This window comes from Dactylosporangium sp. CS-047395, assembly GCF_050942185.1.
Taxonomy (GTDB): Bacteria; Actinomycetota; Actinomycetes; order Mycobacteriales; family Micromonosporaceae; genus Dactylosporangium.
The window spans coordinates 6,838,220-6,891,709 of sequence record NZ_CP192015.1 but is presented as its reverse complement, the minus strand read 5'-3'; the positions used below and the strand labels follow the sequence as shown (position 1 = coordinate 6,891,709).

General features: G+C 74.6%; 60 protein-coding genes and 1 pseudogene (1 of these 61 running past the window's edge). 28 read left to right on the top strand and 33 right to left on the bottom strand.

The annotated features are described in order from the left end of the window. Together ACQP00_RS32420 and ACQP00_RS32415 are read right to left on the bottom strand one after the other, a co-directional pair. On the bottom strand, positions 1-72 hold the start of the coding sequence (locus ACQP00_RS32420; RefSeq protein WP_433202476.1) for an ABC transporter ATP-binding protein. Its footprint begins 645 nt before the window's first position; the window shows 72 of its 717 coding nt (coding positions 1-72); its start codon is at positions 70-72; its stop codon lies beyond the left edge, outside the window. After that, complete coding sequence (locus ACQP00_RS32415; RefSeq protein WP_433202473.1) at positions 69-944, bottom strand: hypothetical protein; 876 nt, start codon at positions 942-944, stop codon at positions 69-71. Before ACQP00_RS32415 ends, ACQP00_RS32420 begins: the two co-directional genes overlap by 4 nt. A 65-nt stretch (positions 945-1,009) precedes the next feature. Between ACQP00_RS32415 and ACQP00_RS32410 the strand changes: the two genes are divergently transcribed. Then, entirely contained in the window at positions 1,010-1,321 is a 312-nt protein-coding gene (locus ACQP00_RS32410) for a PadR family transcriptional regulator (protein ID WP_433202470.1), read from the top strand. Between the two features lie 82 nt (positions 1,322-1,403). After that, a complete protein-coding gene (locus ACQP00_RS32405) occupies positions 1,404-2,096 on the top strand; it encodes a hypothetical protein (protein WP_433202467.1) in 693 nt (230 codons plus the stop codon). Between the two features lie 201 nt (positions 2,097-2,297). On the opposite strand, the gene ACQP00_RS32400 is transcribed toward ACQP00_RS32405, so the two are convergent. The 4 genes from ACQP00_RS32400 to ACQP00_RS32385 form a co-directional block, all read right to left on the bottom strand. Beyond that, positions 2,298-3,215 carry a M56 family metallopeptidase gene (locus ACQP00_RS32400; RefSeq protein ID WP_433202464.1) on the bottom strand — a complete coding sequence of 306 codons (918 nt, stop codon included), beginning with the start codon at positions 3,213-3,215 and terminating at the stop codon, positions 2,298-2,300. After that, complete coding sequence (locus tag ACQP00_RS32395) at positions 3,212-3,595, bottom strand: BlaI/MecI/CopY family transcriptional regulator (protein ID WP_433042869.1); 384 nt, start codon at positions 3,593-3,595, stop codon at positions 3,212-3,214. Before ACQP00_RS32395 ends, ACQP00_RS32400 begins: the two co-directional genes overlap by 4 nt. A gap of 16 nt (positions 3,596-3,611) precedes the next feature. Then, a complete protein-coding gene (locus tag ACQP00_RS32390; protein ID WP_433224071.1) occupies positions 3,612-4,232 on the bottom strand; it encodes a response regulator in 621 nt (206 codons plus the stop codon). Between the two features lie 65 nt (positions 4,233-4,297). Next, positions 4,298-5,590: a sensor histidine kinase gene (locus tag ACQP00_RS32385; protein WP_433202461.1), complete on the bottom strand. Its 1,293-nt coding sequence runs from the start codon at positions 5,588-5,590 to the stop codon at positions 4,298-4,300. A 172-nt stretch (positions 5,591-5,762) separates the two neighbouring features. On the opposite strand from ACQP00_RS32385, the gene ACQP00_RS32380 reads away from it, so the two are divergent. Next, positions 5,763-6,467 carry an ABC transporter ATP-binding protein gene (locus ACQP00_RS32380; RefSeq protein ID WP_433202458.1) on the top strand — a complete coding sequence of 235 codons (705 nt, stop codon included), beginning with the start codon at positions 5,763-5,765 and terminating at the stop codon, positions 6,465-6,467. Next, positions 6,464-7,171 carry a response regulator transcription factor gene (locus tag ACQP00_RS32375; RefSeq protein ID WP_433202455.1) on the top strand — a complete coding sequence of 236 codons (708 nt, stop codon included), beginning with the start codon at positions 6,464-6,466 and terminating at the stop codon, positions 7,169-7,171. The genes ACQP00_RS32380 and ACQP00_RS32375 overlap by 4 nt, the downstream gene beginning before the upstream one ends. Here the strand turns inward: ACQP00_RS32375 and ACQP00_RS32370 are convergent. Continuing rightward, complete coding sequence (locus tag ACQP00_RS32370) at positions 7,107-8,432, bottom strand: histidine kinase dimerization/phospho-acceptor domain-containing protein (protein ID WP_433202452.1); 1,326 nt, start codon at positions 8,430-8,432, stop codon at positions 7,107-7,109. The genes ACQP00_RS32375 and ACQP00_RS32370 overlap by 65 nt on opposite strands. Positions 8,433-8,519: 87 nt before the next feature. Between ACQP00_RS32370 and ACQP00_RS32365 the strand changes: the two genes are divergently transcribed. Genes ACQP00_RS32365 through ACQP00_RS32350 form a run of 4 tightly spaced genes read left to right on the top strand, consistent with a single transcriptional unit; the run spans position 8,520 to position 12,946 of the window. After that, positions 8,520-9,050: a hypothetical protein gene (locus ACQP00_RS32365; RefSeq protein ID WP_433202449.1), complete on the top strand. Its 531-nt coding sequence runs from the start codon at positions 8,520-8,522 to the stop codon at positions 9,048-9,050. Further along, complete coding sequence (locus tag ACQP00_RS32360; RefSeq protein WP_433202446.1) at positions 9,038-9,712, top strand: ABC transporter ATP-binding protein; 675 nt, start codon at positions 9,038-9,040, stop codon at positions 9,710-9,712. The genes ACQP00_RS32365 and ACQP00_RS32360 overlap by 13 nt, the downstream gene beginning before the upstream one ends. Then, positions 9,705-10,349 carry an ABC transporter ATP-binding protein gene (locus ACQP00_RS32355; protein WP_433202443.1) on the top strand — a complete coding sequence of 215 codons (645 nt, stop codon included), beginning with the start codon at positions 9,705-9,707 and terminating at the stop codon, positions 10,347-10,349. The genes ACQP00_RS32360 and ACQP00_RS32355 overlap by 8 nt, the downstream gene beginning before the upstream one ends. After that, the gene (locus ACQP00_RS32350; RefSeq protein WP_433202440.1) at positions 10,349-12,946 is read left to right on the top strand and encodes an ABC transporter permease; all 2,598 of its coding nucleotides are present in this window, start codon (positions 10,349-10,351) and stop codon (positions 12,944-12,946) included. Before ACQP00_RS32355 ends, ACQP00_RS32350 begins: the two co-directional genes overlap by 1 nt. A 32-nt stretch (positions 12,947-12,978) precedes the next feature. Here ACQP00_RS32350 and ACQP00_RS32345 read toward each other — a convergent pair whose 3' ends face one another. The 4 genes from ACQP00_RS32345 to ACQP00_RS32330 form a co-directional block, all read right to left on the bottom strand. Further along, positions 12,979-14,607, bottom strand: a complete 1,629-nt coding sequence (locus tag ACQP00_RS32345) for a carbohydrate-binding domain-containing protein (RefSeq protein ID WP_433202437.1) — start codon at positions 14,605-14,607, stop codon at positions 12,979-12,981. After that, positions 14,604-15,320, bottom strand: coding sequence for a VTC domain-containing protein (locus ACQP00_RS32340; protein ID WP_433202434.1), 717 nt, complete (start codon positions 15,318-15,320; stop codon positions 14,604-14,606). The genes ACQP00_RS32345 and ACQP00_RS32340 overlap by 4 nt, the downstream gene beginning before the upstream one ends. Next, positions 15,317-15,865 carry a DUF4956 domain-containing protein gene (locus ACQP00_RS32335; protein ID WP_433202431.1) on the bottom strand — a complete coding sequence of 183 codons (549 nt, stop codon included), beginning with the start codon at positions 15,863-15,865 and terminating at the stop codon, positions 15,317-15,319. The genes ACQP00_RS32340 and ACQP00_RS32335 overlap by 4 nt, the downstream gene beginning before the upstream one ends. A gap of 136 nt (positions 15,866-16,001) precedes the next feature. Then, a complete protein-coding gene (locus tag ACQP00_RS32330; RefSeq protein ID WP_433202428.1) occupies positions 16,002-16,883 on the bottom strand; it encodes an undecaprenyl-diphosphate phosphatase in 882 nt (293 codons plus the stop codon). 82 nt (positions 16,884-16,965) lie between these two features. On the opposite strand from ACQP00_RS32330, the gene ACQP00_RS32325 reads away from it, so the two are divergent. Both ACQP00_RS32325 and ACQP00_RS32320 read left to right on the top strand, forming a co-directional pair. Beyond that, a complete protein-coding gene (locus tag ACQP00_RS32325; protein WP_433202425.1) occupies positions 16,966-18,324 on the top strand; it encodes a sensor histidine kinase in 1,359 nt (452 codons plus the stop codon). A gap of 132 nt (positions 18,325-18,456) precedes the next feature. Then, positions 18,457-19,083, top strand: coding sequence for a hypothetical protein (locus tag ACQP00_RS32320; protein WP_433202422.1), 627 nt, complete (start codon positions 18,457-18,459; stop codon positions 19,081-19,083). 50 nt (positions 19,084-19,133) lie between these two features. On the opposite strand, the gene ACQP00_RS32315 is transcribed toward ACQP00_RS32320, so the two are convergent. The 4 genes from ACQP00_RS32315 to ACQP00_RS32300 all read right to left on the bottom strand — a co-directional run bounded on the left by ACQP00_RS32315 (position 19,134) and on the right by ACQP00_RS32300 (position 22,615). Next, complete coding sequence (locus tag ACQP00_RS32315) at positions 19,134-19,631, bottom strand: hypothetical protein (RefSeq protein ID WP_433202419.1); 498 nt, start codon at positions 19,629-19,631, stop codon at positions 19,134-19,136. 77 nt (positions 19,632-19,708) lie between these two features. Continuing rightward, positions 19,709-20,902 carry an ABC transporter permease gene (locus tag ACQP00_RS32310; protein ID WP_433202416.1) on the bottom strand — a complete coding sequence of 398 codons (1,194 nt, stop codon included), beginning with the start codon at positions 20,900-20,902 and terminating at the stop codon, positions 19,709-19,711. Beyond that, complete coding sequence (locus tag ACQP00_RS32305; RefSeq protein WP_433202413.1) at positions 20,892-21,938, bottom strand: peptidoglycan-binding protein; 1,047 nt, start codon at positions 21,936-21,938, stop codon at positions 20,892-20,894. Before ACQP00_RS32305 ends, ACQP00_RS32310 begins: the two co-directional genes overlap by 11 nt. Further along, entirely contained in the window at positions 21,935-22,615 is a 681-nt protein-coding gene (locus ACQP00_RS32300) for an ABC transporter ATP-binding protein (protein ID WP_433202410.1), read from the bottom strand. Before ACQP00_RS32300 ends, ACQP00_RS32305 begins: the two co-directional genes overlap by 4 nt. A gap of 104 nt (positions 22,616-22,719) precedes the next feature. Here ACQP00_RS32300 and ACQP00_RS32295 point away from each other — a divergent pair, with 104 nt between their 5' ends. Genes ACQP00_RS32295 through ACQP00_RS32285 form a run of 3 tightly spaced genes read left to right on the top strand, consistent with a single transcriptional unit; the run spans position 22,720 to position 25,593 of the window. Continuing rightward, positions 22,720-24,180, top strand: a complete 1,461-nt coding sequence (locus tag ACQP00_RS32295) for an ATP-binding protein (RefSeq protein WP_433224070.1) — start codon at positions 22,720-22,722, stop codon at positions 24,178-24,180. 5 nt (positions 24,181-24,185) lie between these two features. Further along, the gene (locus ACQP00_RS32290; RefSeq protein ID WP_433202407.1) at positions 24,186-24,860 is read left to right on the top strand and encodes a response regulator; all 675 of its coding nucleotides are present in this window, start codon (positions 24,186-24,188) and stop codon (positions 24,858-24,860) included. Continuing rightward, entirely contained in the window at positions 24,853-25,593 is a 741-nt protein-coding gene (locus ACQP00_RS32285) for a glyoxalase (RefSeq protein WP_433202404.1), read from the top strand. Before ACQP00_RS32290 ends, ACQP00_RS32285 begins: the two co-directional genes overlap by 8 nt. Positions 25,594-25,596: 3 nt before the next feature. On the opposite strand, the gene ACQP00_RS32280 is transcribed toward ACQP00_RS32285, so the two are convergent. From ACQP00_RS32280 to ACQP00_RS32250, 7 genes are all read right to left on the bottom strand, one after another. Next, positions 25,597-25,986 (bottom strand): hypothetical protein, encoded by a 390-nt coding sequence (locus ACQP00_RS32280; protein ID WP_433202401.1) that lies wholly within the window; start codon positions 25,984-25,986, stop codon positions 25,597-25,599. Between the two features lie 41 nt (positions 25,987-26,027). Beyond that, positions 26,028-26,642 (bottom strand): phosphatase PAP2 family protein, encoded by a 615-nt coding sequence (locus ACQP00_RS32275; RefSeq protein WP_433202398.1) that lies wholly within the window; start codon positions 26,640-26,642, stop codon positions 26,028-26,030. Beyond that, positions 26,632-27,318 (bottom strand): response regulator transcription factor, encoded by a 687-nt coding sequence (locus ACQP00_RS32270; RefSeq protein WP_433202395.1) that lies wholly within the window; start codon positions 27,316-27,318, stop codon positions 26,632-26,634. The genes ACQP00_RS32275 and ACQP00_RS32270 overlap by 11 nt, the downstream gene beginning before the upstream one ends. Positions 27,319-27,421: 103 nt before the next feature. After that, the gene (locus tag ACQP00_RS32265; RefSeq protein ID WP_433202392.1) at positions 27,422-28,123 is read right to left on the bottom strand and encodes a methyltransferase domain-containing protein; all 702 of its coding nucleotides are present in this window, start codon (positions 28,121-28,123) and stop codon (positions 27,422-27,424) included. Positions 28,124-28,215: 92 nt separating this feature from the next. Then, a complete protein-coding gene (locus ACQP00_RS32260; protein ID WP_433202389.1) occupies positions 28,216-29,247 on the bottom strand; it encodes an ABC transporter substrate-binding protein in 1,032 nt (343 codons plus the stop codon). 13 nt (positions 29,248-29,260) lie between these two features. Continuing rightward, positions 29,261-30,103 carry an ABC transporter permease gene (locus ACQP00_RS32255; protein ID WP_433202386.1) on the bottom strand — a complete coding sequence of 281 codons (843 nt, stop codon included), beginning with the start codon at positions 30,101-30,103 and terminating at the stop codon, positions 29,261-29,263. Continuing rightward, positions 30,093-30,893 carry an ABC transporter ATP-binding protein gene (locus tag ACQP00_RS32250; protein WP_433202383.1) on the bottom strand — a complete coding sequence of 267 codons (801 nt, stop codon included), beginning with the start codon at positions 30,891-30,893 and terminating at the stop codon, positions 30,093-30,095. Before ACQP00_RS32250 ends, ACQP00_RS32255 begins: the two co-directional genes overlap by 11 nt. Before the next feature lie 148 nt (positions 30,894-31,041). Between ACQP00_RS32250 and ACQP00_RS32245 the strand changes: the two genes are divergently transcribed. Together ACQP00_RS32245 and ACQP00_RS32240 are read left to right on the top strand one after the other, a co-directional pair. Further along, complete coding sequence (locus tag ACQP00_RS32245; protein ID WP_433202380.1) at positions 31,042-32,634, top strand: ATP-binding protein; 1,593 nt, start codon at positions 31,042-31,044, stop codon at positions 32,632-32,634. Further along, a complete protein-coding gene (locus ACQP00_RS32240) occupies positions 32,631-33,305 on the top strand; it encodes a response regulator (protein ID WP_433042765.1) in 675 nt (224 codons plus the stop codon). Before ACQP00_RS32245 ends, ACQP00_RS32240 begins: the two co-directional genes overlap by 4 nt. 4 nt (positions 33,306-33,309) lie before the next feature. On the opposite strand, the gene ACQP00_RS32235 is transcribed toward ACQP00_RS32240, so the two are convergent. Continuing rightward, entirely contained in the window at positions 33,310-34,473 is a 1,164-nt protein-coding gene (locus ACQP00_RS32235) for a HAMP domain-containing sensor histidine kinase (RefSeq protein ID WP_433202377.1), read from the bottom strand. Next, complete coding sequence (locus tag ACQP00_RS32230; RefSeq protein WP_433202374.1) at positions 34,470-35,117, bottom strand: response regulator transcription factor; 648 nt, start codon at positions 35,115-35,117, stop codon at positions 34,470-34,472. Before ACQP00_RS32230 ends, ACQP00_RS32235 begins: the two co-directional genes overlap by 4 nt. Before the next feature lie 88 nt (positions 35,118-35,205). On the opposite strand from ACQP00_RS32230, the gene ACQP00_RS32225 reads away from it, so the two are divergent. Genes ACQP00_RS32225 through ACQP00_RS32200 form a run of 6 tightly spaced genes read left to right on the top strand, consistent with a single transcriptional unit; the run spans position 35,206 to position 40,143 of the window. After that, positions 35,206-35,922 (top strand): hypothetical protein, encoded by a 717-nt coding sequence (locus ACQP00_RS32225; RefSeq protein ID WP_433202371.1) that lies wholly within the window; start codon positions 35,206-35,208, stop codon positions 35,920-35,922. Beyond that, positions 35,919-36,986: a peptidoglycan-binding protein gene (locus ACQP00_RS32220; RefSeq protein ID WP_433202368.1), complete on the top strand. Its 1,068-nt coding sequence runs from the start codon at positions 35,919-35,921 to the stop codon at positions 36,984-36,986. Before ACQP00_RS32225 ends, ACQP00_RS32220 begins: the two co-directional genes overlap by 4 nt. Further along, positions 36,983-37,663 carry an ABC transporter ATP-binding protein gene (locus tag ACQP00_RS32215; RefSeq protein ID WP_433202365.1) on the top strand — a complete coding sequence of 227 codons (681 nt, stop codon included), beginning with the start codon at positions 36,983-36,985 and terminating at the stop codon, positions 37,661-37,663. The genes ACQP00_RS32220 and ACQP00_RS32215 overlap by 4 nt, the downstream gene beginning before the upstream one ends. Next, positions 37,660-38,832, top strand: a complete 1,173-nt coding sequence (locus tag ACQP00_RS32210) for an ABC transporter permease (RefSeq protein ID WP_433202362.1) — start codon at positions 37,660-37,662, stop codon at positions 38,830-38,832. The genes ACQP00_RS32215 and ACQP00_RS32210 overlap by 4 nt, the downstream gene beginning before the upstream one ends. A gap of 53 nt (positions 38,833-38,885) precedes the next feature. After that, on the top strand, positions 38,886-39,728 hold the full coding sequence (locus ACQP00_RS32205; RefSeq protein WP_433202359.1) for an Imm26 family immunity protein: 843 nt from the start codon (positions 38,886-38,888) through the stop codon (positions 39,726-39,728). 10 nt (positions 39,729-39,738) lie between these two features. After that, positions 39,739-40,143: a VOC family protein gene (locus ACQP00_RS32200; protein ID WP_433202356.1), complete on the top strand. Its 405-nt coding sequence runs from the start codon at positions 39,739-39,741 to the stop codon at positions 40,141-40,143. On the opposite strand, the gene ACQP00_RS32195 is transcribed toward ACQP00_RS32200, so the two are convergent. The 5 genes from ACQP00_RS32195 to ACQP00_RS32175 form a co-directional block, all read right to left on the bottom strand. After that, positions 40,136-41,134 (bottom strand): zinc-dependent alcohol dehydrogenase family protein, encoded by a 999-nt coding sequence (locus ACQP00_RS32195; protein ID WP_433202353.1) that lies wholly within the window; start codon positions 41,132-41,134, stop codon positions 40,136-40,138. The two genes, ACQP00_RS32200 and ACQP00_RS32195, sit on opposite strands and share 8 nt — an antisense overlap. 28 nt (positions 41,135-41,162) lie before the next feature. Further along, positions 41,163-41,711: a hypothetical protein gene (locus ACQP00_RS32190; protein ID WP_433202350.1), complete on the bottom strand. Its 549-nt coding sequence runs from the start codon at positions 41,709-41,711 to the stop codon at positions 41,163-41,165. A 76-nt stretch (positions 41,712-41,787) separates the two neighbouring features. Continuing rightward, positions 41,788-44,217 (bottom strand): FtsX-like permease family protein, encoded by a 2,430-nt coding sequence (locus tag ACQP00_RS32185; protein WP_433202348.1) that lies wholly within the window; start codon positions 44,215-44,217, stop codon positions 41,788-41,790. Next, positions 44,214-44,939 (bottom strand): ABC transporter ATP-binding protein, encoded by a 726-nt coding sequence (locus ACQP00_RS32180; RefSeq protein WP_433202345.1) that lies wholly within the window; start codon positions 44,937-44,939, stop codon positions 44,214-44,216. The genes ACQP00_RS32185 and ACQP00_RS32180 overlap by 4 nt, the downstream gene beginning before the upstream one ends. Further along, a complete protein-coding gene (locus ACQP00_RS32175; RefSeq protein WP_433202342.1) occupies positions 44,936-45,517 on the bottom strand; it encodes a PadR family transcriptional regulator in 582 nt (193 codons plus the stop codon). The genes ACQP00_RS32180 and ACQP00_RS32175 overlap by 4 nt, the downstream gene beginning before the upstream one ends. A 197-nt stretch (positions 45,518-45,714) precedes the next feature. On the opposite strand from ACQP00_RS32175, the gene ACQP00_RS32170 reads away from it, so the two are divergent. From ACQP00_RS32170 to ACQP00_RS32150, 5 genes are all read left to right on the top strand, one after another. After that, positions 45,715-46,662 carry an ABC transporter ATP-binding protein gene (locus ACQP00_RS32170; protein ID WP_433202339.1) on the top strand — a complete coding sequence of 316 codons (948 nt, stop codon included), beginning with the start codon at positions 45,715-45,717 and terminating at the stop codon, positions 46,660-46,662. After that, positions 46,659-47,498, top strand: a complete 840-nt coding sequence (locus tag ACQP00_RS32165; RefSeq protein ID WP_433202336.1) for an ABC transporter permease — start codon at positions 46,659-46,661, stop codon at positions 47,496-47,498. The genes ACQP00_RS32170 and ACQP00_RS32165 overlap by 4 nt, the downstream gene beginning before the upstream one ends. A 54-nt stretch (positions 47,499-47,552) precedes the next feature. Then, positions 47,553-48,401 (top strand): sensor histidine kinase, encoded by an 849-nt coding sequence (locus tag ACQP00_RS32160; protein WP_433202333.1) that lies wholly within the window; start codon positions 47,553-47,555, stop codon positions 48,399-48,401. A gap of 105 nt (positions 48,402-48,506) precedes the next feature. After that, a complete protein-coding gene (locus ACQP00_RS32155; RefSeq protein ID WP_433202330.1) occupies positions 48,507-48,788 on the top strand; it encodes a sensor histidine kinase in 282 nt (93 codons plus the stop codon). Further along, positions 48,785-49,447, top strand: a complete 663-nt coding sequence (locus tag ACQP00_RS32150) for a response regulator (protein ID WP_433202327.1) — start codon at positions 48,785-48,787, stop codon at positions 49,445-49,447. The genes ACQP00_RS32155 and ACQP00_RS32150 overlap by 4 nt, the downstream gene beginning before the upstream one ends. Positions 49,448-49,460: 13 nt before the next feature. Here the strand turns inward: ACQP00_RS32150 and ACQP00_RS32145 are convergent, their stop codons facing one another. The 3 genes and pseudogenes from ACQP00_RS32145 to ACQP00_RS32135 form a co-directional block, all read right to left on the bottom strand. Continuing rightward, the gene (locus tag ACQP00_RS32145; protein ID WP_433202324.1) at positions 49,461-50,141 is read right to left on the bottom strand and encodes an alpha/beta fold hydrolase; all 681 of its coding nucleotides are present in this window, start codon (positions 50,139-50,141) and stop codon (positions 49,461-49,463) included. A gap of 28 nt (positions 50,142-50,169) precedes the next feature. After that, positions 50,170-50,703, bottom strand: a complete 534-nt coding sequence (locus tag ACQP00_RS32140; protein ID WP_433202321.1) for a hypothetical protein — start codon at positions 50,701-50,703, stop codon at positions 50,170-50,172. Between the two features lie 121 nt (positions 50,704-50,824). Next, positions 50,825-50,890: pseudogene (locus tag ACQP00_RS32135) on the bottom strand (hypothetical protein); the annotation flags it as partial. A 280-nt stretch (positions 50,891-51,170) separates the two neighbouring features. Here ACQP00_RS32135 and ACQP00_RS32130 point away from each other — a divergent pair. Together ACQP00_RS32130 and ACQP00_RS32125 are read left to right on the top strand one after the other, a co-directional pair. Next, positions 51,171-51,302: a hypothetical protein gene (locus tag ACQP00_RS32130; protein WP_433202319.1), complete on the top strand. Its 132-nt coding sequence runs from the start codon at positions 51,171-51,173 to the stop codon at positions 51,300-51,302. Between the two features lie 25 nt (positions 51,303-51,327). Further along, the gene (locus ACQP00_RS32125; RefSeq protein WP_433202316.1) at positions 51,328-52,173 is read left to right on the top strand and encodes an alkaline phosphatase family protein; all 846 of its coding nucleotides are present in this window, start codon (positions 51,328-51,330) and stop codon (positions 52,171-52,173) included. Here ACQP00_RS32125 and ACQP00_RS32120 read toward each other — a convergent pair. Continuing rightward, on the bottom strand, positions 52,159-53,457 hold the full coding sequence (locus ACQP00_RS32120; RefSeq protein WP_433202313.1) for a hypothetical protein: 1,299 nt from the start codon (positions 53,455-53,457) through the stop codon (positions 52,159-52,161). The genes ACQP00_RS32125 and ACQP00_RS32120 overlap by 15 nt on opposite strands. Positions 53,458-53,490 lie beyond the last annotated feature (33 nt).

Genomic DNA, 53,490 nt, shown 5'->3' with positions numbered 1-53,490 from the left:
GACCGCGAAGCTGAGGTCGTCGACGGCGGTGCGGCCGCCGTAGCGCTTCGTCAGCGCCTCGACGCGGATCATGCGGCGGCCCGCCCCAGCAGCACCGCGATCGCGATCGCGGCCGCGGCCAGGCCCGCGCCGACCGTGAGCGCGACGAGGGTCGGCACCGCGACCACCGGGGCGCCCGTCACCGCCGTCCACAGGGGATCCCGGAACGCGGTCATCAGCACCAGCCCGGCGGTGCCGGCCAGCACCGCGCCCTCGGTGACGCGGGCGGTCCGGGAGCGCTCCGGCCGGGCGATGAACCCGGCGACCGCGTTGGTGACGACACAGAAGGCGAACAGCGAGGCCGCCTCCACGAGGAACGCCCAGCCGATGAGCAGCGGGTCGCTCCAGCGCTCGCCGACCGCCTGAGCGCCGACGATCCCGGCCGCGGCGAGCAGGCTCAGGGCCGCGAACACCCCGGTGGCGTGCGCCCTGGTCGGTTCGGCCAGCCCCGGGAACCACCGGTTGACCAGCGGCAGGTCGCCGAGCCAGTCGTGCCGCCAGCCGCGGCCCTCGCCGCGCGGTGGTCTGTGCACGAACCACGCCACGGTACCGCCGAGGCTCAGCAACGACATCCCCGCCAGACCGGCGACGAACGGCGCGGGGACCGGTGCGCGGGCGACGACGGCGGACCAGGCCGTGCCCACGGTGAGCCAGACGACGGCGAGCAGCGCTCCGGCCGCCCGCGCGGTCTGCCGGGCCCGGTCGGGGCCGCCGGGCGCTCGCCAGGCCGGCATGCGAAGCGCAAGAGCCAGAGCCAGCATCGGTACCGCCAGCAGCGCGAACGACACCACCACGTCATACGGGTCGTCCCGCCAGGGGCTGACCGTGTGCTGCTTGGCGACGTAGGCCGCCACCTCGAACACGGCCGCGACCGCCAGCACCGCACAGATCGCGAGGAGCTTCATGGCCACCATAGTACGCGCCTCGTACTACGCGGCAAGTACTACGTGGCGTGGAGTACAGTCGGGGCATGCACAGCACCGACGCCCAGATGGTCGTGCTCACCGTGCTCGCCGACGGCCCGCGGCACGGGTACGCGATCAACACCGCGATCGAGGAGCTCACCGGGCGGCGGCTCGGGCCCGGCAGCCTCTACGGGGCCCTCACCCGGCTGGAGGGCCGCGGGCTGATCGAGCCGGTCGCCGCCGACGCCGACGCCCAGGACCGGCAGCGCACCATGCGCATCACCGAGACCGGCCGCGCCGCGCTGCGCACCGAGCTCGAACAGCTCGCCCGCGTCGCCAGGGCGGGGCTGCGCGCGCTGGGGGTGGAGCAGGCATGAGCGGTCCGAAGCGGAGCGGAGGGGCCGCTCATCAGGAGCTCAGTGCCCTCAGGCCGGCGCCGGAGCTTGCGGAGGTGTCGGCGTGACCGGCGGCGAGGTCATTGTGGCGCTGTATCCGCCTGCGGTCCGCGACCGCTGGGGCGACGAGCTCGGGCGCGAGATCGCCGAGCGCGGCGCGCGCTCGTGGGCCGACGCGGTCGCCGGGGCGGCGCGGCTGTGGCTGCACCCGAGCGACTGGCCGGAGACCACCGCCGGGCAGACCCGCCGGGTGCTCGCGGCCGTGCTGTTCGCCGTCACCGCCGCCGTCGCGCTGCTGCTGCGGGCGTCGGCGCCGATCGCCGTGTGGTGGCTGGCCCCGATCCTCGTCGGCGCGCTCCTCGCCGCGCCGCTGGCGCCCGTCGGCCGGACCGTCGCGGTGACCGCGCGCACGCTGGCCGCGCCGGCGCTGGCCGGGGCCGCCATGGTGCTGCTGGCCAACAGCGGGCTGGTCGAGCACCCGGCGGGCGCGCTGGGCGTCGCGCTGCTCGCGTACTACTGGGCCACGCTCGCGTTCGTCGCGCTGCGGCTGTGCGCGCTGGCCGCCCGGCTCCTGCGCATCGGCACCGCACCGAGCCGCCGCCGGCTGCGGGCCGCCCTGCTGCTCGTCGGTGCGGGCACGGCCCTCGCGGCCGGCCAGAGCATGCTCGGCGGGGCACTGCTCACGACCGCGGCCCTGGCGTTGCTGGCCCTCGTCGCCCTGCACACCGGCCAGGACCTGCGCGCCACCGCGCGCTGAGCCCCGCACCGGCCAGGACCTGCGCGCCACCGCGCGCTGAGCCCCGCACCGGCCAGGGCCTGCCCGCCACTGCGCGCCGAGCCCCGCACCGGCCGGGATCTGCGCGCCACCGCGCGCCGAGCCCGCACCGGCCAGGACCTGCGCGCCACCGCGCGCTGATCCCCGCACCGGCCGGGATCTGCGCGCCACCGCGCGCCGGGGTCAGCCGGTCGGGAGCCAGGCCTGCAGCAGCGTGATGAACTCGGCCACCGCGGCGATCGTCACCGCGAGCGAGAGCCCGGCCACGGCCATCGAGCCGGGTACGGTCGGGCCGCCGCGCCGGGGAGCGGGCCGGACCAGGGCCTCCACCCGCCGCACGGTGCTGGAGCCGTCGAAGCCGAGCGCCGCCGCCGGCCGGTGCGCGGCCAGCGCCACCTTCGCGATCGTCTGCGCGACGAGCCGCCGATCCTCGACCGTGCGGGCCGCGTCCTCGTCCGCGCTGCGTTCCACCAGCAGCCCGACCGCGGTCTCGACCGGCCGCAGCAGCGGGTTGAGCGCGGTCGCCATCGCCGCGAGCGCCGCCGTGCGGTCGTGCCGATGCCGCAGGTGCGCCCGTTCGTGCGCGAGCACCGCGGCCCGCTCCGGCCCGTCGAGCATGCGCAGCAGGCCGCTCGTCACCAGCACGTGGCCCCGCCGCCCGCGGCCCGGCGGCACGGCGACCGCGCGCGGGCTGTCCCAGTCGGCCACGACCAGCCCGTCGTGCGGCGGCCCGGCGGCACGCAGCTCGCGGGCGACGGCCAGCCGCGCGCGCACGCCGGTCAGCACCCGCCGCCCGATCCAGAGCAGCAGGACGGCCGCGACCATCGCGATCGGGTCGGGGACCGGCTCCGGCAGGGGGCGGCCCTGGGCGACGGACAGATGGCCGTACCGCTCGATCGCCGGGAGGTCGTCCAGCAGGGTCGCCACCATCAGGACCAGGCACACCGCGCTGGAGACGGCGGTGACGACGGCCCCGGCGGCGAGGGCGCGCGCGGCCCGTTCGGGTCGGGCGGAACGGGTGGCCCGCCGGGCGAGCGGGCGGAGGGCGGCCGGCAGGAGCAGTACCGGCAGCAGGATCGGCACGTGGAGGAGCCACGTCACGCCGGCGTCTCCCCGTCGGAGTCGCGCAGCAACGCGCGCAGCAGCTCGGCGTCGGCCGGTTCGAGGTCGGCGGTGAACTGCCGCAGCACCGCCCGGCGGTCGCTGGGCCCGTCGAGCACGGCCCGCATCCGCTTCGCCGCCGCGGCCGCCTGGTCCTCGGCCGGGAAGTACTCGTGGCCGCGCCCGCCGTTGAGGTTCACCCGGCGGCGCACCTGGCCCTTCTCCAGCAGGCGGGTCAGGATCGTCTGCACGGTGTTGTACGCGAGGTCCCGGTCGAGCCGCTGCTGCACCTGCGCCGGCGAGAGCGGATCGCCGGCGGCCCACAGCAGCGCCATGACGTCCGACTCGAGCGAACCCCAGGCCCGCCGTTCCGTGCTCATCCCGCCAGGGTACCGCTCACCTGGGACCGGAGCCGGGAACGACCAGCCCGGTCTCGTACGCGGCGATGATCGCCTGGGCCCGGTCGCGCAGGCCGAGCTTGGACAGCACCCGGGTGACGTGCGTCTTCACGGTCGTCTCGCCGATGTGCAGCTGCGCCGCCAACTCGGTGTTGGACAGCCCGCGGGCGATCAGCCGGAGGATGTCCAGCTCCCGCGGCGTCAGCGTCGACAGGTCGCGGTGCAGCGTCGAGCCCTCCTGGTGCCGGGCGAAGCGCTCCACCAGCCGGCGGGTGACGCTCGGGGCCAGCAGCGCATCACCGTCGCGGACGGTGCGCACCGCCGCGACGAGCCGGTCGGCGCTGGCGTCCTTGAGGAGAAAGCCGCTCGCGCCCGCGCTGAGCGCCGCGTACACGTACCGGTCGAGGTCGAACGTCGTGAGGATCAGGATCCGGGGCGGCCGCGGGCTCGACGGCGGGTGGTCGGCGAGAATCCGCCGGGTCGCCTCCAGGCCGTCCATGCCCGGCATCCGCACGTCCATCAGGACCACATCGGGGCGGGTGCGCCGCACCGCGTCGACGGCCTCGCCGCCGTCGGCCGCCTCGGCGACGACCTCGATGCCGTCCGCGCCGAGGATCATCGCGAAGCCCGTGCGGACCAGCGCCTGGTCGTCGGCGATCACGACCCGCAGCGACTCGGGCGGCGTCACTGGACCTCCAGCGGGATCGCCGCCCGCACCCGGTAGCCGCCGGTGCCGAGCGGCCCGTGCTCGAGGGTGCCGCCGTACACGGCGAGCCGCTCCCGCAGCCCGATGAGCCCGCGGCCGGCGCCCACCGGCGACGACGGCCCGGGTGGGCCGCCGCTGTCGGTGATCTCGGCCCGCACCGCCGCCGCCTCCCGCTCGACGACGACGGCCACCCGGGCGCCGGCCGCGTGCTTCATGGCGTTCGTCAGCGCCTCCTGCACCACGCGGTACACGGCCAGGCCGATCCCGGCCGGCAGTGGCCCCGGGTCGCCGCGGACGGTGAGCTCGACGGGTGTGCCGGCGGCGCGGACCCGGGCGACCAGCTCCGGGATCTGGTCCAGCCCGGGCGACGGCGGCTCGACCTCCGGCTCGGCGTCAAGTGCGTCCGATCCGGGCTCGTCCTCCATCGTCAGCAGGCCCATGACGTGCCGCAGCTCGTTCATCGCCCCCCGGCCGCCGGTCTCGATCGCGAACAGGGCCTCGTCGGCCTTGTCGGGCGCGACCTTGAGCACCCGCCGGGCGGCGACGGCCTGCACCACCATGACGCTGACGTTGTGGGTGACCACGTCGTGCAGCTCCTGGGCGATGCGGGCCCGCTCGCGCTGGACCGCCTGGGCCGCGTCGGCCTCCCGCTGCGCCTCGGCCAGCCGCAGCCGCTGCCGCATGGCGTGCATGGCGTTCGCGGCCAGGCCGATCGGGACGAGGATGAGGATCAGCAGCAGGGCCGGCTGGTTGATCGGCAGGCTGGCCCGGTGCAGCACCAGGACGATGCCGCCGAGCAGGACGCTGACGCCGGCGGGCAGGCGGTACGGGCTGTGCATCACCGCGCTGTAGGCGGCGACCACGCAGGCGGTGAACGTGAACAGCGGGTCGCCGAAGCCGGGCGAGCGGTGGTAGGCCAGGACGGCGAGCAGGACGATCCAGAACACCGCGAGCGGGTAGCGCCGCCTGGCCGCCAGCGGCAGCGTCGCCAGCGCGACCACCGTCCCCCACAGCAGGGTCTGCGGCCAGGGCAGGGCCGAGAAGTACGGCACGACCACGTCGGGCGGGCCGGTCGAGCCGGGCGGCACCGGCGGCGGCACCGGCGGACCGGGGATCAGGCGATCGCTCTCGACCCGCGCGGCGAAGCCGAGGAACGCCCCGCCGGTCAGCGCCGCCGCGAGCACGAGGTCGGCGGCGACCGCCCAGCGCGACAGCACCGGCGGGGTCACCGCGCCGGTGCGCAGCCGTTCACGGATCGTCGCCAGGCTCACCGGACCAGTCTGGCAAAGCGGCGCCCCGGCCACATCGTCCGCCGGGCGGCCCGCCCGGACCGGGAGTCGTACATCGCTGGTAGGACCCCGCTGCCCCGCCGGACCGACCCGGCCGTCGATGTCACCGCGCAGATCGACGCGCGGGAACGCCTCGCCCGCATAGCGTCCGGGCATGAGCGTGATCGAGGCCCGTGACGTCGCCCGGTCGTACGGTCCGACCCCGGCCCTGCGCGGCGCGACCGTCGCCGTCGCGGCCGGCGAGATCCTGGCCGTGACCGGTCCCAGCGGCTCCGGCAAGTCCACGTTGCTGCTCTGCCTCGCCGGCATCCTCATCCCCGACCGGGGCGAGGTCCGCTACGCCGGTCGGCGGCTCGACACCGTGCGCGAGCCGGGCCGGACCACCCTGCGGCGCACGGCGTTCGGGTTCGTGTTCCAGGCCGGGCAGCTGGTGCCCGAGCTGACCGTCGCGGACAACGTCGCCCTGCCGCTGCTGCTGAACCGGGTCCCGCGCGCCGAGGCGTTCGCGGCCGCGGCGGGCTGGCTGCGCCGGCTCGGGCTGGGCGGGCTCGGCGGGCGCCGGGCCGGCGAGTTGTCCGGCGGGCAGGCGCAGCGGGTCGCCGTCGCGCGGGCCCTGGCGATCCGGCCCCGGGTGCTGTTCGCCGACGAGCCCACCGGATCGCTGGACGCGCGCGCCGGTCAGGCCGTGCTGGACCTGCTCGTCGGGCTGGCCCGCGAGGACGGCGTCACCGTGCTGCTCGTCACCCACGACCGGCACGTGGCCGGGTACGCCGACCGGCACGTCGAGGTCCGCGACGGCCTCGTGTACGCGGACACCGAGGCGGCGGCCGGTTCGGGTGGCGCTACGATCGGCAGGTGAGCGGCCCGGCGGTGCTGGTGGTGGAGGACGACGCCGACATCGGCCAGGAACTGGTGCAGGCGCTGGGCGCCGGCGGCTACCGGGCGACGCTGGCGGTCAGCGGGTCCGAGGCGCTGCAGGCGGTACCGGAGCAGGCCTTTGATCTGATTCTGCTGGATCTCGGGCTGCCGGACCTCGACGGGGTCGCGGTGTGCCGGCGGCTGCGCGCACAGGCGGCCGGCGCGGTCATCGTGGTGCTCACCGCGCGCACGGCCGAGCTCGACGTGGTGGTCGCGCTGGACGCCGGGGCCGACGACTACCTGACCAAACCGTTCCGGCTCACCGAACTCCTCGCCCGGCTGCGGGCCCACCTGCGCCGGCAGCCCGCGCACCCGGGCGGCGCCGCCATCGCGGTCGGGCGGCTCACCCTCGACGTCGCCGCGCGGCGGGCGGGCGTCGGCGGGCGGGAACTGGCGCTGCGGCCGAAGGAGTTCGACCTGCTCGCCGTCCTCGCGGCCCGGGCCGGCGAGGTCGTCACCCGCGAGGACCTCATGGCGCAGGTGTGGGACGAGCACTGGTTCGGCCCGACGAAGACGCTCGACGTGCACGTCAGCGTCCTGCGGCGCAAGCTGGCCGAGGCCGGCGAGGACCCGTCCCGGATCACGACGGTCCGGGGCCGGGGCTATCGGTACGAGACGGCTCCGCCGAGGCCAGCAGCAGGCTGAAGACCGGCCGCGGGGCCGCGCGCCGGACGACCAGGCGGCCGCCCTCGGCCTCGGCCAGGCTGCGGGCCAGCGCCAGGCCGATGCCGCCGACGCGGCGGGCGAACGCGCGCTCCGGGTCGCCGCTGAAGCCCGGCCCCTCGTCGCCGACCTCGACGGACACGCCGGCGGCGAGGTCGGCCACGGCGACGGTCGTCGTGCCGGCGCCGTGCCGCAGCGCGTTGGTGAGCAGCACGTCGAGGATCTGGCGGACGGCGGCGTTGCTCGCGTGCACCGGCGGCAGCGGCGCCGGGTCCGGCAGGTCCAGCCGGCGGCCGCGGGCCGCGAACTCGCCGTGCCAGCGTTCCCGCACGCCGGTCAGCAGGCCCGCGACGTCGAGCGGCTCGGCGCTGACGTGCGTGTCACGGGCCAGGTCGAACAGTTCCTCGACGGTCTCGTGCAGCTGCTCGGCCCGGCGCAGGGCGCTGCGGGCCGCCGCCCGCAGCCGGTCCCGGTCGGTCCGCGGGTCGCCCAGCGCCGACTCCAGGGCCAGCAGGAGCGCCGTCAGCGGGGTGCGGAGCTGGTGCGACACGTCGGCCGAGAACGCCCGCTCGCGGTCCAGCACGGCGCCGAGCCGGCGGGCGGTCGCCTCGAGCGCCCGGCCGGCCGCGTCGGCCTCCTCGAGATCGGAGGGCGCGGCGCGGATGGTGAAGTCGCCGTCGCCCAGGGCCCGGGCGCTCGCGGTGAGCTCCTGCAGCGGGCGGGCGATGCGGGCCGCCTGCCGCCGGGCCAGCAGCGCCGCGAGGCCGACCACCAGCAGGCCGGACGCCGCCATCAGGCCCCAGGCGCGCACGGTGCGCCATTGCACGATGCGGTACGGCTCGGCGGCCCGCACGGCGAGCGTGACCCCGCCGTCGGACGGTACCGGGGCCACGACCGCCAGCTGCCCGTCCTCGATCGCGTGGTGCAGGTGCGCGTCGGCGGCCGCGGCGGCGACCGGGGAACGCTGCGGGCCGCCGTGGGCGAGGCGGACGCCGTCGACGCGGTACACGCCGACCGTCACCGACGCGGGCAGGTCGGGCGGGAGCTCGACGGTGCTGCCGTCGGTACCGAAGGAATCGGACACGGTCGCCGCGACCCGCGCCGCGTCCCGTTGCAGGGCGATCACCGCCTCGCTGTCGTAGCCGGCGGCCAGCGCGTAGCCCAGCGGCAGGGCGAACAGCGCGACCGCGCCGGCGGCCACGCCGACGATCGACGCCCGGATCCGGGCCCGCAAGGTCGTCACGGCACCGATCCTGGCCCGGCGAAGGTAAGCGCAGGCTTAACGCGCAGCGGAGCCGGCGCTAACCCGCCTGCTCGTAGCGTCCCGGGCATGCGTGTACACCTGCTCGTCGCGGCCGCCGCCCTGAGTGCCGCCCTGGCCGGCTGCGGCAACTCCGGCTCGGGCCCGGACACCGGTCCAGCGGGCGACATCCCCGACAACACGGCGTTCGTGGCGTTCACGGCCGCGGACGGGAAGTACCGGATCAAGGTCCCGGAAGGCTGGCAGCGCAGCGAGTCGGGGGCCGTGGTCACGTTCACCGACAAGCTCAACGCGATCCGGGTGCAGACCGCGCCGGCGGCCGCCGCGCCGACCGTCGAGTCCGCGAAGGCGGCGGTGCCCGGCGTTTCGCCGGAGCGGGCCGAGACGGTGCGGCGAACAGCGGGTTCCGCGGTACTGCTGGTGTACCGCGCCGACAGCGCCCCCGACCCGGTGACGGGGAAGGTGGTGCCCAACGAGGTCGAGCGGTACGCGTTCTGGAAGAACGGCACGGAGGCGACGGTCACCCTCAGCGGGCCGGTCGGGGCCGACAACGTGGACCCCTGGCGCACCGTGACCGACTCGTTCACGTGGCTGTCGTGACCGCCGCGATCGAGGCCGTCGAGCTGTACCGCTTCTACCGCGCGGGCGACGAGGAGACCCTGGCGCTGCGCGGGGTGAGCATCCGGGTCTTCGCGGGGGAACTGGTCGCGGTCGTCGGCCCGTCCGGCTCCGGCAAGTCGACGCTGCTGGCCTGCCTGGCCGGGCTCGACGAGCCGGACGGCGGCCAGGTCCGCGTCGGCGACGTCCGGCTGAGCCACCGGCCCGAACGGGAACGGGCCGCGCTGCGGGCGCGCCGCATCGGCATGCTCTTCCAGTCGGAGAACCTGCTGCCGCACCTGACCGTCGCCGGGAACGTCGACCTCGTGCAGCACCTGGCGGGCCGGGTCGACCGGCCGTTGCGCGACCGGCTGCTGCGCGAGCTCGGCCTGGCGGACCGGGCCGGCGTGGCCGCGAGCCGGCTGTCGGGCGGCGAGACGGCCCGGGCCGGGCTCGCCGTCGCCCTGGCCGCCGATCCCGCCGTGGTCCTGGCCGACGAGCCGACCGGCGAGCTCGACGACACCACCGAACTGCGCGTCCTCGAGCTGCTGCGCGAGCGCGCCGACACCGGCGTGGCCGTCCTCGTGGTCTCACACAGCCCGGCGGTCGCCGCCGTCGCCGAGCGCCGCATCGAGCTGGTCGACGGGCGGGTCCGCGGTGACTGACGAACTCGCGCGGTGCGTCGGGGTGAGCCGGACGTACGGCGCCGGACCGTCCGCGGTCGTCGCGCTGCACTCGGTCGACTGCATCGTCCGCCCGGCCGACCGCATCGCGCTGATGGGCCGCTCGGGATCGGGCAAGTCGACGCTGCTGCATCTGCTCGCAGGCCTCGACGAGCCCACCACGGGCGTCATCCGCCGGCCGGCCCGCGGCGAGGTCGGGGTCGTCTTCCAGGGCCCGAGCCTGCTCGCGCCGCTCGACGTCGCGGAGAACGTCGCGCTGCCGCTGCTGCTGGCGGGTGTCCGCCCGGTCGAGGCCGGCGTGCGCGCCGCGGCCGCCCTGCGCCGGGCCGGCGTCGCCGGCCTCGCGGCACAACTGCCCGAGGAGCTGTCCGGCGGCCAGGCCCAGCGGGTCGCCGTCGCCCGGGTGCTGGCCGGCTCGCCGCGGCTCATCCTGGCCGACGAGCCGACCGGTCAGCTCGACGCCGACCACCGCGACCAGGTGGTGGCGCTGCTGCTGGACGCGGCCGACGAGCTGGACGCCGGGCTGGTCGTGGCGACCCACGACGCGCGCGTCGCCGACCGGTTCCCGCAGCGCTGGGTGATGGACAACGGCAGCCTCCGGGAGGTGGAGCACCCGTGATGACCACGTGGATCCGCGGGATGGTCCGGCACCGGGCCCCGCGCCTGGCCGCGACCGCGGGCGGCATCGCGATCGCGGTGGCGCTGATCGCCACGCTCGGCGTGTTCCTCGGCAACGCCCGGGCCACGATGACGCAGCGGGCCATCGCCCGGGTCGCGGTCGACTGGCAGGTCGAGGTGCAGCCGGGCGCCGACCCCGCCGCCGTCGAGGCCGCCGTGCGGGCCGCGCCCGGGCTCGACGCCGTCCTGCCCGTCGGCTACGCGACCAGCCCGGCCCTGACCTCGGCCGCCGGCGGCACCACGCAGTCCACGGGCACCGCCCGGGTGCTCGGCCTGCCGGACGGGTACGCCGCCGCGTTCCCCGGCGAGCTGCGCACCCTCGCCGGGGCCGGCACGGGCGTGCTGGTGGCCCAGCAGACCGCGGCCAACCTGCACGCCGCGCCCGGCAGCCAGATCACCGTGCAGCGGCCGGGCCTGCCCGACGCCACCGTCACCGTCGACGGCGTCGTGGACCTGCCGGCCATCGACTCGCTCTTCCAGGCCGTCGGCGCGCCGGCCGGCGCCCAGCCGCAGGCCCCGCCGGACAACGTCCTGCTGCTGCCGGCCGGCCGCTGGCACGCCCTGTTCGACCCGCTCGCGGCGGCCCGGCCCGACCTGGTGCGCACCCAGCTGCACAGCCGGACCGCCCACGACCTGCCGCCCGACCCGGCGCAGGCGTACACGACGGTCACGGCCGCCGCCCACCACCTCGAGGCCGATCTCGCCGGGGCCGGCCTGGTCGGCGACAACCTCGGTGCCACCCTGGCCGCCGCGCGCGCCGACGCCCGCTACGCCGACCTGCTCTTCCTGTTCCTCGGCCTCCCGGGCGCGGTGGTCGCCGCGCTGCTGACCGCCGCGGTGACCGCGGCCGGCGCCGCCCGCCGCCGCCGCGAACAGGCGCTGCTGCGCGCCCGCGGGGCCACCGCCCGGCAGGTGCTGCGGCTCGCGGTCGCCGAGGCCGCCGTGGTGGGCGTCGCCGGCGCCGCGCTGGGCCTGGCCGCCACCGCGCGGGCGGTCACCGCCTGGTCGGCCGGTGCGGCCGCGGCCGGCCTGCTCGTCGCGGTGCTGACCGTGGTGCTGCCGACCTGGCGGGACCTGTCCCGGACGAGTGTCGCCAACGCCCGCCGCCCCACCGGCCGCGACCGCCGGGCCCCCGCCTGGATGCGCGCCGGCCTCGACCTCCTGCTGCTGGCGGGCGGCGCGGCGATCGTGCTGGCCGCGAGCCGGGGCGGCTACCAGCTGGTCCTGGCGCCCGAGGGGGTGCCGCAGATCTCCGTCGACTACTGGGCGCTGGCCGCCCCGGCGCTGCTGTGGGCGGGCGGCGGGCTGCTGGCCTGGCGGCTCGCGTACCTGCTGCTGGTGCCGGGCCGCCGGCTCACCGCCCGCCTGCTGCGGCCCCTCGCGGGAACGCTGGCCGGCACCGCGGCCGCCACGCTGGCCCGCGGGCACCGGCAGGCCGCCCGTACCGTCGTGTTCATCGCCCTGGCCGGTGCCTTCGCGGCCTCCACGGCGGTGTTCGCGGCGACGTACCGCCACCAGGCCGGCGTCGACGCGCAGCTCACCAACGGTGCGGACGTCACCGTCACCCGGCCGGACGGCGTCGCCGCGAACGCCGCGGACGGCGTCCCCGGGGTGGCGGCGGCCGAGCCGATGGTCCACCGGTTCGCCTACGTCGGCTCCGACCTGCAGGACATGTACGGCATCGACGCCCGCACCATCGGCCGGCACGTCACGCTCCAGGACTCGTACTTCACCGGCGGCACCGCCCGGCAGCTGCTCGACCGGCTCGCCCAGAGCCCCGACGCGGTGCTCGTCAGCGCCGAGACGGTCAAGGACTTCCAGCTCAGCCCCGGCGACACGCTGAAGCTCCGGCTGCCCGGCGCGCACGGCGGGGCACCGGTCACGGTCCAGTTCCACTACGCGGGCGTCGTCAAGGAGTTCCCGACCGCCCCGACCGACAGCTTCCTCGTCGCCAACGCGGGCTACCTCGCCCAGCAGACCGGCGACGCCCCGAACACCCTGCTGGTCACCGCGGCCGCCGGCGCCCGCCCGGCCGACGTCGCCACCCGGCTGCAGGCCCGGCTCGGCCCCGGCACCCAGGTCACCGACATCGACTCGGCCCGCCGCATCGTCGGGTCGAGCCTGTCGGCGGTGGACCTGTCGACCCTCGCGAACGTCGAGCTCGGGTTCGCCCTCGCGCTCATCGCGGCGACCGCGGGGCTGCTGCTGGTGCTCGGCTTCGCCGAACGCCGCCGGACCTTCGCGCTGGCGACCGCGCTGGGCGCCCGGCCCCGGCAGCTGGCCGGGCTCGTGTGGGCCGAGGTCGCCGTGGTCGGGGTGTGCGGGCTGCTGTTCGGGGCGCTGCTGGGGGCGGCGCTGTCGCGGATGCTCGCCGCCCTGCTGACCGGCGTGTTCGACCCGCCGCCGGACCGGCTGACCCTGCCGTGGCCGTACCTGCTCGCGGGGCTGGGACTGAGCGTGGCCTGCCTGGCCGCGGCCGGGGCGGCGACGGTGGTCGCGGGGCGGCGCCCGGCGCTCACCGTGCTGCGCGACCTGTGAGCCACCGCGCAGCGGCGGTCCGGCCTCGTGCCCTACCGCCGCCCGCCGCTTCTGGTCGGGGACTGTCCCGCGGTCACCGTGGCGGTCGAGGCGCCCGCCGTGACCGTGTACTGCGTCCCGCTCGTGACCTTCGCGCTCGAGTAGACGAGGTTCTGGATCGCCTTCGTGGTCGTGACGGTCGCGATCTCGATGCCGTCCGCGGTCGTGATGCGGATCGTGGTGCCGGCGGCGACGGTGCCGCTGAGGGTGGCCGAGAGCCAGCCCTGGGCCGAGCCGGTCGCCGGGGCCACGGCCATGCCCGCGCTGCCGGTCGCGACCAGTTCGCCGCCGCTGATGGTGAACGAGCCGTTCACGTCGAGCGCGCCGTTGCCGCTGCGGGCCGGGCCGTTGACGACGACCGTGCCGCCGGTGATCTCGGCGGTGCCGTTGGAGTCGAAGCCGTCGCCCTCCGCGTCGATGGTGAGCGTGCCGCCGGTGATGGTCGCCTGGTACGGCCCGACCTGCTCGCCGCCGCCGCGCCCGCCGCCCTGATCCTGGCCGGTCGCGCTGCCCGAGGCGTTGAGTCCGTCGTCGCTGGACACGATCGTGGTGTCGCCGCCGCTGACGGTGATGTCGGCCGACTCGATGCCCTCGTAGGAGCGGGTGACGTCGACCGTGCCGGCGTCGATCAGCAGGGCGTGCTCGGCGTGGACGCCGTCGTCGCCGGCCGACAGGGTGAGCGTGGCGCCGTGCAGGTGGACGGCCCCGTCGCTGTGCACGGCGTCGTCGGTCGCGGTGACGCTGACCGTGCCGCCCTCGAGGACCGTGACGACGCCGGACTTCAGGCCCTTCTTGGAGGTGTCCGCGCCGCTGCTGCCGGCGTCGACCGTCACCGTCCCGCCGGTCACGACGAGGTCCGTGGCCGCGGACACGCCGTCGCCGCCGGCGGTGATGTCGACGGTACCGCCGCGAAGGTCGACATATCCCGCATCGGCCTTCTCGTCGTTGTCGGCGGTGAGCCCGTCCCCGCCCGCCGTGACGGTGATCGTGCCGCCGGTGACGACCAGGGCGTCCTTGCCGCGAATGCCGTCGTCGGCCGCGGTCACGTCGACGGTACCGCCGGTGATCGTCAGATCGTCCTTGCCCGTGATGCCGTCGTTGCCGTTGCCGTGCACCACGAGTGTGCCGGTGCCGCCGATGGTGAGGTCGGCCGCGCTGTACAGGGCGGCGTTGACGTCCGCGTCCCCGGCGTAGCCGCCCGTGTCGGACAGCGTGTTGGTGCTGCCCTCGGCGAGCACGACCGCGACCTCACCGGCGGCCGTGACGGCGATCGCGGCGCTGCTCGTGCTGGTGATGGTGACGTTGTCGAGCACGAGGGTGACGTCGGCGTCGCCCGCGTCGACGACGACCTGGCCGTCGATGGTCCCGGTGAGCCGGTAGGTGCCGGCCTCGCTGATGGTGACGGTGCCCTGGGCGGCGGTGATCGTCTTGGCGCCGGCCGCGCTCAAGGTGGCGGCGTCGGCGTTCGAGTTGGCTGCCCGTACCGCCGCGGCGTCCTGGTGCACGTCCACAGTGGACGCCGCCGCGGAGGCCGTCGAGGACGGGGCGGTCGACGCCGGCTTCGAGGTGCAGCCGGCCAGGAGGGCGGCGGTCAGGACAGCGGCGAGGAACTGCTGCTTCATCGGGACTCCTGATCGGCGAAGTGCCGGCGCAGCACCGGCAGCCAGCGGTTGGCGGGCAGGTCGGGGCGCAGGGCGGCGAGCCCGGTGCCGTACTTCGACATCGCGCACGGCCGATGCCCCAGCCGCCACAGCAGCCGGTCGACCGCGCCGGCCCCGTGCGCGGTCTTGGTCTCCACAATGGACCGTCCGGGCAGGGTGAGCGGCTCGCCGCCGGGCAGCGCGAAGGTCAGCCCGGTGTCGATGGTGACCCGGCTCGCCGACGCCGGCAGGAACAGCGTGACCCGCTCGTACCAGGTGCTCAGCGCCGGCGTCAGCACCACCCCGCGGCCGATCGTCGCGGCCACGAACCGGCCGATCTCGTCGCCCCCGGCGTACCTGGTGCGGTGCTTGACCGTCACGCCGCGCGGCCCGGGGGTCTTCACCTCCGTGAACCGGTCGCCGGAGTCGAGGTAGGTGCGGACCCGGACCTTGAACCGGCGCCGGCGGCGGTGCGCGGCGCCCAGGTACGCGTCCAGCCGGGGCGTGTCGAGGTAGACGGAGTGGTAGCCGAACCGCTGCCGCCCGCCGATCTGCAGCACCCCGGTGCCGGCCGGCAGCCGCTCCAGCAGGCCCGGCAGGGCGTCCTCGGCGAGCACGTACTTGCGGTCGACCCGCGTGGTCAGCGCCGCCCGCGCCTGCAACTCCTCCAGGCCGATCGGTGCCAGGACGCTCATGCCACACCCGCGCGGAACCGGACATCGACGAGGGTCGTGTCGTTCACGGTGTCGACGTGGCGGACGGTCACGTGCAGCACCCGGCCGCCGAGGTCCGCCTCGACCCGCTCGCGCAGCGCCGCCTCGTCGGTGAGGGCCTGGTCGAGGAGCATGGTCTGCTGGCGGTACCGGCCGAACAGCGCCGGGTGGTCGCCGACGAACAGCGCCGCCACGACCAGCGCCATCAGCCCCGCGGTGACCCCGTCGACGCTGCCGTTGAGCCCGGCCAGCAGCCCCAGCGCGAGCGCCGCGAAGTAGTACGCGATCTCATGCTGGGCGATCTCGCTGGAGCGCAGCCGGATGATCGACAGCACCCCGAACAGGCCCAGGCCGAGCCCGGCGCCGACCGAGGTCGAGCCGAGCACCATGGCGGTGGCCAGCACGCCCACGTTGATGCCGAGGAACGCGGCCACCAGGTCGCGGCGGTGGTGGCGCGGGAAGTACACCCCGAACGTCAGCACGGCGATGGCGACCAGGTCGACGCCGATGATCAAGAGTTGGTCCACGGTCAGTCCTTCGGCTGTGGTTCACGTCCTGTTCATCTAGCTGGATCGAGCTGTGGGCCGCCTGGGAACCACCTGCCGCCCGCCGGTGAACGCGAAGCGCACGAGCGGGCCGTGTGTGAGGCGCCTGGGAACCGGCTCAGCGCAGGGTCAGCCAGCCCAGGCTCAGCAGGCCCGCGACGATGCAGTACCAGGCGAAGGGGGTCATCGTGCGGTGCTCGAAGTACCGGGTCAGGAACCGCACCGCGAGGTAGGCGGCGGCGAACGAGGCCACACTGCCCGCGAGGACCTGGCCGTGGATGCCGGCGCCGAGCGGGCCGAACAGGTCCGGGAGCTTCAGCACGCCGGCGGCGAGGATGACCGGGGTGGCGAGCAGGAACGAGAACCGGGCCGCGTCCTCGTGGGACAGGCCCTTGAGCAGGCCGGCACCCATCGTGGCGCCCGAGCGGCTGATGCCCGGCAGCAGGGCCAGGACCTGGGCGGAGCCGATCTGCAGTGCGCGGGAGAACGTCCCCGACGCCAGGCGCTCGTCCGGGTCGCCCGCCGTGCGGTCCTGGACGGGGGCCCGGCGGCGCAGGCGCTCGGCGCCGAGCAGGACGAGGCCGTTGAGGGTGAGGAAGATCGCCGCGGGCACCGGCCGGCCCAGCACGGTGCGGAACGTGTGTTCCAGCAGGAGACCGGTGATGCCGACGGGGATGGTGGCCACGACGATCATCCACGCCAGGCGCTCTTCCGGGGTCACGATTCGCCGGTACCGCACCGACGACGCGAACCCGCCCAGAATCCGCACCCAGTCGCGCCAGAAGAACACCAGCAGCGCCAGCGCGGTGGCCACGTGCAGGCCGACCACGAAGGCGAGGTACGGCGACTCGGGCGCGGACACGCTCAGGTCGCGGGCCCAGCGGCCGCCGAGGAGCGCGGGGAGCAGGACGCTGTGGCCCAGGCTCGACACCGGGAACAGCTCGGTGACGCCCTGCAGGAGGCCGACGACGATCGCCTCGGGATAGGTCAACTGGTGCATGGGGCGCCATGCTGGCCGCCCGATCCTGAGAACACCTTGAAACTCAGGCCCCGTTCAGGTTCCCGGCCGTAGCGTCCGGTAGGTGCGCAGATACGCGGAGCGGATACGGCAGCGGCTCGGGGTGCGGATGCGCTCCGCGCTCGCCGCGTCCGCGGTGGTGGCCATCGCCTCGGTGCTCACGGGCGTCGCGTTCGTCGTCGCCGCGCGGCTCATCCTGACCGGGAACGTGGACCAGAGCGCCGGCGACCGCGCGGCCCAGATCGCCGGGGCCCTCGGCGACGAGGAGGCGCTGACGGCGGTGATCCAGCCATCGCTGCGCGACCGGACGGTGGTGCAGGTGCTCGGCGCGGACGGCACGGTCCTGCGCTCCTCGACGCTGCTCACCGGGGCCCAGCCGATCTCGCCGCTGCGCCCGGCGGCGGGGGAGACCCGGCGGGAGCAGCGGCGGCTGGCGGCGCCGCACGACGAGTACTTCCGGATCACCGCGCTCGGCGTGTCGACCGCGGCCGGGCCCCGCACGGTGCTGGTCGGCCAGTCCCTCGACGAGATCAACGACGGGACCGAGGCGGCGGTCGGCGCCCTCGCCGTCGGGCTGCCCGTGCTGACGGTGATCGTGGGCGTGGCGACGTTCCTGTTCGTCGGGCGCTCGCTGCGGCCGGTCGACGCGATGCGCCGCCAGGCGGAGACGATCAGCGGGCGGAATCTGCACGCGCGGCTGCCGGTACCGCCGACGGCCGACGAGATCGCCGCACTGGCGAACACCATGAACGGCATGCTGGACCGCATCGAGGCGGCCACGGCGGCCCAGCGCCGGTTCGTCGCCGACGCCTCACACGAGCTGCGCAGCCCGCTGTCGACCGTCCTGACCGGCCTGGACCTGCTCGGCGACGGCCCGCACGTGGTGCGCATGCGCCGGGAGAGCGACCGCATGGCCCGCCTCATCGCCGACCTGCTGCTGCTCGCCCGCGTCGACGAGAAGGGCCTGCAGCTGCGGCACGAGGACGTCGACCTGGACGACCTCGTGTACCTGGAACGCGAGCGCCTGGCCGCCGACCACCCCGGCCTGAAGGTGACCGCGCGGACGGCCCCGGTGCGGGTCAGCGGCGACCCGCACCACCTGCAGCGCGTGCTGCGCAACCTCGTGGACAACGCGGCCCGCTACGCGAAGAACACGGTGGAGGTGACGCTGGAGGCTCAGGACGGTACCGCGGAGATCGTGGTCGCCGACGACGGCCCGGGCATCGCCGCGCAGGACCGCGCCCGCGTCTTCGGCCGCTTCGTCCGCCTCGACGAGGACCGCTCCCGCGCCGGCGGCGGCACGGGGCTCGGCCTGCCGATCGCCCGGGACATCGCCACCGCCCACGGCGGCACCCTGACCGTCGAGGAGTCCCCGGCCGGCGGCGCCCTGCTGCGGCTGCGCCTGCCGCTCACCGACGCATAAGAGCCGTCTAAGAATCGCCGGTGCCAGCTCCACGGCAGGTCCCTGGCAGCATTCACCCAGCTTCGCCACCGACTCTGGAAGTCACGAAAGCGCAGGTAAAGCGGCCTGCGCAGGGGATGGGAGCGAAGACACGTGTCGAGCAAGCACATCAAGCGCATCGGCTTCGCGGCGGCGGGCCTGACGGCGACCGGCATCATGGTGTTCGGCGCCGCCCAGCTGGCGAGCGCCGAGACGACGGCGCCCTCGCCGAGCGCCTCGTCCAGCACCGGCCCGCACTCCGGCGGTGGCGGTGGCGGTGGCGAGGGCCGTGGCGCCTCGAACGACACCGCGGTGACGGGCGACGAGCTGGCGAAGGTGACGGCGGCCATGAAGGCCAAGGACTCGTCGGTGTCGGTGACGAGCGTGCGCAAGGACCCGGACGGGTCCTACGACGTGCTCGGCACGAAGGACGGCGCGAAGGTCTTCTACGACGTGAGCGCCGATCTCAAGACCTTCACCCTGAACACCGGCGGCGGCAAGGGCGGCCACGGCGGTGGCGGCGGCCGCGGCGCCTCCAACGACACCGCGGTGACGGGCGACGAGCTGGCGAAGGTGACGGCGGCGATGAAGGCCAAGGACTCGTCGGTGTCGGTGACGAGCGTGCGCAAGGACCCGGACGGGTCCTACGACGTGCTCGGCACGAAGGACGGCGCGAAGGTCTTCTACGACGTGAGCGCCGACCTGCAGACCTTCACCCAGCACACCCGCACCGGGAAATGACCCGGCCGGTCGTGGCGGTCGCCCCCCGTCGGCCGTCACGACCGCGCCGCTCATCCCGCGGCGGCCTTCGTCGCGCGGGCGCCCGGGCCGGGGTCGACCTGGATCGGGCCGGGCTCCAGGTGGCGGCAGGCCTCGTCGGCGCGCCGCCAGGCCGGGTCGTCGTCCGCCGGGGCCGCGGTGGGGCGGAAGGTGCCGTCGCTGTCCGGGTCGGGCCAGTCCGGCAGGCCGTTGGTGCGGATGCACGCGGCCCACGCCCGCAGCTTGCCCATCTCCTCGACGCCGACCGGGCGCTGCGTGTGGGCCGGGATGGCGCCGATGCGGGCGAACTGCTCCCGGCACTCCGCGGCCGGCTGCTTCACCAGGCCGTTGACCGACGCCGGGAAGCCCCACCGGCCGTCCCGCTCGACCGGGTCGGGAAAGTCGGGGAAGCCGTTGGCGCGCATGCACTGCGCGGCGGCGGCGTACGGTTCGCGGGCCGGTTCCGGGGCGGTCTGGCCGGCCCCGCAGCCGGCCAGCAGCGCGACGATGGTGAGCACTGCGATTCGCATGGTTCGACGGTCGCCGTCCGGACCCGGATCCGCGACCCCCGAAGGAGCGGGCCGGGCGGCCACCATTTGGGGGAGGCTCAGGCGGTGCGCAGCGCCTCCGTCGGCGGCAGGTGCGCGGCCCGCAGCGCCGGATAGAGACCCGCCGCCGCGCCGGCCACCACCGACACCAGCAGGCCGCCGTACAGCGCCTCGGGCGGGATCAGGACCGTCCAGCCGCGCGACACGGCCATGCCCGCGGTGACCGCCGCGCCGACCGCGATGCCCGCGACCCCGCCCAGCATGGCCAGCAGCAGGGACTCGGTCAGGAACTGGGCCGCCACGTGGGCGCGGGCGGCGCCGAGGGCCCGGCGCAGGCCGATCTCGGTACGCCGCTCCAGCACGGCGATCACCATCACGTTGGCGATGCCGATCGCGCCGACGAGCAGGGCGATCGCGCCCAGGCCCAGCATCAGGCCCGCCCCGGACTGCCGCACCCGCAGTTGGGCGGTGAGGGCCTCCGACGGGCGGCTCACCGACACCCCGGACGGGTGCTCGGGGTTGGCCGCCGGCGCGAGCAGACCGGCCACCTCCGCGGTGTACTCCGTCTGCGCCCGCACATAGATGCGGCTCGGATGGCCGTCGTACCCGAGCAGGTGCCCGGCCGAGCCGAACGAGACGAGCGCGGCCTGGTCGAGCTCCGGGGCGTACGGGAACGGCTGGAGGATGCCGACCACCGTGTACCAGTGCCCGCCGAGCCACACGCGGTCGGAGCCGGTGGCACCGGTGATGCCGAGCGTCGTCGCGGCGTCGTACCCGAGGACGGTCACCGGGGCGTCGTCGTCGCCGAGGAACCGCCCGGCCAGCAGCGCGCCGTCCAGCGTGCTCAGCAGCGTCGCGCCGGCGGCCCGCACCGAGCGGCCGCCGGAGCGCGCGGCCTTGACCCGGTCGTTGCGGTACACGCCGGTGCCGGGCAGCTTCGCCGTCGGCGCCACCGCCTGGACGTGCGGGACCTGGCCGATCATGGCGGTCGCGGTCGCCGGCAGCAGCTGCTCGCCGCCGCCCGCGTCGGTGCCGTTGACCACAGTGAGCAGGTTGGTGCCGAGCCGGTCGAGCTGGGCCAGCAGCGCGCCCTGACTGGACCTGGTGACGCCGAGCATGGCGACGAGCGAGGCGATGCCGATCGCGATGCCCAGGCCGGACAGCAGCGCGCGCATCCTCCGCGCCCGCAGGGCGAGCGAGGCGGTCGGCAGCAGATCCCGGACGGGCAGCGTGCTGCGAGGCTCAGGCGTCACGGGGCACCTGCACCTGTTGCCCCTCGAGGAGCCCGGTGATCTCGACGGTGCCGGTGAGGTCGTCGAACAGCCCGGTGCGCACCGGTACCCGCCGGGTGCCCGGGCCGTCGACGACGATGACCTCGTACCGGCCGGCGCCGGCGGCGTTCAGGGCGGTGATCGGTACCGTCAGCACGTCCGGGTGCGTGGCCCGGACGACCCAGACCTGCACGCCCGCCTGGTCGACGAAGCCGCTGACCGCGCCGTCGAGGCGGATGGTGACGGCCACCGTGCTCGGCGCCGTGCCGTCGCCGGGGGTCGTGGTGCCGATCGCGGCGACCCGGCCGGGCCGGTTGCTCGCGTCCGGCAGCGTCACCACGACGGCATCGCCGGCTTTGATCCAGGCGAGCTGCTGCGTCGAGGCGTTGACGGTGACCGCGGGCTCGGTGCCGGTCGCGTGCTCGACCGGCTCGCCCGGCTCGACGCGGGCGCCGGGCTCGAGGTCGCGGCCGCTGACCCGGATCGCGCCGGGCGTGAAGGTGACCGCCCCCAGCGGCAGCGCACCCGTCACGGTCATGCGGTTCGCCTGCTGCCAGCGCCGCACGGCGGCGGCGGTCGCGCCGGTGAACCTCTGGTCCACCGTCAGCCCGGCGCCGAAGCCCAGCTCGCGCAGGTTGCGTTCGAGCTGCTCGACGTCGGCGCCGTCGGGCATCCCGAGGGCGATGTCGCGCCAGGCGGGTCGGTCGCCGTAGAGCAGGGTCACGCGCCGGCCGTCGACCTCGTAGGCGGCCTCGCCCGCGCTGACGACGGTGCCGACCGGCGGCAGCCAGGTCAGGGTGCCCGAGCCGGCGCCGGACACGACGAGCGAGCCGGCGTAGCCGAGCGAGCCGTTGACGAACTGGCGCTCGGCGACGGTCGCGCGGGTGACCTCGGCGGTCGTGGTGCGCACCGGTGCCGCCGCGGGCGGCCCCGGCGGGCGGGGCAGCCGCTCGGACGTCAGCAGCCCGGCCACGCCGAGCAGCCCGACCGCGGCGGCGACCTTCGCGGTGCGCCTCAAGGCCGCCGCCCGCGGTCGACCAGCCGGCCGTCCCGCATCACGACCCGGCGCCGGCACGCGTCGGCGACCGCGGCCTCGTGCGTGATGATGACCATCGCGGTGCCGTCGTCGTTGAGCTCGGCCAGCAGGGTCATGATGTCGCGGCTCGTGGCCGAGTCGAGGTTGCCCGTCGGCTCGTCGGCGAACACGATCGCCGGGCGGCCGACCACCGCCCGCGCGATCGCGACCCGCTGGCGCTCCCCGCCGGACAGCTTGGTGACCCGATGGCGGATGCGGTGCCCGAGGCCGACCCGCCGCAGCGCCGCCTCGGCCCGCGCGCGGCGTTGCCCGGCCGGCACGCCGCGGTACAGCAGGCCGGTGGCCACGTTGTCGAGCGCGTCGAGCGACTCCAGCAGCAGGAACTGCTGGAACACCACGCCGACCCGGTGCGCCCGCACGCCGGCGAGCTGGCGGTCGGTGAGTCCCTCGACCGGCCGGCCGTCGATGAGCACCGAGCCCGCCGTCGGCCGGTCCAGCGTCGCCATCAGGTTGAGCAGGGTCGACTTCCCCGATCCGGAGGCGCCGGAGACGGCCAGGAGGTCGCCCGGCCCGACGGTCAGGTCGACGCCGCGCACGGACTCGACCGGCGGCTCACCCGGGTAGGTCTTGCGCACGCCCCGCAGTTCGAGGATCGCCATGGCCTCACGATGCCGACGCGGGTGCGGCCGCGCATCCCCCAAAGTCGGGCCCGCCGCACCCACCTTCGAGGGGTGCCCGCGTCGGTACGCTGCCGGAGGTGAGGATGCTGTCGCGGCTCGGCCTGCGCCCGCGGATGGCGGTCTCGTACGTGCTCGTCTCCGCCGCCGCGGTCCTGCTCGTCGAGGCCGTGCTGCTCGCCGTGCTCGTGCCGCGGGTCCGGGCGGCCGATCGGGCGGCGGGGGTGGCGCAGGATCGTGCGGTACAAGCGGAACTGCAGTTGCAACAGGTGACCGTGCAGCGGTTGGCGCATGATCTGGCGGCCGCGGTCGGCAAGCGGATCAGCGTGACCGGCGATGCGCTGACGGCCGCGGTCGCCACGGACGCGTTCGCGGTGCACGCGCGGGATGCGTCGCCCGGCGACGACCCGGTGCAGGTGGTGGCCGACGCGGACGGCCGGGTCGTCGCGGCCGCGCCCGCCGACGCGTTCCGCCCCGGTGGCGCGCTGCCGGCGGCGGCCCGGGCCGGCGGGCCCACGGACGGGCGGATCGCCCAGCAGCGCCGGACCTTCGCGTGGGCGGCCGAGCCGATCCAGGCCGAGCAGGGTGTGGCCGGCATCGCGTACGTCGAGCTCGACCTCACCCAGCGCCCCTCGCCCGCCCCGGCCGGCAGCGGGCCGGCGATCCGCTCGGTGGTGCTGCCCGGCGCCGGGGCGCTGCTGCTGCTCGTGCCGGTCGGGGCGCTGTTCGGGCTGCTCAGCACCGGCCGGTTGATCCGGCGGATCCGGGGGCTGTCGGACGGCACGGCCGCGATGGCCGGTGGCGACCTGCGGGTGCGCCTGCCGGTGTCCGGCGAGGACGAGGTGGGCCGGCTGGAGCGGTCGTTCAACACCATGGCGGAGCGGCTCGAGACGGCCGTGGCCGAGCAGCGCGCCGCGGCCGGAGCCGAGGCCCGCCGGGCCGAACGCGGCCGGATCGCGCGGGAGCTGCACGACTCGATCTCGCAGGACCTGTTCTCGGTCAGCCTGGTCGCGGCGGGCATGCGCAAGGCGCTCAGCCCGGGGTCGGCGCTGCAGCAGCAGGCCGAGGCGATGGAGCGCTCGCTGGCCCGCACCATGCGCGAGATGCGCGCGCTGCTGCTGGAGCTGCGGCCGATCCAGCTGGAGGACGCCGGGCTCGCGGCGGCGCTGGACGAGCTGTGCCGGGCCTACGAGGTGCGGCTCGGCATCCCGGTCACCGCCGACCTGGCCCCGGTCGACCTGGACGCGTCCGTCGAGCATGCGGTACTGCGGGTGGTCCAGGAGGCCGTCGGCAACGCCGTGCGCCACGGCGAGCCCGCGTCGATCGCGGTCCGGCTGGCGGCCGACGGCGACCGGGTCGTGGTGACGGTGCGCGACGACGGCCTGGGCTTCGATCCGCGCGAGGCGGGCGGCCGGCACGGGATGGGCCTGGACCTCATGCGGGAACGGCTGCGCGAGGCCGGCGGGACGATGGAGATAGCCAGCGCGCCCGGGCAGGGAACCACCGTTCGCGTGACCCTCCCGGCGGTCCCGCAATGGCTAGGCTGAGCGGCATGGTCACGGTGCTGATCGTCGACGACCACGAGGTGGTCCGCCAGGGCCTGCGGTTCATGCTGACCCAGGAGGCCGGCATCGAGGTGGTCGGCGAGGCTGGCGACGGCGCGGCCGCGCTGGCCGGGATACGCCGGCTGCGCCCGGACGTGGTCCTGCTCGACCTGGCCATGCCCGGGCTCGACGGTCTCGGCGTGCTGCACGCGCTGCGCGGCGACGAGCACCGGCCGGCGGTGATCGTCCTGACGTCGTACGCCGACGAGGACCGGGCGATCGAGGCGATGCGCGCCGGCGCCCTGTCGTATCTGCCGAAGACCACGCCGGCCGACCGGGTGACCGAGGCGGTCCGGGCCGCGGCCTCCGGCGGGAGCGTGCTCGCCCCGGACGTCGCCGCCGTGCTCGTACACCGCTGGCGCGCGCAGGATCGCGAGGGCCCGCTGGACCGGCTCTCGGCCCGCGAGCGCGACGTGCTCATGGAGCTCTCCCGGGGCCGCTCGAACCGCGAGGTCGCCCGGGCGCTGTCGCTCGGCGAGCAGACAGTGAAGTCGCACGTGTCGAACATCCTCACGAAACTCGGCCTGCAGGACCGCACCCAGGCGGCGATCTTCGGCCTCCAGCACGGCCTGGTCCCCCTGGGCGACGCCCTGCGCGACACACCCGGGAGCACGCATGCTTGACGAGCGCGTCCCGCCCAACGAGACCACCGTGCCGTTGCTGCCCTGCGTCGCGCCGGAGGAGACCCTCGCCTTCTGGCGCGCCCTCGGGTTCGCCGTCACCTACGAGCAGCAGAAGCCCTACCTGTACCTCGCGTTCCAGCTCCGCGGCATCCAGCTGCACTACAAGCGGGCGGCGGCCTGGGTGCAGCCGACCGACGACAACACGGGCGGCTGCCTGGTGATGGTCGACGCCGTCGCCCCGTACCACGCGGCGTTCGTCGCGGCGATGCGCGCCACGTACGGCAAGGTGCTCGCCAAGGGCCTGCCCCGCATCACCCGCTACCGCGCCGGAGCCTCGCGGTTCACCGTCATGGACCCGTCCGGCAACCAGATCATCTTCATCCAGCGCGACGAGCCGGACGTGGAGTACGGCGGCTCCAAACAGTTGCAGGGCCTCGCCCGGGTCCTCGACAACGCGCGCATCCTCCGCGAGTTCAAGCACGACGACCTCGCCGCGTTCCGGGCGCTGCAGTCCGGGCTGCGCCGCCACGGTGCCACGGCACCGGCCGTCGAGCAGGGACTGGCCTTGGCGTCGATGCTCGAACTGGCGACCGCTTTGGAGGAGCCGGATGTGGTACCGGCTCTGGGTGCCCGCCTCCGCGAACTCACCCTGACCCCGGAGGAACGCCGGCGGGTCGAGTCGGCCGTCGCCGACCCCTCGCTGCTCGACCCGTGGCTGCCACCCCCGGCCTGAGGACTACGCCGTCGGGGACGGCGCGGGGGGTGTGGCCGGGACGGCCGTTGCCGGTGGTGTCGCCGGCCCGGTCGGGCTCGCGCCGCGGCCGGAGTTCCCGTCCCGCTGCTCGTTGTTCTGCTCGTTGTTCTGTTCCTCGTCGCGGTTGCCGTGCTCGCCACCGTCGGCCTCGTCGTCGTGGTGGTGGCCGGACTCGGAGCCCGCGACGAGCCCGACGGCGACCCCGGCGACGCCGCACGGCACCGCGATCAGCAGGCCCACCGCGAGCGCGGCCGTCGCCGCGGCGCGCTTGGGCGTGGCGAAGAACGTGCGCCACCCGCGGCGGGGCGGCGCGGCGGGAATCTCAGGCGTGGCAACGGTTTCGTCGGCGTTCGTGGTGTGCTCATCGGTCATGCACCCAAGGTAGGGCGGTCCACCTGAAACGACGTTGAACGTCAGGTTCGCGGCGGTGCGGCCCGCCGGAACAGGCCGAGCGCAGCGAGCACCGAACCCGCGAGCAGCCAGCCGCCGAGCACGTCGGTCGGCCAGTGCGCGGTGAGGGCGACCCGGCTGATGCCGACGAGCGCGGCCCACACCGCGGCGAGGGCGACCAGCGCGGTCCGGGCGATGCGGTTCGCCAGCAGCGGCCACAGGACGACGACGAGCAGCCCGGCCGCGATCGCCGACGACGTGGTGTGGCCGGACGGGAACGCCCAGCCGGACGTGGCGGTGAGCCGCTCGGGCGGGCGGGGCCGGTGCACGAGGGCCAGTACCGTGAGCCGGAGGACCGTCGCGGTGACGGCGGCGCCGAGCACGAACGCCAGCCCGCGCCAATCCCGCCGCAACACCGTGAACAGCACCGCGGCCAGCAGGAGGCACAGCAGCACCGCGGTGTCGGCGGTGTGCGTGATCGCCGACATGGCGGTGCGCCAGCCGTCGTGGGCCCTGGCGAAGCGCAGCGCGGCGTCGCTCACGGCGGCATCCCAGCGCATCAGCGGGCCGAAGCGCGCGGCGACCAGCGCGGTCAGCAGGGCGAAACCGAGGGGTGCGGCCAGGCGCTCAGCCGCCATGCGGGTCCAGCCGGTAGCCGACGCCGCGGACGGTCTGGATGGCGGTGCGGCCGTACGGGTGGTCGATCTTCTTGCGCAGGTACCCGACGTACACCTCGACGATGTTCAGGTCGCCCTCGAAGCCCGCGTCCCAGACGTTCTCGAGGATGGCGGTCTTGGTGACCACGTCGCCCGAGCGGCGCAGCAGGAACTCCAGCAGCGCGAACTCGCGCGGGGTGACCGCGATGTGGTCCTCGCCGCGAGCGACCCGCCGGCGGGCCGGGTCCAGGTGCAGGTCGCCGGCCGCGAGCACCACCGGCCGCTGCGGGGCGCCCCGGCGGATCAGCGCCCGCAGCCGGGCGACGAGCACGACGAACGGGAACGGCTTGGTGAGGTAGTCGTCCGCGCCGAGGTCGAGGGCGTCGGCCTGGTCGTACTCGCCGTCCTTCGCGGTCAGCATGAGGATCGGGGTCCACACCTCGCGGCGGCGCAGTTCCCGGCACACCTCGTAGCCGTTGAGGCCGGGCAGCATGATGTCGAGCACAATGGCGTCGTACGCGCCGTTCGGGCTCTCCGTGGCCGCCCACAGGCCGTCGACGCCGTTGAACATCAGGTCCGTGGTGAATCCCTCACCGGCGAGCCCGTCGCGAATCATCTCGGCCAGCGCGACCTCGTCGTCGATCAGCAGGAGACGCATGGATCCACCCTCATGCCGGAAAGCGTCACACACTGAAGCTGAATGTGCGCTGAATGGCATCCTACATGCTGTAGGTGGTGCAGTTGTGGAAATCGCCTGAGGCCTAGGCGGTCCGGCGGGCCACGTAGACGACGTTCACGGCCCACCCTGCGCTGCCCGGAAGCCGGCAGGCCAGGCCGTCGGCGGTGCGGGCGAACGGCCGCAGCAGCGGCCGGTCGTACCAGCCGGGCGTCAGCATCGAGAAGCCGCGCCGCGCCACCACCTCGAAGCCGTGCCGCCGCAGCAGCCGGGCCACCTGCGCGTGGGACAGTTCCGCGAACCAGCGGCGGCCGGTGTGGCGGCGGGCCCGCAGGTGCCGCAGCGAGCGGCGGTTGCCGTGGTTCTCGACGACCAGCAGCCCGGTCTCGGCGTTCGGCAGCGCGCGCGCCGCGAAGGCCAGGGCTCGCTCACGGACGTCGTCGTCGACGTTGAGCAGCAGCCGGAACATCGTGACCAGCGCCGGGCCGTCCGTGGCGACCGGCTGCGGGACCGGGCCGCCGGTCGCCACGGTGTGCAGGTCCGCCTCGGTGCCCAGCTCCGCCGCCTTGGCCAGCATGTCCGGCGAGGTGTCGTAGCCGTGGGCGTACCAGACCAGGCCATCGAGGTTGCGGATGGCCCGGCCGGTGCCGCAGGCGAAGTCGTGCAGGGTCGGGCGCAGGTCGGGGAATGCGCGGCGGATCAGGCCGCGCAGGTACACCCGCTGACGCCGGTTGATGTGCCAGGCATACGTGCCCGGTGCGTATGTGACGTGTTCGTACTTGTCCACCGCGCCGGTATTCTGGAACGCATCCGCGTAGTTCCCGTCCATTGTCCGTCCAACGCCTGGACCGGTATTGCGGTGCGGACGAACACTGTTTCTTATTTTTGTACCTTGCTGACGTACTCGGTCGTGTACGTCTTGGCCAGGTCGACCTGATCCTTCTTGCCCTTGACGTTCGGGGAGAACTGGCTGAGCACCTCGAGGACGTTCTTGGCGCCCTCGGCCTTCATGACGCCGTCGCCGTTGAACATGCCGATGCTGTCGGTCACGGCCTGGACGTAGAGTCCGGCGTTGCCGGCGGCGTACTCGGCCGGCATCTTCGCGGCGATCTCGTCGGGCTTGTGGTCCTTGATCCAGCGCAGGGTCTTGACGAAGGCGTTGGCGAGCTTCTGCACCGCGTCGGGGTGGGCCTGGACCCAGGCGCAGTCCATGTACAGCGAGCTGGCCGGGTACAGGCCGCCCAGGGCCGCGCGGGTGCCCGCCTCGGTGCGCATGTCCAGCAGGATCTTGCCCTTGCCGGTGCTGGTCAGCTGGGCTGCGGTCGGGTCGGTGGTCATGCCCGCGTCGATGCCGCCGTTGTCGATGGCGGCGATGAACGTCTGGCCGGCGCCGGCCTTGACCGTGGTGTAGTCGCCGCTCTGCAGGCCGCCCTTGGTGGCGAGGTACTGCGTGAGGAAGTCGGTCGACGAGCCGGAGCTGGTGATGCCGAGCTTGCGGCCCTTGAAGTCGGCCGGGCTCGTGATCTGGCCGGCCTTGTTCGCCGCGACGATCTCGACCTCGCCCGGCACGTCGGCCAGCTGGACCACGCTGGTGATGCACTTGCCCTTGGTCTGCAGGTCGATGGTGTGGTCGTAGAAGCCGACGACGCCCTGGACGTCGCCGGAGATGAGCACGTTCTCGGCGGTGGCGCCGGACGGCTCGGTGAGCAGCTGGACGTCGAGCCCCTCGGCCTTGAAGTAGCCGAGCTGCTCGGTCAGCTTGGCCGGCAGGTAGATGACCTTGTCGATGCCGCCGACCATGATCTTCACCTGGGTGGGTGCCTCGGCGGAGCCGGTCTGGTCCGGTGCGGTGCCCCGGCAGCCGGCCAGCAGCAGCCCGGCACAGCAGGCGAGTGCCACGAACTTGCGCATGCGGATGGTCCCTTCAGATCTGGGTGTCGGCCTGCACGGGCGGGCGCCAGCGCAGCAGCCGGCCTTCGAGCAGGGTGAGCAGCCACTCGGCGAGGAGGGCGATGACGGTGATGATGATCATTCCGGCGTAGATGCCGGCCGCGTCGAAGGTGCCCTGGGCGTTGGCGATGAGCAGGCCCAGGCCCTTGTCGGCGCCGGCGTACTCGCCGACGACCGCGCCGATGAGCGCGAACCCGAACGCGGCGTGCAGCGAGGCGAAGATCCACGACATCGCGCTGGGCACGACGATCGAGGTGAGCACCTGGACGCGGGAGGCGCCCAGGATGCGGGCGTTGTTGACGAGGTTGCGGTCGACCTCGCGGGCGCCCTGGAAGGCGTTGAAGAACACGGCGAAGAACACGAGGACGACGGCGGTGGCGACCTTCGAGGACAGGCCGAGTCCGAACCAGATGACGAAGAGGGAGGCGAGCACGATCCGCGGTACCGCGTTGGCGGCCTTGATGAACGGCGCGGCGACGTCGGCGACGAACCGGGCCCGGCCGAGCAGGATGCCCAGCAGCACCCCGCCGATCGCGCCGATGACGAAGCCGAGCACCGTCTCCTGCAGGGTGATGCTGATCTGGGTCCACACCGGGCCGAAGGCGGTGCCCTTGGTGAACCAGTCGCCGAGGCGCTCCCAGATCGCCGACGGCCTGGAGTAGAAGAACGGGTCGATCCAGTGCGTGGCGGCCAGTTCCCAGCTGCCCAGCCAGACCACGACGACCGCGAGGCGCACGGCCCACATGACGAGCTTCGGCCGGCGGCGCGGTGCGACCTGCTCGGTCGCCGCCGGCGCGGTCACCACCTCAGCCGACACGGTGCGCCGCCTCGGCCCGGGCCCGCTCGACCTCTTCGCGCAGGCTTTCCCAGATTTCGCGGTACGTCTCCACGAACGCCGCGGTGAGCCTGATCTCCTCGACCCGGCGCGGGCGGGGGAGCGGGACGTCGAAGATGGCCTTCACCGTCGCCGGACTGGACGTCATGACCACCACCCGGTCGGCGAGCGCGATCGCCTCCTCCAGGTCGTGGGTGACGAAGACGACGGCGGCGCCGGTGCCCTGCCACAGCCGCAGCAGCTCGTCCTGCATGAGCGCCCGGGTCTGCACGTCCAGGGCGCTGAACGGCTCGTCCATGAGCAGGATCCGCGGCTCGTTGACGAGCGTCTGGGCCAGCGCGACCCGTTTGCGCATGCCGCCGGAGAGCTGGTGCGGGTAGTACCGCTCGAACGCGGCCAGCCCGACCCGCTCGACCCAGACCGCGGCCTGGGCGCGGGCCTCGGCCTTGCCGCGGCCCCGGTAGCGCGGCCCGGCGGCGACGTTGTCGATGACCGAGCGCCACGGCAGCACGGCGTCGGACTGGAACATGTAGCCGACGCCCGCCGGGATGCCGCGGACCGGGGCGCCGTCGACCTCGACCTCCCCCGAGGACGGCGGCTCGAGGCCGGACACCAGCGACAGCGTCGTGGACTTGCCGCAGCCGGTCGGCCCGACCACGGCGACGAACTCGCCCTCCTCGACGGCGAAGGTGAGGTCCCGGACGGCGGTGTGGGGCCGGCCACCGTTGCCCGGGAAACGCTTGGTGGCCTGGCGGAGCACGATTACGCTCACAACGGACTCCTTTCGTAGCCAGGGACCGTAGGCAGCGCGGCGGGCGCTGCGAACCCTTGCGCCGGTTGTGGTCGCAGCCCGCGTTAGCCGCGTATTGCGCGTTTTGCTCACAGGGTCTTCTCAGGTGTCCCGGCGGTACGCTCCCGTCATGTTTCGGCTGCGTTACACGCCCTTCGCGCGGCAGGCCCTGGCCCTGCAGGCGGCCGTGCTGGTGGTCGTGGTCGGCGTCGGCTTCGCGCTCGTGAGCTGGCTCTTCGACGACGAGATGACGCAGCAGTACGGCACCCGGGCACTCGCCGTCGCGCACACGCTCGCGGCCGACCCGGCGATCGCCGCGGCTGCCGCGGCCGACGACCCGCAGCACGTGCTGCCGGCCCGGGCCGAGGCGGCCAAGGCGGCCAGCGGCGCGCTGTTCGTGGTCATCACGAACCGGCTCGGCATCCGCCTGGCGCACCCGAACCCGGACCGCATCCACGAGCCCGTCTCCACCGACCCGTCGGAGGTGCTGGCCGGCCACGACACGATCAACGTCGAGCAGGGCACCCTCGGGCTGTCGGCCCGGGGCAAGACGCCGCTGCGGGACGCGAGCGGTGCGATCGTCGGCGAGGTGAGCGTCGGCTTCCGGATCGAGGACATCCGCGGGCACGTGACCAGCGAGCTCGCCGTCGCCGCCCTGTTCGCCGGGGGCGCGCTGGCGCTGGGCTTCGTCGGCTCGGTGCTGCTGTCGCGCCGGCTCAAGCGGCTCACCCTGGGCCTGGAACCGCACGAGCTCGCGGAGCTGGTGCAGGAGCGCGAGGCGGTCCTGCACGGCATCAGCGAAGGCGTGCTCGCCGTGGACGCCGACGGGCGGGTGACGGTGTGCAACGGCGAGGCCGCCCGTCTGCTGGGCGTGCCGGTCGCGGGCACGGGCGGTACCATAGCCGCACTTCCCGCTTCTCTAAGGGAGGCGGTCGAACAGCGGGCGCCCGTCGACAACGTCATCACCGTCGCCGGTGACCGGGTCCTCGTCGCGAACTATCGCGCCGTGCGCCGCGACGAGCGCGACCTCGGCGGCGTGCTCACCCTGCGCGACCGGACCGACCTGGAGACCATCACCCGGGAGCTGGAGTCGGTGCGGACGCTGAGCACCGCCCTGCGCGCGCAGCGGCACGAGTTCGCCAACCGGCTGCACGTGCTGTCCGGGCTGCTGCACAACGGCCACGGCGCCGAGGCGCTCGAGTTCCTGCACGCGGTGTCCGACACGGCCGCGCCCGCCGGTGGCCGCGCCGTCGACGATCCCTATCTGCAGGCGTTCGTGGACGCCAAGACGGCCGAGGCGGCGGAGAAGGACGTGCGGCTCACCCTCGCGGACACGACCTGGGTCGGCACCCGCGTCACGGCGCCGGTCGAGGTCACCACCGTGCTCGGCATCCTGGTCGACAACGCGCTGGAGGCCGCCCGGCGCGGCGCCCGGCGGCCCGCCTGGGTCGACCTGGCGCTGCTCGAGGACGGCACCACCCTGCACATCTCGGTCGTCGACTCCGGCGACGGCGTCCCGGACGGGCTGTCCGGGCGGATCTTCGACTCGGGCGTGTCGACGAACGGCGAGGACGGCCGCGGGCTGGGCCTGGCCCTGGCCCGGCAGGCCGCCCGGCGCCTGGACGGCGACGTGCGGCTGGCCGCGCCCGGCCAGGACGGGCACGGCGCGGTGTTCGAGGCGCGCCTGCCCGGGGCCCTGCAACCGGCGCGGGAGCCGGTGTGACGATCAACGTCCTGGTCGTCGAGGACGACTTCCGGGTGGCCCGCATCCACGTCGAGTTCACGCACCGGGTCGACGGGTTCGCGGTGACCGCGACGGCCCGCAGCGCCGCCGCGGCCCGGCGCGAGCTCGCGGCCCGGCCGGTCGACCTGGTGCTGCTCGACGTGTACCTGCCCGACGAGTCGGGACTCGACCTGCTGACCGAGCTGACCGTCGACACCATCATGCTGACCGCGGCGTCCGATGCCGCCACGGTCCGCGCCGCCTATGCCCGCGGGGCGCTGAACTACCTGGTGAAGCCGTTCACGGCCGAGCAGCTGGCCGACCGGCTGGCCGCCTACCGGCACTACCGGGCGCTGGTCACCGCCGGTCCGCGCAGCCTGACCCAGGCCGACATCGACCGCTGCTGGCGGGTCCTGCACGACGGCGACCGCCCGTCGGCGCCGAAGGGGCAGTCCGCGGTGACCGTCCGGCTGGTCAGCGAGGCGCTGCGCCGGGCCGGCCGCCCGCGCACGGCGGCGGACGTCGCCGACGAGCTCGGGATCTCCCGCGCCACCGCGCAGCGGTACCTGGCGGCACTGGCGCGCGACGGCGTGGCCGAGGTCCGGCTGCGCTACGGGGCGACCGGGCGGCCGGAGCACCAGTACCACTGGAAGATCCCGGTCGGCGGCTGACGCTTCAGCCGGGCAGCGTCACGGTGACGCGCAGGCCGCCGTCGGGTCTGGGTGCCGCCTGTACCGTGCCGCCGTGCACCTCCGCGATCGCCGCGACGATGGCCAGGCCGAGCCCGAACCCGTCGCCGCCGGTGCGCTCGTGCAGGCGGCGGAACGGCTGGAACAGCTCGCCGATCGCGCCGGGCTCGACGGCCGGTCCCTGGTTGGCCACCTCGAGCCGGGCGTGGCCGTCCACTGTGGACGTCGTGATCCACACTGTGCCGCCGGCCTCGTTGTAGCGCACCGCGTTGTCCACGAGGTTCGCGGTGAGCCGCTCCAGCAGGACCGGGTCGCCGGTGGTGAGGGCCGGTTCCAGGGCGCTCTGGACCTGCCGGTCGCCGCGGTCGGTGCCGTCCAGCACGTCCTCGGCGACGGTGGCCAGGTCGGTCGGCTCGCTGCCGTGCCGGCCGCCGTTGCTGCGGGCCAGGGTCAGCAGCGCCTCGATCAGCGTCTCGGCGTGCTCCACGGCCGCGCGGACGTCGCGGGCCATGCCGACCAGCTCGGCCTCGGTCGCGTGCGGCTTGGCCAGCACCACGTCGACGCTGGTCCGCATGACGGTGAGCGGCGTGCGCAGCTCGTGGCTGGCGTTGGCGATGAACTGGCGCTGCCCCTCGAAGGAGCGCTGCAGCCGGTCGAGCATGCCGTCGAAGGTGTCGGCCAGCTCGCGCAGTTCGTCGCGCGGGCCGCCGAGGGCCACCCGGGCCGAGAGGTTGTGCTCGGTGGCGGTCCGGGCGGCCGCGGTGAGCCGCTGGACCGGGCGCAGGACGCGGCCGGCGACGAACCATCCCGCGACAGCGGACAGCAGCGTAGCCGCGCCCAGGCTCAGCCCGGACTGCCACAGCAGCGCGTCGAGGGTGGCCTCGCGCTGGGACTCGACGCCGGCGATGAGGCCCTGGTCGTACGCCGCCTGGCACTTGCCGCGCAGGTTGGTGTCCTCGGTGGTGCCGCCGTTGAGGACGCGCTTGCACGCGTCGATGAACTCGGGCGGCGGCGCCTCCGGGCCGTACTCGGTGACGGTGGTCCGGCTCAGGTTGGCGGCGAGCAGCCCGTACGTGATCGCGATGAGGGCGCCGCCGCAGACCAGGAACAGCAGGGTGTACAGCAGCGTCAGGCGGATGCGCAGGCTCACATCCGGTAGCCCTTGCCGACGACGGTCTCGATGAGCGGCGGCGCGCCCAGCTTGCGCCGCAGCCGGGTCAGCGTGACCGACACGATGTTGCTGAACGGGTCGACGTGCGCGTCCCAGACGTGCTCGAGCAGGTCCTCGGCGCTGACCACCGCACCGTCGGCGGCGATCAGCAGCTCCAGCACGCCGAACTCCTTGCGGGTCAGCGACAGCGGCCGCCCGGCCCGGGTGGCGCGGTGCCGGGCGCGGTCGACGGTCAGGTCGCCGCGGCGCACGACCGGCGGCGCCGACGGGGCCCGGCGGGCCAGGGCCCGCACCCGGGCGACCAGTTCGTGGAACGCGAACGGCTTGCCGAGATAGTCGTCGGCTCCGAGTTCGAGCCCGTCGACCCGGTCGTCGACACCCGAGGCGGCGGTCAGCATCAAGATCCGGGCGCCATCGGTACCGGCCAGTGCCCGGCAGACCTGATCACCGTGCACGACGGGCAGGTCGCGGTCGAGCACCACGACGTCGTAGCCGACCTCCGCCGCGCCGGTCAGCGCCGCGGCGCCGTCGTGCACGACGTCGACCGCCATGCCGGCGTCGCGCAGGCCCTCCCCGATGCGCGCGGCGAGCGTCACGTGATCCTCGACCACCAGCACCCGCATGCCGACCATTGTGCGCCGTCCCGGATGACATCCGTCCGACATGGCGGGTAGCGGTCATGTCATCACCGTGCGCGTACACCTGGCGCCCATGAGAATCGTGATGCTCGGCGCCGTCCTGATGCTGGCGGCCTGCAGTGCGAGCCCGTCGCCGGGCGTGCCGAGTCTCGGCGGCACCGCCGGCGCGGCGCCCCCGACCGCAGGTGGCTGCATCGGCGCCGTGGACGGGCTGAACCAGCTCATCGGTGACACGGGCCAGAGCCCGGCGCCCGGCGCGAGCAAGCCGGCCGGCGACGGCGGGGCCCCGAACAAGGACCTTGGCTATCAGCCGACGTGCGCGGGGGCGACCGGTGACGCACGCCGCAGCGCGCTGCACGCGGCGGCCGACTGCATCCGCCAGCACGGCATCTCGACGTACAAGGATCCCGTGCTCACCGCCGACGGGCACGTGTTCACCGACTCGCGCAGCCTGCACCGGGCCGACGGGGATACGGTGCTGGCGGCCGCACAGGCCTGTCACGACCTGATCGTCGCCGCCGATCTCGTCCCCGACGCGCAGGCGCCGGCCCCACCGGCGCTGGTCCAGGCCGGGGTGAAGTCAGCGCGGTGCATGCGCGGCAACGGCCTGCCGAACTACCGCGACCCGTCCGCCAACGACGAGTTCACCCCGGGCCACGGGTTCGGCATGCACCCGGAGGATCTGCCCGGCGACAAGACGGACCCGACGGTGCAGCACGCGCTGGAGGCCTGCCGGGCGGTCCTCGACGAAGAGGCGCAGACGTCGAGCCTGGGGAGCCTGGCGGGATGAACCGGCGCGCACTGCTCACCTCGGCGGCCGCCACGGTCGCGGCCGGCGCGGCCGGGGGCTGGTTCGTGTGGCGGTACCCGGGCGGGGCGGCACCCGCCGCGGCCGAGGTCCCCACGACGACGGCGAAGGTCACCCGCACCGACCTGTCCAACGGCACCCAGGTGTCCGGCGCGCTCGGGTACCGCGGCGCCTACACCGTCCTCGCGCAGGGCGCCGGCGGCACGGTGACCGCGCTGCCCGCCCCGGGCGCGGTGATCGACCGCAACGACGCCGTCTACGAGGTCGACAACCGGCCGGTGCGGCTGTTCTTCGCCGACCGCCCGGCGTTCCGGCCGTTCGCCTCCGGGATGACGGCGGGCGTGGATGTCCGGGCCCTGGAGGAGAACCTGAAGGCACTCGGCTACCTCACCGCCGCCGACGCCACCTTCGCCGGCAGCACGGCGACCGCGATCCGGCGCTGGCAGCGGGCGACCGGCCAGACCGTCACCGGCCGCATCGAGCTGGGGGAGGTCAGCTTCCAGCCGGGCGCGATCCGGGTCAACACGGTGACCGCCACGCTCGGCGCCGAGGTCCACGGCGGCGAGCCGATCCTCACGGCGACGTCGACGACGCCGGTGGTCACGATCAACGTGCCGGCCGGGCAGACACACCTGGTGCATCCGGGCGACAAGGTGAGCGTCACGCTGCCGGACCGGCGGCGGGTCAGCGGGACGGTGGCGTACCTGTCGCCGGTCGCCGACCAGCAGCAGCAACAGGACCAGCCCGGCCGGGGCGGCCCGGTCCTGGTGCCCGGCATCGTCACGCTCGACGACCAGCAGGTGGGCACCAACCTGGACCGGGCCCCGGTGCAGGTCGGCATCACCGACCAGACCGTGACCGGCGTCCTGGCCGTGCCGGTCACCGCGCTGGTCGCCCTGGCCGGCGGCGGCTACGGCGTCTACCGGCGCAACGGCACCGAGCGCACCCTGCTCGCCGTCACCCCCGGCCTGTTCTCCGACACCCTCGTCGAGGTCCGCTCCGACGGGCTGCGCGAGGGCGACGACGTGGAGGTGCCGGCCTCGTGACCCCCGCACTGGAGCTCATCGGTGTCGGCAAGACCTATCCGCCCCCGGCGCGCGTCACGGCACTGTCCGATGTGGATTTTCTCGTGTACCGCGGGCAGAAGGTCGCCATCACGGGCGCCTCCGGGGCCGGCAAGTCCACGCTGCTGAGCATCCTCGGCACCCTCGAACGGCCCAGCAGCGGCACGGTCCGCATCGCCGGCACCGACACGTCGGACATGCGCGACGCCCAGCTGTCCGGGGTGCGGGCCTGGCACATCGGCTTCGTCTTCCAGCAGTTCTTCCTGCTCGAGCACCTCACCGTGCTGGACAACGTGGCCACCGGCCTGGTCTACCGGGGCGTCCCGGCGGCCGAGCGGCGCAGGCGGGCGGCCGAGGCCCTGGACCGGGTCGGCCTCGCCGGCCGCGTCCGGCACCGCCCGGCCCAGCTCTCGGGCGGCGAGCGCCAGCGGGTCGCCATCGCCCGCGCCGTCGTGGGGCGCCCCGCCGTCGTGCTTGCCGACGAGCCGACCGGCAACCTCGACTCCGCCAACGGCCGCGACGTGGTCGACGTGCTCGCCGCCTTGGAGGACACCACCGTCGTGCTCATCACCCACAACGCCGACGTGGCGGCGGCGATGCAGCGCCGGATCCACCTCCGCGACGGCCGGATCGTGCACGACTCGGAGACGGCCGCGTGAGGGCCCTCGACGCGCTCGCCGCCGGTACCGCCGGCCTGCGCGCCCGCCGCGTCCGCGCCACCCTCTCGGCCCTCGGCATCGCGATCGCCATCGCCGCGCTGGTCGCCGTCCTGGGCGTCGCCGAGTCCTCCGAGCGGCAGCTGCTGGACGAGCTCGGCCGGCAGGGCAACCTGCTCACCGTGGCCACCGGCAAGACCTTCGACGGCAGCCCCACCCCGCTGCCGCTCACCGCCCAGCCGATGATCGCCCGCATCCCACCCGTGCAGGCGACCACCGCGGTCGGCAACATCGACGGCGCGACCGTGCGCCGAACCGACCTGATCCCGCCCGTGAACACCAACGGCATCACCGTGCTGGCCGCCCAGCCGTCCCTGCCGCAGACCCTCTCGGTCCAGGTCCTGCGCGGGACGTTCCTCGGCCCGGTCGCGGAGCAGTACCCGCAGACCGTGCTCGGCTGGTCCGCCGCGCGCAGTCTCGGCATCGACCGGCTCACCGAGCAGACCCAGGTGTTCATCGCCGGCCGGTACTTCACCGTGGTCGGCATCCTCGCCCAGGCCGGCGTCGCCCCGGAGATCGACACCGCCGCCCTGATCAGCTTCGGCGTCGCCGACCGGCTCTTCGGCCTCGGCGGCGTCCCGACGCGCATCTACCTGCGCGTCGACCCCGACCAGGTGGCCGCGGTGACCGCCGTGCTCGGGTCCACGGCATCGCCGGAGAACCCTCGGGACGTACAGGTGGATCGCCCTTCCGACGTGCTCCTGGCCCGCATCCAGGCGAAGGAGACGTTCGTCGGCCTGTTCCTCGGCCTCGGCGCCGTCGCCCTGCTCGTCGCGGGCGTCGGGATCGCCAACATCATGGTCATCTCGGTGCTGGAACGGCGCGCGGAGATCGGCCTGCGGCGCGCTCTTGGGGCCAAGCGGCGGGACGTGGCGGCGCAGTTCCTGCTCGAATCGGCGCTGCTGGCGGTCATCGGCGGCGTCGCCGGGATCGGGCTGGGCTGCCTGGCGACGCTGGTCGCGGCCCGGCTGGGCGGCAACCCGGTGGCGATCCCGTTACAAGCACTGGCCGCCGGCCTGGTCGCGGCGCTGCTGGTGGGCGCCCTGGCCGGGCTGTATCCGGCGGCCCGGGCGGCGCGGCTGCCACCGGCCGACGCGCTGCGGACCCTCTAGGCCTACGGCATCCGCTACCTGGCCTTAACATCGACCGCGGAGGTGATGGGCCGGTGACCGACGCCGTCATCGTTCGCTACGCGTTGACCGGCGGGCCGTTCGGGACGACCGACGGGCGGGCCGCCGTCTACGCCCTGCAGGAGCGGCTCACCGCCGCGCTCGCCGGGCTGGACGTCGGGGACCTGGACGGCAACGAGTTCGGCGGGGACGAGGTTTCGGTCTACCTCTACGGGCCGGACGCCGACCGGCTCTATGACGCCGTGGAGCCGGTGCTGCGGTCGTTGCCGGCCCGGCCGGCCCGGGCCACGCTGCGCTATGGCGAGGCCGGTGATCCGGAAGCGGTGCGGTACGAGATCGACCTCGACACGGGACGCGTCGAGCCGCCGCCGGCCCGTCCCAAGCCCGGCAAGCGCAGGAAGATCGTCGCGGCCGAGGGCGATGTGTTCCGGATTCCGATCGACGACGTCCGTTCGGTCTACGGCCAGGTGGTCGCGAAGCACGACTCTTCGACGCTCGTCGTGGTTTTCGACGCGCTCAGCCTCGACGCGGTCGACGGGGCCGACGTCCTGCTGCTGGCCAACACGTTCGACGACTGCCTGGTGGACGGCGAGTGGCCGATCGTCGGGCACCGTCTGGTCCGGGCCGACGTGCCGTGGCCGGTCTACAAGTTCTGGGGCTCGATCAGGCCGCCGGAAATCGTGGACCATTTCGGCCGTGTCCTTCGCGAGGCGACGCCGGAGGAGGCCCGGACCCTGCGGAGCCGCTCGCAGTCCACCGCGAACACGGTGACCGATGCCGCAAAGGCCGCCTTCGGGGTCGGGGAGTGGCGCGACGCCTACGACAAGTTCCTCCCCGACGAGAGGGCGACCGTCGCGCGGGTCATCGGCACGACCTAGGCTGCGGACCATGCGGATGCTGCACGTCGGCCTGCGGGTCACGGATCTCGAACGCTCGCTCGCCTTCTACGCGGGGCTCGGCTACGACCAGGTCGGTGCCGTGCCCGAGACGCCGTTCGGGAGCCTGACGATGCTGCAACTGCCCGGCGACCCGTTCGTCAGCCTCGAGCTGGTCCACGACCCGGCGCGGCCGGTCACCGACACCAGTGCCGTCAACCACCTCGTCGTGCAGGTCGACGACCTCGCCGGTACGGTCGCCGGGCTGGCCGCGCGCGGCATCGCCGCTGAGCCGACGACGGACCACGGGGACGGGATGGTCACGGCGTGGCTCACCGATCCCGACGGCTACCGCATCGAGCTCGTCCAGTGGCCGCCCGGCCACCCGGAAGGGATGTCGGCCGCCGACTTCAGGTGAACGTGAAGAGGATCTTCCCGCTGCGTTCCGGGGTCATCGCGTGGTCGATGGCCTCGTGGTAGTCGTCGAGCCGGTACGTCCCGTCGACCGGCACGGAAAGCTCGCCACCGGCCACCAGGTCGTCGAGCGTGCGGTACGTGCGCTCGATCTCCTTGCGGGACGCGTGCCGCAGCCAGTTCAGCAGCCAGAACCCGGTGTGCGTCACCTCCTTGAAGATCAGGTCGTGGGCCCGCACGCCGGGCTCCCCGCGACCGGCGGCCTGCTCGACGAAGGCGTAGGTGACGAGCACGCCCCGGAACCGCAGCGCCGCCGCGAGCTCGGGCACGATCGGCCCGGTCGTCGCGTCGAGGGCCAGGGCGAGCTCCTCACCCTCCAGGGCGTCGGCGATCCGCTCGGACAGGCCGTCCCCGCCGACCACCACCCGATCGGCGCCGGCGTCCCGCACGGCCCGCACGGCCGTCTCCCGCCGCACGATGCCGAGCGTGCGCAGGCCCTGCCGCCGCGCGAGGGCGATCACGCACAGCCCGACGGCGGAGTTGGCGGCGTCCAGCCCGACCCAGTCGCCCGGGCTGAGCTCGGCGAACCTGCGCAGCAGCAGGTACGCCGTCGCCGGGTTGATCGGCAGCATGGCCAGCTGCAACGGGTCGCCGTCCTCGCGTACCGGAACGACGTTGCGGTAGTCCGTCGCCACCCGGTCGGCCCACGTGCCCTGCTCGTAGTTGGGCAGGATGACGACCCGCCGCCCGACGAGCCCGGTGCCGGCCTGGCCACCCGCCTCGATCACCCGGCCGACGCCCTCGCCGCCGACCGGGCTCGGCAGTTGGGGCCGCAGCCCGTAGCCGCCCTTGACGAGCAGGAAGTCGGACGGGTTGACCGGCGCGGCCTGCATCTCGACGAGGATGTCCTCGCTGCCGAGGGCCGGGCTGGGGGCGCGCTCGAGCGCGATCGACTCGCGCGGGTCGCCGTACGAGGTGACGAGTAGCTGCGACATGCGCGGTTGATGCCCCGTCCGCCGGGCATCATGCCCGTCGTCGGCGGACCCCTATGAAGAGGCCAGCCGCGACGACGGCGGCCACGCCCGCCGCGAGCAGCGCCCACGTGATCGCGGAGGGGCCGCTGTCGAGCGGCAGGGCGCCGACGGCCGGCGACGCGGGCAGCGCCGACCACGCGGGATCGCCGGTCGTGGCCGGGCCGAGCTCCCGGTTGCCGGCGCACAGGCTGGTGACGAACCGCGAGCCCTGCGGCGTCACGTAGACCCGGTAGCGCTTGCCGGCCTCGAACGTGTAGCCGCACGACGCCTCGTTGTCGGAGTTGCCGACGAGGATCTGCCCGCCGGGCCCGACCAGGTCGCCCTTGTGGACCGCTCGCACCACGAGCCGCACCGCCAGCGGATAGTCGCCGCGGGCCGCCGGATCGAGCGTCTCGATCGTGCGTACGTCACCGTCGAACACGAACGCGGCCCGATCGAGCTGCTCCTGCTCCGTCGCGACCGCGCAGGAGCACGCACACGCCGGCGACACCGGCCCGGCCAGCACCGTGAACAGCCCGACCAGTACCACAGCCGCCACCCGTCGCAACACCCCGCACCGCCTCCTCATCGCATCCACGATGCCTGAGACGCTGCGAGGCGTTGACAGGTTCCCGTCAGTCCAGGGGCTGGCGGGCGATGAACCGGCCCTCCCGCCCCGTCAGCAGCCAGCCGCCGAGGTAGGCCACCAGAGGCAGCCCCACGAGCAGCGCGGCCAGGTTGGCCAGCGGCGGGTGCCCCAGCCAGTGCAACTCCCGGTGGTACCAGGCCAGCACCGCCAGATACGTCCCGGCGATGCCAATGACGGCGCCGGTCAGGGCGAGCGAGCCGGCGGTTGCCGCCGTCAGTGCGCGGCGGGTCCGGCGGCGGGCGCCGGCCGCGGCCAGGGTGCGCAGGTCGCGGGCCGTCTCGCTGCGGATGAGCCCGACCGTCATGGCGAGCACCCCGAGGGCGACCGCGATGCCCGCGCCGGTGAACCAGGCCGCCAGGCGGGTCTCGTCGGCGCCGGTCGGGCGGGACTCGACGAACAGGCCCGCCGCGGCCGCGGTCTGCTGGGCGTGGTCGACCTGGGCGGCGGTCAGTTTGGCGGGCGCGTCGATGAGCCAGCCCGCCGGTACCGTGGAGAGGTTGAGCTTTGCCATCCCCTGCTGGGTCAGCAGCACGTTGGGCAGGGACTGGAAGTCGGGCAGCGAGACGTGCTGCAGGACGGGCTGCCAGTCGCGGTTGCGGCCGGAGGGGATGAGGTCGTAGCCGGCCAGGTCGGCGCGCGGGGTGAGGATGTCCGTGCCGGCGGCGACGGTGGACGGGTCGATGCCGTAGTGGGTCAGCAGTTCCGGGGTGGCGACGTAGACGGGGACCATCTCGTTGCCGCTGTATGTCGCGCCGCCGCCGGCGAGGGCGTGGCGGATGCCCAGGACCGCCGGCGGGCGGCCGCCGGTGTCGCGCTCGACCGGCTGGCTCAGGTCGACGCCGCCCGCGAGCGGGAGGACCGTGGCGTGCAGGTCGGCGGCGATCGTGTCGGCCTGCTTGCGGAGGGCTTCGAGTTCGGGGGCGCTGACGGACGGTACCGGACCGGTCATGCCAGAGGCCGCGAGCCAGACGATCAGCTGGTCGGCCGGGATGGTGCCGCCGGTCGGGGCCGCATTCCGGGCCACGGTCACCGCGGAGCCCAGCGCGACCATGGCGGCGATGCCGATGGCCAGGGCGATCGCGGCCAGGGCGGCCCCGGAGCGGGCGCGGTAGCGGGCCAGGTCGCGCATGGCCAGCCGGGGCGCGAGCGGCGCGTGGCGGGCCAGGACGCCGATCGTGGCCACCCCGATCGGGGCGAGCAGCAGCAGGCCGAGCGCGGTGAGCAGGACCCCGCCGACGATGTACGGCGCCCTCGTCTGCTGCGCCAGGTACAACGCGGTCATCCCGGCGGCGAGCACCACCACGCCGGCGAGCGCGAACCGGTGCGCCGGGCGGGGGAGGGCCGGGCGGGCGGAGAGCGCGGCGACGACCGGGATGCGGGCGGCGGAGCGGGCCGGCCACCAGGCGGCGACGACCGCGGTCGCGGTGGCGAGGACCACGGCGATCAGCAGCGGCCCCCAGGGCAGGTCGAACCGGTCGATGCGATGGCCGAGCAGCGGCTCGAACACCGGCCCCAGCGCCGCCCACACCGCGACGCCGGCCACCGCCCCGGCGACCGCGCCGGCGGCCCCGATGACGAGGCCGTTGGCCAGCAGGACGAGGCGGATGTGCCGGTGGCTCGCGCCGATCGCGCCGAGCATGCCCAGCGCCCGCAGCCGCCGCTGGGCCATGACGTGGAAGCCGGCGACGGACAGCAGGCCGACGAAGACGAGCCCGATCGTGGCGAGCACCAGGACGCCGACGGTGGCCGGGTCCGATTCCTCGTTGCGGCGCTGGGTGGACACGCCGTCGGGACGAGCCTTCGCGGTGTACTCCTCATGCGGCACCCGCAGCAGCCCGTCCACGCGCACGGCGGCGTCGCCGAGTTGCCCGGGCGCCGCGAGCGCGAACGACTCGGCCAGGTCGAGCGGGTTCTCCACGACGCCGACGACGGTCCAGGTCCGGCCGGCGGCGGTCCAGGCGCCGCCGACGTGCAGGCCGGCGCGCCGCAGCACCCGGTCGGTGACGGCGATCTCGGCCGGGCCCTGCGGCCAGCGGCCCCGGTCCAGGCGCAGCATCGAGCGCCCGTACGGCCCGCCCGGATCCTGGGCCCGCAGGTCGACGCCGTTGGCGCTGCCCGGCACCGGCACCTTCTTGGCGTGCTCGATGACCTCGACGGTGCCGTAGTTGGTCCGCAGCTGGGCCAGGTCGGCCTCGGCCCGGGCTCCGGTGCCGTTCACGGTGACGATGTGGTCGGCGGTGCCGAACCGGGCCGCCTCGGACGGGGCGTTGCCGGCCATGGCGAGCCCGACGGTGGTGGCGGCCACGGCGAGCAGCAGCAGCGTCAGCACGATCGCCTGTTGCCGCCACTCGCGGCGGAACAGCCGCCAGGCCCACCGGACCACGGCGCGGCGCGCGGGCATGCCGCCGTGGCTCATCGGGCGGCCTCCCCGGTCAGCAGCGAGTCCGGGCCGGGCCGCGGTGCGGTGCGGTCGACGACGCGGCCGTCGCGGATGAACAGCACCCGGTCGGCCCACGAGGCCAGCTGCGCGTCGTGGGTGACGACGACGGCGGCCACGCCGTGCTTGCAGGCGGCCAGGATCAGCTTCATCACGGCCTCGCCGTTGGCCGAGTCGAGGGCGCCGGTGGGCTCGTCGGCCAGCAGCAGCCGCCGGTCGCCGACGACGGCCCGGGCGATCGCGACCCGCTGGCGTTCGCCGCCGGAGAGCTGGTCGGGGAAGCGGTCGGCGCGGTCGGCGAGGCCGAGCCCGTCCAGGGCGGCGAGCCCGGCGGTGCGGGCCTTGCCGGCGCTCGTCCCGTCGAGTTCGAGGGGCAGCGCGACGTTCTCGGCGGCGGTGAGGCCGGGCAGCAGGTTGAAGTCCTGGAACACGTACCCGATGGCCCGCCGCCGCAGCCGGGCCCGGTCGTCGCGGGACATCGCCGACAGCGGCTGCCCGCCGACGAGAACCTCGCCGGCGGTCGCGGTCTCCAGGGCGCCGGCGATGGTGAGCAGGGTGCTCTTGCCCGAGCCGCTGGGTCCCATGACGGCGACCATCTTGCCGGCCTCGACGGTGAGGTCGACCTCGCGCAGCGCGTGCACCTCGTCGGCGCCGTCGAGGTACGTCTTCGACACCCCGCGCAGTTCCAGCACCCCGCTCATCGGCGCACCCCCGCGCGGCGCCGGATCATCGGGGCGGCGGCCCTCGGCTCGGCCGGCGGTTCGAGCGCGGCCCGCTTGAGCCGCCCGTCGGCGGTGTCCAGCCAGCGCACGACGGAGTCGAGGCGGTAGAGCTCCGCATCGACGACGAGCGCGAGGCTCAGGTCGACCTCGCCCTCCTCGTCCTTGAGGCGGGTCCACTGCTGCATGAGCTCCACGATGTACCGCCGATGTTCCTGAATCACCGCGTGCACGTCGACACCTGGTAGCCGTACCGCGACGAGGATCTTGATAACGAGCTCGTCCCGCGGCGGCGAGGCGAGGTCCGGCGGGGTGCGCAGCCAGCCGTCGAGCTCGCGGGCGCCGTCGTCGGTGATCCGGAAACCCTTCTGCGGGCCCGGCTCGGCGTCGTCATCGGACTCGACGAGGCCGTCGCGCTCCAGGCGCTGCAGGGTGGTGTAGACCTGCCCGATGTTCAGCGGCCACACCTCGCCGGTGCGCGCCTCGAACTCCTCGCGCAGCTGCAGCCCGTACTTCGGCCCCTCACTGAGCAGCGCCAGCAGCGCGTGCTTGATGCTCACCGCGACTCCCCACTCGATATCATGCGCAGTAGCATACTCAGTATTCTCGGGACGTCCAGTCCACCGCCGACCCCAAGGCGTGCCTGGTACCGCGGTACTACGGGCGCGGCGCAGATCGGTTCCGCGGTACCACGGATCCAGGCCCCGGCGAACCTAGCGTTCTTGGTGAAGACGCGGGAACTCAGAGGGGGAGCACGATGATCGAGGCACGGCAACTCACCAAGCGCTACGGCGACAAGACGGCCGTCGACGGGGTGACCTTCACCGTCCGGCCCGGCGCGGTCACCGGGTTCCTCGGGCCGAACGGCGCCGGCAAGTCCACCACGATGCGCATGATCATCGGGTTGGATGCCCCGACGAGCGGCACGGTGAGCGTCAACGGCCGCCGGTACGCCCGGCACGCGGCCCCGCTGCAGGAAGTCGGCGCGCTGCTGGAGGCGCGGTCGATCCACCCGGGCCGGTCGGCGTTCGACCACCTGATGGCCCTCGCCCACACGCACGGCATCCCGCGCCGCCGGGTCGACCACGTAATCGAGCTGACCGGCCTGCAGGCGGTGGCCCGCAAGCGCGCCGGGGCGTTCTCCCTCGGCATGGGCCAGCGCCTCGGCATCGCCGCCGCGCTGCTCGGCGACCCGCAGACGGTCATGCTCGACGAGCCGGTCAACGGGCTCGACCCGGAGGGCGTGCTGTGGATCCGCACGCTGCTCACCGACCTCGCGGCGGCCGGCCGCACGGTCTTCATCTCCTCGCACCTCATGAGCGAGATGGCCCTCGTCGCCGACCACCTCATCGTCGTCGGCCGCGGCCGGGTGCTGGCCGACACCACCGTGCAGGACCTGGTGCGCACCGCCGGCGGCGACACCGTCGTCGTGGCCACCGCCGACCCGGCCGGGCTGCGCCGGGCGCTGGCCGGCCCGGGCGTCGAGGTCACCGGACGGCCCGGCTCCGAGCAGCTGAGCGTGACCGGACTGACGCCGCGGGCCATCGGGCTCGCCGCCGCCGAGCACGGCATCGCGCTGTTCGAGCTCACCGCGAAGGCGGTCTCGCTCGAGGAGGCGTTCATGGACCTGACCAAGGACGCCGTCGAGTACCACGCCACCAATGCCAACACTGCCACCACGAACCCTGCGAGGGCCGCCGCATGAGCATCCTGACCGAGACCCGCCCGGTGGTCGTGCGCACCGCCGACCCTGCCTACAAGGTCACCGGCGCACGGGTGATGCGCTCCGAGTGGTACAAGCAATGGTCGTTGCGCTCGACCTGGATCACCCTCGGGCTGGCGCTGCTGTTCCTGCTCGCGTTCGGCACGATCGCGGCGCTGCAGCTCAGGTCGTCGACGGGCGGCGGCGAGCAGCCCGGCCCGGATCTCGCCGGTGCCACCGCCTACAGCGTGGCCCTGTTCGGCACGACGTTCGCGACGATCGCGCTCGGGGTCCTCGGGGTGCTGACGACGGCCGGCGAGTACACCACCGGCATGATCCGCTCCACGCTCGCCGCCGTCCCGCGCCGCCTGCCGGTGCTCTGGTCCAAGGCCGCCGTGTACGGCGTGATTGCGTTCGTCGCCGGCACGCTCGGCGCGTTCGGGGCGTTCCTCATCAGCAGTACGGTGCTGTCGGGCACGGACAAGGCGATGAGCCTCACGGCCGACGGCGTGCTGACGGGCCTGCTCGGCGCCGGGGCGTACCTGGCCCTGGCCGCGGTCATCGGGGTGGCGGTCGGCGCGCTGCTGCGCTCCACCGCCGGCGGCATCTCGGCCTTCGTCGGGCTGTTCCTGCTGGTGCCCGGTCTCATGTCGCTGCTGCCGTCGTCGTGGCGGGCGGACCTCACGCCGTACCTGCCCAGCAACGCCGGCGAGTCGATCTTCGCGCTGCACCACGTGAGCGGCACGCTCACCGCGGGCGCCGGGCTGCTCGTGCTGCTCGGCTGGACCGTCCTGGCGCTGGCCGGCGCCGCGATCCGGCTGCTGCGCACGGACGCCTGAGCCGCGGTCCGGCTGCTGCGCGCGGACGCCCTAGCTGCGGGGGAGGATGAGACCGTGAGCACCGACGACAACGCTGCCCGGCTGTTCCGGGCCGGGCAGCGGATGCGCCAGTTCGACGCCCGGCACCGGTGGGCGCTCGACACCGCCGTCGTGCTCGTGGTCTTCCTGCTCTTCTGCGCGCCCGAGCTGGCACCGGGCGGTGCGCGTCCGGACGGGCCGATACACCTGACCCAGCGTCCGGTACCGCAAATGCTGCTGTTCCAGGCAGCGCTGCTCCTGCCGCTCTGGTGGCGCCGCCGGGCCCCGCTGGTCGCGTTCCACGCCGTCGCCACCGTGTTCATCGCCGAGTGGGCCGCCGGGATCATGCTGCGCGCGGACGTGGCGCTGCTCGTCGCGCTGTACAGCCTGGTGCTGCACGGCCGCCTGAACCGGCTGGTCTGGGCGGTCCCCGCGCTGCTCGTCGCGGCCGCACTGGTGATCGTGCGCATCTCCGCCGCCGTGCCGACGCTGGACGTGCTGTTCTTCGTGGCCAGCGTCGGCACCGCGGCGGTCGCGCTCGGGTTCGCGATCCGCGTTCGCCGCGCCCAGGTGGCCGCCCTGCGCGACCGCGCGGTCCAGCTGGAGATCGAACGCGACCAGCGCAGCCGCCTCGCCGCCGCGACCGAGCGCACCCGGGTCGCCCGCGAGATGCACGACATCCTCGGCCACAGCCTGTCGGTCATCGTCACCCTCGCCGACGGCGGCGGGTACGCGGCGGACGTGGCCCCCGAGCGCGGCAAGGAGGCGCTGCGGCTGATCGGCGACACGGGCCGCCGCTCGCTCGCCGACCTGCGCCGCATGCTCGGCGTCCTGCGCGAGGAGGCGGACGGCCTGAGCCCGCAGCCGGGCCTGGCCGACCTGTAACCGCTGTGCCGGCACATCCGCGCGGCCGGCCCGGACGTCGAGTACCGCAGCACGGGCGACCTCGCGGCGCTGGATCTGGGAGTACAACTGGCGGCCTATCGGATCGTGCAGGAAGCCCTCACGAACACGCTCAAGCACGCCGGCCCGCACCCGCGCGTCGTGCTCGCGTTGCGCGTGGAGGGTGCGCGACTGCACATCTCCGTGCGCGACACGGGCGGTGCGCAGCGCCCGCCGCGGCCGTCCCCGCCGGGCCACGGCCTGATCGGCATGCGTGAACGCGCGGCCCTGTACGGCGGGTCGGTCACCGCCGGCCCGGCGCCCGGCGGAGGATGGGCTGTGACCGCCGACCTGGACCTGACCCCGCCTCCCGGGAGCCAACCCGAATGATCACCGTCCTGATCGTCGACGACCAGCCGCTGCAGCGCCTCGGCTTCCGGATGCTGCTGGAGAGCAGCCCCGACACGGAGGTCCTCGGCGAGGCCGCGAACGGCGCGGATGCGGTACGGCGGGCGGCCGAGCTGCATCCGGACGTCATCCTCATGGACGTGCGCATGCCCGGCATGGACGGCATCGAGGCGACCCGCCGCATCGTCGAGTCGGGCGGCCGCTCGCACATCCTCATGCTCACGACGTTCGACCTGGACGAGTACGTGCACGCCGCCCTGCGCGCGGGCGCCAGCGGGTTCCTGCTCAAGGACGCGTACCCGGAGGAACTCCTCGCGGGCATCCGCGCGGTCGCGGGCGGCGACGCGGTGATCGCGCCCGCCCTGACGCGCAGGCTGCTGGACGCGTTCGCCCAGCACCTCGCCGGCGGCGGCGCACACCCGGCACCGGACCCGCGCCTAGGCACGCTGACCGAGCGGGAACGCGAGATCCTGGTCGCGATCGGCCACGGCTGGACCAACGGCGAGATCGCCGAACGCCTGGTCCTGTCCGAGTCCACCGTGAAGACCCACGTCGGCCGGGTCCTGTCCAAGCTCGGCGCCCGCGACCGCGTGCAGGCGGTCATCATCGCGTACGACCTCGGCCTCACCCGTCCGCATTGACGGGAGCGCCGGCTCAGTGATCGGCGAGGAGGGCGGCGGCCACCGCCTCCGGGTGGCCCAGGGCGATCAGGTGCCCACCCGGCAGGACGGCCGGCGTCCGGCCCAGCCGCTCGCGGGCCACGCGCGCCTGCAGTACGGCCGGGAACAGGCGGTCGTCGGCGCCGGTGAGCACCGTGGTCGGGATGTCCGGCCAGGCGTCCAGCGGCCAGACCTGGCCGAATGGGGTGTCGGCCTGCTCCTTGCCGCCGGTCATCGCCCGCTCGGTGACCTCCGCGGGCACGTCGTGGAAGAAGAGCTCGCGCAGGTCGAACTCGGCGTCGGGGTCGCGGCCCTGCTCCACGGCGTAGGCGCGGGCCGCGGCGGCCTGGCCGACGTTGTCCCACCAGGCGCCGCCGGTCTCGCCGGGCCGCGGGATCATCGCGTTGAGCAGGACGATGCGCCGGGCGCCGCGGCGCTGGGCGACGACCGGCGCGGTGAACCCGCCCATCGACTGGCCGACGACCACCAGCTCGCCGGGGTCCGGCGGAAGGGCGCCGGTGACGGCGTTCGCGTACTCCTCCCAGCCGGCCGCCGGATCGTCGCCGGGGAGCTCGGCGGCGACGGCCCGGTGCCCGGCCGCCTCGAGGATCGGCTGGACGCGATGCCAGTACCAGGCGTCGCCGCCGGCCCCGGGAATCAGTGCGAACGTCGTCATGGTGCGAATCTACGACGGTGGACCGCGGTCAGACCCCGTCGAACGTGTTCAGGGTGTTCATCAGCGCGGTGACGGCGGACGCGCACGCGGTCTCGCTCGGGTTCGCCGCGCGCAGGGCGGTGAGGACGTCGTCGATCTGGCCGTCGAGCTGGTGCCATCGGGTGGCGTCGCGCGGCTTGAGCCCGGCCTCGGCGTCGTCCCAGGCCACCTCGAGGTCCTTGACCCGGGTCCTGGCCCCCGCGAGGTCGTGCTGGGCCACCTTGGCCCGGACGTCGGACACGATCACCGCGAACCGGCTCAGGTTGCCGAGTTTGGTTGTCGGGTGTACCGCCTGTGTCACGCTCGCCCCGCCCGAGCCGCTCACCGTGGCCTGGTCCTGGGCCACGCCGGCCTGCGGGTCCGTCGCCGGCGGCGATCCCTGCGCGAGGCTGAGCCCGAACCCGGCGACGACGACGGTCAGGGCGGCGGCGCCGGCCCAGGCGTAGTCCCGGCCGCGGCCGCCGTTCGGGGCGGCGCCCTTCTCGGCCACGCCGTGCCGGCTCACCAGCACCTGCTCGCGCACGACGAGCACGACGATCGCGGCCAGGAACAGGATGCTGGTGGCGCTCGCGCCCAGGGCCAGGCCGCAACTGCAGGATCAACGCGCCGACGAGGAAGGCGAACATGATCCCGTCGGTCACGGCGGGACCGAGGCCGACGTTGACGTTGAGGTAGTCGGCGAGCGTCTCCCCGATCGTGGTGGACAGCACCTTGATGACCCAGAACGTGGCGGTGATCGCGGGCACCTTGGTCAGCCACCCGCGCGAACTCACTGACCTGGCGTTGACAGTGGACACGGCTCTCCCTCACGACGGCGTTCCGCTGATTTCCCCATGAATCGGGGCAAACCTCGACCGAACGTCCTGAGTGCCCGCTGAAAGCCGAGGCCCGGCCAGCGTGGCGGCCCGGGACTGAGAGCCCGCTGAACCCGCGCCCCGGCCGCGCACGGCGTTCAGGGTGCGTTCAGGCGCCGGCCGCCACGCTGCGGGAATGGCGCATCTGATCGACATGGTGCTGGGCCTGCCGGCGTGGCTGGTGTACGCGGTCGTGGCGGCGCTGGCGTTCGGCGAGTCGGCGGCGTGGTCGCGATCCTCGCGGTGCGCTGGGCCCGGCGGCGCGTGACGTCCGGTGAGTAGGGGTGGTGGCCATGGTGCACTGGCGCCGGGCGGCGGTTCTGGTCGCCACGCTCGCCGTGGTGTCCGGCTGCGGCGCCGCCCCGAAGCGGGCACCGAGCCCGGCCGCATCCGGGGTGCGGCCCGGGCACGTCGTGGTGGCGGTGTTCGAGAACAAGTCGTACGTGCAGCTGGCCGGTAACCCGGACGCGCCGTACTTCAACGAGCTCATGGCCCGCGCCGCGGTTTTCACCGATGCGCATGGGGTCGCCCATCCGAGCCAGCCGAACTACCTCGCGCTGTTCTCCGGCTCGACGCAGGGCGTCACCGACGACCAATGCCCGGTCCGTGCCGGGGCGGCGGCGAACCTCGCACAACAACTGCAGGCGGCCGGGCTCACCTTCGGCGGCTACTCCGAGGGGCTGCCGTCGCCCGGGTACCGCGGCTGTTCGAGCGGCCGGTACGCGGCGAAACACAACCCCTGGGCCGACTTCGACACGGTTCCCGGCGCCGCGAACCAGCCGTACTCCGCGTGGCCGGCCGACCCGGCCCGGCTGCCCACCGTCGCGTTCGTGATTCCGGACCTGTGCAACGACATGCACGACTGCGGCGTCGCGACCGGCGACGCCTGGGCCCGCGCGCACCTGGACCCGTACGCGCGCTGGGCCGCCGGCCACGACAGCTGGCTCATCGTGACCTTCGACGAGGACGACGGCAGCGCCGGCAACCGGATCCTCACCCTCGTGACCGGGGCCGGGATCACGCCGGGGCCGCGCTCCGGGCGGGTCGACCACTACGCGGTCCTGCGGACCATCGGGGACCGCTACGGGCTGCCGCCGCTGGGCCGGGCGGCCGGAGCGTCGCCGCTACCCCTGCAGTGACGCCGCGGCTCGGTCAGGGCTGGCGGGCCGCTCGGCGAGCGCGGCGCTCGCGGCCGGGAAGGCGTCGGTGACGCTGGCGCGGAAGGCGAGCAGCGCCACCGTGAACCGGCCGGCCTCCTCCGCCGGCGGCCGCTCGCGCTCCGGCGCCGCCTCGAGCACCGCCTGGAGCGGCGCTTTCAGCTCGGCGAACCGGGGGAGCGTGGACACCGCCCGGCCCGCCTCGCGCAGGGCCGCTAGCCGCTGCTCGAAGCCGCCCCAGTTGTTGGTCGTGTCGTCGAAGCGCTCGTCGACCCCGTACAGGTGGCGGCTGACGGCCAGACCCGCGCCCCACACGTCGAGGACCGGGCCGTAGCGGGTCCGCAGCACGGCGGTCCGCACGACGGGCAGCGCCACGAACACCAGCGCGGCCACCGTGACCAGCTTCAGCGACAGCACCACGGCCCCGGCGGTGACGCCGTCCAGCGCGACCGGCTGGCTCCAGTGCAGCGTCCCGGTGATGTCCGGCCCGGGCAGCATGTGCACGATCTGCCAGGCCAGCGCGCCCAGCACGGTCGCCGGCCCGGCCGAATCGGGCAGCCGCACACCGACGCCGACGCGATCGAGGGTGATCAGCAGGCCGGCGTCCCACAGCAGGATGCCGTAGACCCAGCCCGCCGCCGCGAACAGGACCAGCGTGGTCGTCCACCACGAGCGGGCGTTGGGCAGGATCATGCCGGACAGCCCGACGGCCGTGAACGCCACGTTCCCGAACAGCAGCAGCCCGCCCACCAGCAGCAGGATCGCCGGTGCGGCCGCCGCCCACCGCTGCACGAGCGCGCCGTCGGCGTGCATCCAGGGCAGCGCGCGCCCGGTCCACCAGCGCAAGAACCAAGAGCCAGAAGCCAGCGTTTGTACGGCCAGCAGCGTCGCCACCGCCGCACCCGCCACGATCGCCGCGGACACCCCGCCGCCGAGCACCTTCGGCCACCAGCGGGGCTCCTCCTCGGCCGGGTAGTGGGTGTGCCGGATCGCGGCCCCGGCGACCGCGAACCGGTAGCCGGCGATCGCCGCCCGCAGCAACTGCGGCACGAGCAGCAGCTGGAACGCGAGCACCAGCCCGGCCGGCACCGGCCCGCCGGGCTCCTTCCAGTGCACCGTCGCCGGGATGTCGAGGATGGGGACGGCGTCGAGGAGGTGCCACAAGTAGTACGACTCGGCCTGCCAAAGCCCGCCGAACGGGCCCGACGGCCGGCCCTCCGCGCGCCAGACACAGGCGGTGACGATGGCGAACGTCTCGACGTACAAGCCGAGCAGGGCAGCGCGGAGAGCATGCTCACG

Excerpts from the sequence above, each read along its gene's own strand:
- ACQP00_RS32195 (WP_433202353.1), bottom strand. The coding sequence starts at position 41,134 with ATGTCGCAGCTACTCGTCACCTCGTACGGCGACCCGCGCGAGTCGATC.
- ACQP00_RS32165 (WP_433202336.1), top strand. The coding sequence starts at position 46,659 with ATGAGCATCCTGACCGAGACCCGCCCGGTGGTCGTGCGCACCGCCGAC.
- ACQP00_RS32340 (WP_433202434.1), bottom strand. The coding sequence starts at position 15,320 with ATGAGCGTCCTGGCACCGATCGGCCTGGAGGAGTTGCAGGCGCGGGCG.
- ACQP00_RS32245 (WP_433202380.1), top strand. The coding sequence starts at position 31,042 with ATGTTTCGGCTGCGTTACACGCCCTTCGCGCGGCAGGCCCTGGCCCTG.
- ACQP00_RS32395 (WP_433042869.1), bottom strand. The coding sequence starts at position 3,595 with ATGAGCACGGAACGGCGGGCCTGGGGTTCGCTCGAGTCGGACGTCATG.
- ACQP00_RS32200 (WP_433202356.1), top strand. The coding sequence starts at position 39,739 with ATGCGGATGCTGCACGTCGGCCTGCGGGTCACGGATCTCGAACGCTCG.
- ACQP00_RS32225 (WP_433202371.1), top strand. The coding sequence starts at position 35,206 with ATGAGAATCGTGATGCTCGGCGCCGTCCTGATGCTGGCGGCCTGCAGT.
- ACQP00_RS32125 (WP_433202316.1), top strand. The coding sequence starts at position 51,328 with ATGGTGCACTGGCGCCGGGCGGCGGTTCTGGTCGCCACGCTCGCCGTG.
- ACQP00_RS32150 (WP_433202327.1), top strand. The coding sequence starts at position 48,785 with ATGATCACCGTCCTGATCGTCGACGACCAGCCGCTGCAGCGCCTCGGC.
- ACQP00_RS32145 (WP_433202324.1), bottom strand. The coding sequence starts at position 50,141 with ATGACGACGTTCGCACTGATTCCCGGGGCCGGCGGCGACGCCTGGTAC.
- ACQP00_RS32365 (WP_433202449.1), top strand. The coding sequence starts at position 8,520 with ATGCGTGTACACCTGCTCGTCGCGGCCGCCGCCCTGAGTGCCGCCCTG.
- ACQP00_RS32185 (WP_433202348.1), bottom strand. The coding sequence starts at position 44,217 with ATGAGCCACGGCGGCATGCCCGCGCGCCGCGCCGTGGTCCGGTGGGCC.
- ACQP00_RS32260 (WP_433202389.1), bottom strand. The coding sequence starts at position 29,247 with ATGCGCAAGTTCGTGGCACTCGCCTGCTGTGCCGGGCTGCTGCTGGCC.
- ACQP00_RS32220 (WP_433202368.1), top strand. The coding sequence starts at position 35,919 with ATGAACCGGCGCGCACTGCTCACCTCGGCGGCCGCCACGGTCGCGGCC.
- ACQP00_RS32350 (WP_433202440.1), top strand. The coding sequence starts at position 10,349 with ATGACCACGTGGATCCGCGGGATGGTCCGGCACCGGGCCCCGCGCCTG.
- ACQP00_RS32280 (WP_433202401.1), bottom strand. The coding sequence starts at position 25,986 with ATGACCGATGAGCACACCACGAACGCCGACGAAACCGTTGCCACGCCT.
- ACQP00_RS32410 (WP_433202470.1), top strand. The coding sequence starts at position 1,010 with ATGCACAGCACCGACGCCCAGATGGTCGTGCTCACCGTGCTCGCCGAC.
- ACQP00_RS32285 (WP_433202404.1), top strand. The coding sequence starts at position 24,853 with ATGCTTGACGAGCGCGTCCCGCCCAACGAGACCACCGTGCCGTTGCTG.
- ACQP00_RS32270 (WP_433202395.1), bottom strand. The coding sequence starts at position 27,318 with ATGCGTCTCCTGCTGATCGACGACGAGGTCGCGCTGGCCGAGATGATT.
- ACQP00_RS32315 (WP_433202419.1), bottom strand. The coding sequence starts at position 19,631 with ATGCGAATCGCAGTGCTCACCATCGTCGCGCTGCTGGCCGGCTGCGGG.
- ACQP00_RS32390 (WP_433224071.1), bottom strand. The coding sequence starts at position 4,232 with ATGATCCTCGGCGCGGACGGCATCGAGGTCGTCGCCGAGGCGGCCGAC.
- ACQP00_RS32345 (WP_433202437.1), bottom strand. The coding sequence starts at position 14,607 with ATGAAGCAGCAGTTCCTCGCCGCTGTCCTGACCGCCGCCCTCCTGGCC.
- ACQP00_RS32295 (WP_433224070.1), top strand. The coding sequence starts at position 22,720 with ATGCTGTCGCGGCTCGGCCTGCGCCCGCGGATGGCGGTCTCGTACGTG.
- ACQP00_RS32415 (WP_433202473.1), bottom strand. The coding sequence starts at position 944 with ATGAAGCTCCTCGCGATCTGTGCGGTGCTGGCGGTCGCGGCCGTGTTC.
- ACQP00_RS32330 (WP_433202428.1), bottom strand. The coding sequence starts at position 16,883 with ATGCACCAGTTGACCTATCCCGAGGCGATCGTCGTCGGCCTCCTGCAG.
- ACQP00_RS32300 (WP_433202410.1), bottom strand. The coding sequence starts at position 22,615 with ATGGCGATCCTCGAACTGCGGGGCGTGCGCAAGACCTACCCGGGTGAG.
- ACQP00_RS32180 (WP_433202345.1), bottom strand. The coding sequence starts at position 44,939 with ATGAGCGGGGTGCTGGAACTGCGCGGGGTGTCGAAGACGTACCTCGAC.
- ACQP00_RS32230 (WP_433202374.1), bottom strand. The coding sequence starts at position 35,117 with ATGCGGGTGCTGGTGGTCGAGGATCACGTGACGCTCGCCGCGCGCATC.
- ACQP00_RS32130 (WP_433202319.1), top strand. The coding sequence starts at position 51,171 with ATGGCGCATCTGATCGACATGGTGCTGGGCCTGCCGGCGTGGCTGGTG.
- ACQP00_RS32380 (WP_433202458.1), top strand. The coding sequence starts at position 5,763 with ATGAGCGTGATCGAGGCCCGTGACGTCGCCCGGTCGTACGGTCCGACC.
- ACQP00_RS32275 (WP_433202398.1), bottom strand. The coding sequence starts at position 26,642 with ATGGCGGCTGAGCGCCTGGCCGCACCCCTCGGTTTCGCCCTGCTGACC.
- ACQP00_RS32170 (WP_433202339.1), top strand. The coding sequence starts at position 45,715 with ATGATCGAGGCACGGCAACTCACCAAGCGCTACGGCGACAAGACGGCC.
- ACQP00_RS32290 (WP_433202407.1), top strand. The coding sequence starts at position 24,186 with ATGGTCACGGTGCTGATCGTCGACGACCACGAGGTGGTCCGCCAGGGC.